This is a genomic window from Arthrobacter sp. 7Tela_A1 (genome assembly GCF_049311065.1).
GTDB lineage: Bacteria > Actinomycetota > Actinomycetes > Actinomycetales > Micrococcaceae > Arthrobacter_B.
Genome location: NZ_JAXIOO010000020.1, coordinates 1 through 56051, shown reverse-complemented (window position 1 = coordinate 56051; position 56051 = coordinate 1). Strand labels below are relative to the sequence as shown.

Annotated in this window: 55 protein-coding genes (1 of these 55 running past the window's edge); 40 read left to right on the top strand and 15 right to left on the bottom strand. The window is 66.5% G+C overall.

Annotated elements, in window-relative coordinates:
- The 4 genes from TVB01_RS10160 to TVB01_RS10145 all read left to right on the top strand — a co-directional run.
- Positions 1-602: the 3' portion of a copper resistance CopC family protein gene (locus TVB01_RS10160; protein ID WP_422455777.1), read on the top strand. 28 nt of this gene lie to the left of the window's left edge; only the last 602 of its 630 coding nucleotides appear in the window; its start codon lies beyond the left edge, outside the window; its stop codon occupies positions 600-602.
- A 120-nt stretch (positions 603-722) separates the two neighbouring features.
- The gene (locus TVB01_RS10155; protein WP_422455776.1) at positions 723-1349 is read left to right on the top strand and encodes a copper chaperone PCu(A)C; all 627 of its coding nucleotides are present in this window, start codon (positions 723-725) and stop codon (positions 1347-1349) included.
- 126 nt (positions 1350-1475) lie between these two features.
- Entirely contained in the window at positions 1476-2630 is a 1155-nt protein-coding gene (locus TVB01_RS10150; RefSeq protein WP_422455775.1) for a Dyp-type peroxidase, read from the top strand.
- Between the two features lie 87 nt (positions 2631-2717).
- Positions 2718-2981 (top strand): DUF6480 family protein, encoded by a 264-nt coding sequence (locus TVB01_RS10145; RefSeq protein ID WP_422455774.1) that lies wholly within the window; start codon positions 2718-2720, stop codon positions 2979-2981.
- 89 nt (positions 2982-3070) lie between these two features.
- Here the strand turns inward: TVB01_RS10145 and TVB01_RS10140 are convergent, their stop codons facing one another.
- Positions 3071-3520, bottom strand: a complete 450-nt coding sequence (locus tag TVB01_RS10140; RefSeq protein ID WP_422455773.1) for an Lrp/AsnC family transcriptional regulator — start codon at positions 3518-3520, stop codon at positions 3071-3073.
- A gap of 220 nt (positions 3521-3740) precedes the next feature.
- On the opposite strand from TVB01_RS10140, the gene TVB01_RS10135 reads away from it, so the two are divergent.
- From TVB01_RS10135 to TVB01_RS10115, 5 genes are read left to right on the top strand one after another with little or no spacing between them, the layout of a single operon-like run.
- Positions 3741-4889, top strand: a complete 1149-nt coding sequence (locus TVB01_RS10135) for a thiamine pyrophosphate-dependent enzyme (RefSeq protein ID WP_422455772.1) — start codon at positions 3741-3743, stop codon at positions 4887-4889.
- Positions 4890-4904: 15 nt separating this feature from the next.
- Positions 4905-5990, top strand: coding sequence for an alpha-ketoacid dehydrogenase subunit beta (locus TVB01_RS10130; protein WP_422455771.1), 1086 nt, complete (start codon positions 4905-4907; stop codon positions 5988-5990).
- 2 nt (positions 5991-5992) lie between these two features.
- Positions 5993-7447 carry a dihydrolipoamide acetyltransferase family protein gene (locus tag TVB01_RS10125; RefSeq protein WP_422455786.1) on the top strand — a complete coding sequence of 485 codons (1455 nt, stop codon included), beginning with the start codon at positions 5993-5995 and terminating at the stop codon, positions 7445-7447.
- Positions 7448-7499: 52 nt separating this feature from the next.
- Positions 7500-8351 carry an MBL fold metallo-hydrolase gene (locus TVB01_RS10120; RefSeq protein WP_422455770.1) on the top strand — a complete coding sequence of 284 codons (852 nt, stop codon included), beginning with the start codon at positions 7500-7502 and terminating at the stop codon, positions 8349-8351.
- Positions 8330-9598 carry an MFS transporter gene (locus TVB01_RS10115; RefSeq protein WP_422455769.1) on the top strand — a complete coding sequence of 423 codons (1269 nt, stop codon included), beginning with the start codon at positions 8330-8332 and terminating at the stop codon, positions 9596-9598. Before TVB01_RS10120 ends, TVB01_RS10115 begins: the two co-directional genes overlap by 22 nt.
- On the opposite strand, the gene TVB01_RS10110 is transcribed toward TVB01_RS10115, so the two are convergent.
- Positions 9573-10472, bottom strand: coding sequence for a phosphatase PAP2 family protein (locus TVB01_RS10110; RefSeq protein WP_422455768.1), 900 nt, complete (start codon positions 10470-10472; stop codon positions 9573-9575). The two genes, TVB01_RS10115 and TVB01_RS10110, sit on opposite strands and share 26 nt — an antisense overlap.
- 75 nt (positions 10473-10547) lie before the next feature.
- Between TVB01_RS10110 and TVB01_RS10105 the strand changes: the two genes are divergently transcribed.
- From TVB01_RS10105 to menD, 3 genes are all read left to right on the top strand, one after another.
- Positions 10548-11555 (top strand): o-succinylbenzoate synthase, encoded by a 1008-nt coding sequence (locus tag TVB01_RS10105; RefSeq protein WP_422455767.1) that lies wholly within the window; start codon positions 10548-10550, stop codon positions 11553-11555.
- A 140-nt stretch (positions 11556-11695) separates the two neighbouring features.
- Positions 11696-12181 (top strand): ester cyclase, encoded by a 486-nt coding sequence (locus TVB01_RS10100; RefSeq protein WP_422455766.1) that lies wholly within the window; start codon positions 11696-11698, stop codon positions 12179-12181.
- Positions 12182-12190: 9 nt separating this feature from the next.
- Positions 12191-13915, top strand: a complete 1725-nt coding sequence (menD, locus tag TVB01_RS10095) for a 2-succinyl-5-enolpyruvyl-6-hydroxy-3-cyclohexene-1-carboxylic-acid synthase (RefSeq protein ID WP_422455765.1) — start codon at positions 12191-12193, stop codon at positions 13913-13915.
- A gap of 83 nt (positions 13916-13998) precedes the next feature.
- Here the strand turns inward: menD and TVB01_RS10090 are convergent, their stop codons facing one another.
- The 5 genes from TVB01_RS10090 to TVB01_RS10070 form a co-directional block, all read right to left on the bottom strand.
- The gene (locus TVB01_RS10090; RefSeq protein ID WP_422455764.1) at positions 13999-14760 is read right to left on the bottom strand and encodes an amino acid ABC transporter ATP-binding protein; all 762 of its coding nucleotides are present in this window, start codon (positions 14758-14760) and stop codon (positions 13999-14001) included.
- Positions 14761-14766: 6 nt separating this feature from the next.
- Positions 14767-15552, bottom strand: a complete 786-nt coding sequence (locus TVB01_RS10085) for an amino acid ABC transporter permease (protein WP_422399600.1) — start codon at positions 15550-15552, stop codon at positions 14767-14769.
- An 80-nt stretch (positions 15553-15632) separates the two neighbouring features.
- The gene (locus tag TVB01_RS10080) at positions 15633-16418 is read right to left on the bottom strand and encodes a basic amino acid ABC transporter substrate-binding protein (protein WP_422455763.1); all 786 of its coding nucleotides are present in this window, start codon (positions 16416-16418) and stop codon (positions 15633-15635) included.
- Between the two features lie 180 nt (positions 16419-16598).
- Positions 16599-17384, bottom strand: coding sequence for a basic amino acid ABC transporter substrate-binding protein (locus TVB01_RS10075; protein ID WP_422455762.1), 786 nt, complete (start codon positions 17382-17384; stop codon positions 16599-16601).
- A gap of 100 nt (positions 17385-17484) precedes the next feature.
- Complete coding sequence (locus tag TVB01_RS10070; protein ID WP_422455761.1) at positions 17485-18804, bottom strand: isochorismate synthase; 1320 nt, start codon at positions 18802-18804, stop codon at positions 17485-17487.
- A 144-nt stretch (positions 18805-18948) separates the two neighbouring features.
- On the opposite strand from TVB01_RS10070, the gene TVB01_RS10065 reads away from it, so the two are divergent.
- The 3 genes from TVB01_RS10065 (at position 18949) to TVB01_RS10055 (ending at position 22102) form a co-directional block, all read left to right on the top strand.
- Entirely contained in the window at positions 18949-19656 is a 708-nt protein-coding gene (locus TVB01_RS10065; RefSeq protein ID WP_422455760.1) for a demethylmenaquinone methyltransferase, read from the top strand.
- A 1-nt stretch (position 19657) separates the two neighbouring features.
- Complete coding sequence (locus TVB01_RS10060) at positions 19658-21004, top strand: geranylgeranyl reductase family protein (protein ID WP_422455759.1); 1347 nt, start codon at positions 19658-19660, stop codon at positions 21002-21004.
- An 87-nt stretch (positions 21005-21091) separates the two neighbouring features.
- Positions 21092-22102, top strand: coding sequence for a polyprenyl synthetase family protein (locus TVB01_RS10055; RefSeq protein ID WP_422455785.1), 1011 nt, complete (start codon positions 21092-21094; stop codon positions 22100-22102).
- Positions 22103-22162: 60 nt separating this feature from the next.
- Here the strand turns inward: TVB01_RS10055 and TVB01_RS10050 are convergent, their stop codons facing one another.
- From TVB01_RS10050 to TVB01_RS10040, 3 genes are all read right to left on the bottom strand, one after another.
- The gene (locus TVB01_RS10050; RefSeq protein ID WP_422455758.1) at positions 22163-22597 is read right to left on the bottom strand and encodes a hypothetical protein; all 435 of its coding nucleotides are present in this window, start codon (positions 22595-22597) and stop codon (positions 22163-22165) included.
- A 96-nt stretch (positions 22598-22693) separates the two neighbouring features.
- The gene (locus TVB01_RS10045) at positions 22694-23326 is read right to left on the bottom strand and encodes a putative glycolipid-binding domain-containing protein (protein WP_422455757.1); all 633 of its coding nucleotides are present in this window, start codon (positions 23324-23326) and stop codon (positions 22694-22696) included.
- 82 nt (positions 23327-23408) lie between these two features.
- Entirely contained in the window at positions 23409-24824 is a 1416-nt protein-coding gene (locus TVB01_RS10040) for a PucR family transcriptional regulator (RefSeq protein WP_422455756.1), read from the bottom strand.
- A gap of 152 nt (positions 24825-24976) precedes the next feature.
- Between TVB01_RS10040 and gabT the strand changes: the two genes are divergently transcribed.
- Positions 24977-26332: a 4-aminobutyrate--2-oxoglutarate transaminase gene (gene gabT / locus TVB01_RS10035; RefSeq protein ID WP_422455755.1), complete on the top strand. Its 1356-nt coding sequence runs from the start codon at positions 24977-24979 to the stop codon at positions 26330-26332.
- A 110-nt stretch (positions 26333-26442) separates the two neighbouring features.
- On the opposite strand, the gene TVB01_RS10030 is transcribed toward gabT, so the two are convergent.
- Entirely contained in the window at positions 26443-27111 is a 669-nt protein-coding gene (locus tag TVB01_RS10030; RefSeq protein ID WP_422455754.1) for a TetR/AcrR family transcriptional regulator, read from the bottom strand.
- 161 nt (positions 27112-27272) lie between these two features.
- Between TVB01_RS10030 and TVB01_RS10025 the strand changes: the two genes are divergently transcribed.
- The 4 genes from TVB01_RS10025 to TVB01_RS10010 all read left to right on the top strand — a co-directional run bounded on the left by TVB01_RS10025 (position 27273) and on the right by TVB01_RS10010 (position 32859).
- Positions 27273-28643, top strand: a complete 1371-nt coding sequence (locus tag TVB01_RS10025; protein ID WP_422455753.1) for a flavin monoamine oxidase family protein — start codon at positions 27273-27275, stop codon at positions 28641-28643.
- A 4-nt stretch (positions 28644-28647) separates the two neighbouring features.
- Entirely contained in the window at positions 28648-29547 is a 900-nt protein-coding gene (locus tag TVB01_RS10020; protein ID WP_422455752.1) for a universal stress protein, read from the top strand.
- A complete protein-coding gene (locus TVB01_RS10015) occupies positions 29544-31106 on the top strand; it encodes an APC family permease (RefSeq protein WP_422455751.1) in 1563 nt (520 codons plus the stop codon). Before TVB01_RS10020 ends, TVB01_RS10015 begins: the two co-directional genes overlap by 4 nt.
- A gap of 244 nt (positions 31107-31350) precedes the next feature.
- A complete protein-coding gene (locus TVB01_RS10010) occupies positions 31351-32859 on the top strand; it encodes a CAP domain-containing protein (RefSeq protein ID WP_422455750.1) in 1509 nt (502 codons plus the stop codon).
- Positions 32860-32955: 96 nt separating this feature from the next.
- Here the strand turns inward: TVB01_RS10010 and rarD are convergent, their stop codons facing one another.
- Positions 32956-33993, bottom strand: a complete 1038-nt coding sequence (gene rarD / locus TVB01_RS10005; protein WP_422455749.1) for an EamA family transporter RarD — start codon at positions 33991-33993, stop codon at positions 32956-32958.
- A 138-nt stretch (positions 33994-34131) separates the two neighbouring features.
- Here rarD and TVB01_RS10000 point away from each other — a divergent pair, with 138 nt between their 5' ends.
- Both TVB01_RS10000 and TVB01_RS09995 read left to right on the top strand, forming a co-directional pair.
- Positions 34132-35559: an FAD-dependent oxidoreductase gene (locus tag TVB01_RS10000; protein WP_422455748.1), complete on the top strand. Its 1428-nt coding sequence runs from the start codon at positions 34132-34134 to the stop codon at positions 35557-35559.
- A 263-nt stretch (positions 35560-35822) separates the two neighbouring features.
- Positions 35823-37130: a GAF domain-containing protein gene (locus TVB01_RS09995; RefSeq protein ID WP_422455747.1), complete on the top strand. Its 1308-nt coding sequence runs from the start codon at positions 35823-35825 to the stop codon at positions 37128-37130.
- Here TVB01_RS09995 and TVB01_RS09990 read toward each other — a convergent pair.
- Positions 37127-38791, bottom strand: a complete 1665-nt coding sequence (locus TVB01_RS09990) for a DHA2 family efflux MFS transporter permease subunit (protein ID WP_422455746.1) — start codon at positions 38789-38791, stop codon at positions 37127-37129. The two genes, TVB01_RS09995 and TVB01_RS09990, sit on opposite strands and share 4 nt — an antisense overlap.
- 191 nt (positions 38792-38982) lie before the next feature.
- Between TVB01_RS09990 and TVB01_RS09985 the strand changes: the two genes are divergently transcribed.
- The 11 genes from TVB01_RS09985 to TVB01_RS09935 all read left to right on the top strand — a co-directional run bounded on the left by TVB01_RS09985 (position 38983) and on the right by TVB01_RS09935 (position 48868).
- A complete protein-coding gene (locus TVB01_RS09985) occupies positions 38983-40506 on the top strand; it encodes an aldehyde dehydrogenase family protein (protein WP_422455745.1) in 1524 nt (507 codons plus the stop codon).
- Between the two features lie 58 nt (positions 40507-40564).
- Positions 40565-41584: an alcohol dehydrogenase AdhP gene (adhP, locus tag TVB01_RS09980; protein ID WP_422455744.1), complete on the top strand. Its 1020-nt coding sequence runs from the start codon at positions 40565-40567 to the stop codon at positions 41582-41584.
- Positions 41584-41985, top strand: a complete 402-nt coding sequence (locus tag TVB01_RS09975) for a DUF779 domain-containing protein (RefSeq protein ID WP_422455743.1) — start codon at positions 41584-41586, stop codon at positions 41983-41985. Before adhP ends, TVB01_RS09975 begins: the two co-directional genes overlap by 1 nt.
- 107 nt (positions 41986-42092) lie before the next feature.
- Positions 42093-42482: a hypothetical protein gene (locus TVB01_RS09970; RefSeq protein WP_422455742.1), complete on the top strand. Its 390-nt coding sequence runs from the start codon at positions 42093-42095 to the stop codon at positions 42480-42482.
- A gap of 251 nt (positions 42483-42733) precedes the next feature.
- Complete coding sequence (locus tag TVB01_RS09965; RefSeq protein WP_422455741.1) at positions 42734-43033, top strand: DUF4193 domain-containing protein; 300 nt, start codon at positions 42734-42736, stop codon at positions 43031-43033.
- A gap of 105 nt (positions 43034-43138) precedes the next feature.
- Positions 43139-43777 (top strand): nucleotidyltransferase family protein, encoded by a 639-nt coding sequence (locus tag TVB01_RS09960; protein ID WP_422455740.1) that lies wholly within the window; start codon positions 43139-43141, stop codon positions 43775-43777.
- Between the two features lie 182 nt (positions 43778-43959).
- Positions 43960-45147, top strand: coding sequence for a TerC family protein (locus TVB01_RS09955; protein WP_422455739.1), 1188 nt, complete (start codon positions 43960-43962; stop codon positions 45145-45147).
- Positions 45148-45339: 192 nt separating this feature from the next.
- Positions 45340-46410 carry an ABC transporter substrate-binding protein gene (locus TVB01_RS09950; protein ID WP_422455738.1) on the top strand — a complete coding sequence of 357 codons (1071 nt, stop codon included), beginning with the start codon at positions 45340-45342 and terminating at the stop codon, positions 46408-46410.
- On the top strand, positions 46411-47271 hold the full coding sequence (locus TVB01_RS09945) for an ABC transporter ATP-binding protein (protein ID WP_422455737.1): 861 nt from the start codon (positions 46411-46413) through the stop codon (positions 47269-47271).
- Complete coding sequence (locus tag TVB01_RS09940) at positions 47268-48086, top strand: ABC transporter permease (protein WP_422455736.1); 819 nt, start codon at positions 47268-47270, stop codon at positions 48084-48086. Before TVB01_RS09945 ends, TVB01_RS09940 begins: the two co-directional genes overlap by 4 nt.
- Complete coding sequence (locus TVB01_RS09935; protein WP_422455735.1) at positions 48086-48868, top strand: ABC transporter permease; 783 nt, start codon at positions 48086-48088, stop codon at positions 48866-48868. Before TVB01_RS09940 ends, TVB01_RS09935 begins: the two co-directional genes overlap by 1 nt.
- Here the strand turns inward: TVB01_RS09935 and TVB01_RS09930 are convergent.
- The gene (locus TVB01_RS09930) at positions 48827-49459 is read right to left on the bottom strand and encodes a hypothetical protein (protein WP_422455734.1); all 633 of its coding nucleotides are present in this window, start codon (positions 49457-49459) and stop codon (positions 48827-48829) included. The genes TVB01_RS09935 and TVB01_RS09930 overlap by 42 nt on opposite strands.
- An 84-nt stretch (positions 49460-49543) precedes the next feature.
- On the opposite strand from TVB01_RS09930, the gene TVB01_RS09925 reads away from it, so the two are divergent.
- Complete coding sequence (locus TVB01_RS09925) at positions 49544-50320, top strand: glycosyltransferase family 2 protein (RefSeq protein ID WP_422455733.1); 777 nt, start codon at positions 49544-49546, stop codon at positions 50318-50320.
- Here the strand turns inward: TVB01_RS09925 and idi are convergent.
- On the bottom strand, positions 50268-50798 hold the full coding sequence (idi, locus tag TVB01_RS09920) for an isopentenyl-diphosphate Delta-isomerase (protein WP_422455732.1): 531 nt from the start codon (positions 50796-50798) through the stop codon (positions 50268-50270). The two genes, TVB01_RS09925 and idi, sit on opposite strands and share 53 nt — an antisense overlap.
- Before the next feature lie 50 nt (positions 50799-50848).
- On the opposite strand from idi, the gene TVB01_RS09915 reads away from it, so the two are divergent.
- The 6 genes from TVB01_RS09915 to TVB01_RS09890 are packed head-to-tail and all read left to right on the top strand — an operon-like array spanning position 50849 to position 55997.
- Positions 50849-51901, top strand: coding sequence for a polyprenyl synthetase family protein (locus TVB01_RS09915; protein ID WP_422455731.1), 1053 nt, complete (start codon positions 50849-50851; stop codon positions 51899-51901).
- A 2-nt stretch (positions 51902-51903) separates the two neighbouring features.
- The gene (locus TVB01_RS09910) at positions 51904-52824 is read left to right on the top strand and encodes a phytoene/squalene synthase family protein (RefSeq protein ID WP_422455730.1); all 921 of its coding nucleotides are present in this window, start codon (positions 51904-51906) and stop codon (positions 52822-52824) included.
- A complete protein-coding gene (crtI, locus tag TVB01_RS09905) occupies positions 52821-54425 on the top strand; it encodes a phytoene desaturase family protein (protein ID WP_422455729.1) in 1605 nt (534 codons plus the stop codon). Before TVB01_RS09910 ends, crtI begins: the two co-directional genes overlap by 4 nt.
- Positions 54425-54775 (top strand): lycopene cyclase domain-containing protein, encoded by a 351-nt coding sequence (locus tag TVB01_RS09900; RefSeq protein ID WP_422455728.1) that lies wholly within the window; start codon positions 54425-54427, stop codon positions 54773-54775. Before crtI ends, TVB01_RS09900 begins: the two co-directional genes overlap by 1 nt.
- Positions 54772-55110 carry a lycopene cyclase domain-containing protein gene (locus TVB01_RS09895; protein ID WP_422455727.1) on the top strand — a complete coding sequence of 113 codons (339 nt, stop codon included), beginning with the start codon at positions 54772-54774 and terminating at the stop codon, positions 55108-55110. The genes TVB01_RS09900 and TVB01_RS09895 overlap by 4 nt, the downstream gene beginning before the upstream one ends.
- On the top strand, positions 55107-55997 hold the full coding sequence (locus tag TVB01_RS09890; RefSeq protein WP_422455726.1) for a prenyltransferase: 891 nt from the start codon (positions 55107-55109) through the stop codon (positions 55995-55997). The genes TVB01_RS09895 and TVB01_RS09890 overlap by 4 nt, the downstream gene beginning before the upstream one ends.
- The last annotated feature ends 54 nt before the right edge of the window (positions 55998-56051 follow it).

Here is a 56051-nt window from a genome sequence, read left to right as displayed (position 1 = left end):
ACACCCGATTCCTGCTCTTCGCGGCAGTCCTTCTCGGTGTCTTCGCAGCGGCCCTCGCGGCCGCACCTTCGGCGTCGGCTCACGATGAGCTTGTCTCCTCCACTCCCGCCGACGGCAGTGTCCTCGAAGCAGCGCCCTCGGACATCTCCCTGGTCTTCAGCTCTGAACTGATGGACCTCGGCAACCAGGTCATCGTCGTCGACGCCGCGGGAGCCACCGTTGCAGAAGGTGAACCTGTCCTGAACCGGGAAACCCTGGTCCAGACGCTGCCGGCCCTGGAAAACGGGGACTACCGGGTCAGCTGGCGGGCCGTTTCCGGCGACGGACACCCGATCACCGGCACGTTCGGCTTCACGGTTGCGTCCCCCGGGGCGGAACCGGCTGAAACACCGGCCACGTCCCAGGCAGCCAGCCCCGCTGCCAGCGCACCGGCCGTGGCCAGTGCCTCTGCGGAGCCGTCGGACGCCGCCGCTGAGGACGCTTCCTCGGTGGGGCCGCACGTTCCGTGGGCACTCGCCGGCGCAGCCGTAGGAGCCGGCGCTGCCCTCGCTGCCTGGGCGATCGTTGTTCAGGTGCGCAAGCGCCGCGGCAATCACAGCTAGCAGCCACCAGCCAGGCCGCACCTACCGCGGCAGAGGCTCCTTCGGGCTTCCCGAAAACAGCCTCCCACCCACTTTTTCGTGCCCGCACAGCGTGCCGGGCACACCAATGGAGTACCCACAATGAAGAAGAAACTTACCCTTGCCGCAGCTGTCCTCGCGCTCTCCGCAGCAGGACTGGCGGGCTGCGCCGAAGCCGGCAGCCCCGCTGCCGAACCAACCCAGACAGCCTCCGAGCAGGCGGCATCACTGGCCGTCAGCGGCGCGTGGGCCAAGGCAGCCGAGGCCGACGGCATGACCGGAGCCTTCGGCACGCTGGAGAACACCGGAGTTGAGGACGTCACTGTTGTTGCCGCGAGCTCACCGTCTGCCGGCATGGTTGAACTGCACGAGATGGCCATGGGGGCCGATGGTGCCATGACCATGCAGGAAATCGAAGGCGGATTTACCGTTCCCGCAGGCGGTGAATATGTGCTCGAGCCCGGCGGCAGCCACCTGATGCTGATGCAGCTGGAGGCCGGACTGCTGGCTGGCGACACAGTGGAGATCACGCTGGAACTGGCTGACGGCAGCACCGTGGACGTCCAGGCCACCGCCAAGGACTTCGCCGGCGCCAACGAAACCTACGCGCCCGAGACGGGCCACGGAGAGACTGGCCACGGGGAGACCGGCCACACGGATGACGGGCACACCCACGGCGCCGGGGAGACCCACGGCAGTGGGGAGACCCACGGCGCCGCGGACCACTGATGAGTCCCGAAGAAGCGCAGGGGGTTGGCCGCCGGCGCCCCCCCGTCGGGGGGGCGGGGGGGGGGGGGGGGGGGGGGGGCCCCCGGGGGGGGGGGAGCGGCGGCGGGCCTGGGGGCGGTTGCCGCAGTGGGTGCGCAGTTTGCCGGAGGCCGGAGGAACAGTCCGGAGCTGGCGCGCACCGCCCTGGATACGTCCGGTGCCAACGGGGCCGAGACGCTCCCGTTCTACGGCAGGCACCAGGCCGGTGTCGCGACGGCGCCGCAGGCACATGCAGCATTCGTCGCGTTGGACCTGCGCGGGGGTGTTGGACGGGAGCGCATCCGGTCCTGGCTGCGCCTGCTCAGCGACGACGCCGCCGCCCTCACCCAGGGGCGGGCAGCGCTGGCGGACACGGAACCGGAACTGGCCGGCAATCCTGCCCGCCTCACCGTGACCTTCGGGTTCGGTCCCGGACTCGTTGCTGCCATAGCCCCGCACCTGACGCCGCCGTGGCTGGGGCCCCTGCCCGCGTTCAGCATCGACGCACTGCAGGACCGCTGGAGCGGAGGAGACCTGCTGCTCCAGATCGGGTCAGATGATCCGCTCACCCTTGCCCACGCCCAGCGGATGCTGCTCAAGGACAGCCGTGCGTTCGCCGTCGTGCGCTGGATCCAGACCGGGTTCCGGCACGCCTACGGGAGCGAAGCGGCGGGAACCACCATGCGCAACCTCTTTGGGCAGGTGGACGGGTCGGCGAATCCCCGGCCCGGCACGCCTGAGTTCGACCGTGTGGTCTGGGGTGACACGCAGATCCCCGCGTGGCTGGAGGACGGAACATCCATGGTGGTCCGCCGGATCGCCATGAACCTGGACACCTGGGATGAACTCGACCGTCGCGGCCGGGAGGAGGCTGTGGGCCGGAGACTGGACAACGGTGCGCCGCTGACCGGGACCGCCGAGCATGACGAACCGGATTTCGACGCCGTGACCCCGCTCGGGTTCCGTGTCATTCCGGAGTATTCGCACATGCGCCGTGCCCGGCCGGAAGACCCGCGGCAGCGCATCTACCGCCGGGGTTACAACTACGACGCCGTTTCCGAGCCCGGCGGGACCATGTCCGAAGCGGGCCAGATTTTCGTCGCGTTCCAGGCTGACGTGACGGCGCAGTTCGTGCCCATCCAGGAGCGGCTGGACAAGCTGGACCTGCTCAACGAATGGACGAAGCCGATTGGTTCAGCGGTTTTTGCTGTTCCTCCGGGTGCCCGGGAGGGCGGTTTCGTGGGAGAGCAGCTTTTCGGCTAATTGCCGATTGGCCGCGGCCCCGCTAGTTTGGATTCATCAGCATGCTGATCAATACCACCCCTGGCGGGGCCACACCGAAAGGCAGAGATGACGCAGAGCTACGATCCGAACAACGATCCAGCCAACCCGGACAAGCCCAAGGATGCCGACGCCGCGGCTGCGCAGAAAGGCCCGGGCACGGGTGAAGGCACCGGAAACCATGCCGGAAGCGGCGAAAAAGGCAGCCGGGCCAACCCCGATCCTGTGCAGGACAACATCACGGGGCTGGAACCCGGCGGGGGAGTCCCGCCGGGAGAAACCCCTCCGGCAGAAAACCAGATGAGCATGGACCAGGGGCACGACGAAAACTGAGTCCCACCTCACCGAGAGGCCAGTTACGGCTCGTTTCGCACGCGGGACGAGCCGTAACTGGCCTCTCGCGGGTGTCGGGAGAGGGGTGGTCAGCGGACGTCAAGGTCCTCGAAGACCAGGAACGTCTGAGTGTCCAGCACCCCGGGCATGGACTGCAGCTGGTCGAAGATCACCTGGCGCAGGTGGAGGTTGTCCTCGGCCCGGACCAGCAGGATCACGTCGAAGGAGCCGCCCACCAAGGCGATGTGGTGGATCTCGGGAATCTTCCGCAGCTGTTCCTTGAGCTCCCGCCAGGAGTGCTGCCGGACTTTCAGGGTCACGTAGGCGCTGGACCGCAGCCCTGCCTTGGCCGGATCCACAAGGGCTGTGAAGCGGGTGAGGACTCCTGAGCTGGTCAGTTTCGAAATCCGCGAGTAGGCGTGGGCCCGGGAAATATGCACGGCTTCGGCAACGGCACTGACGGAGGCCCGTCCATCGCGGGTCAGCTCGCCCAGGATCCGCTTGTCGATGTCGTCCAGGCCCGTTTGCGTCTCCGCCATAGTGTCTACGTCCTTCAAGGTAATCCAGCTCACATTTGCAACTCGTCCATCACAATACGGTCAGCCGTGCAAAAAATCTAGGATTTCGAGCAGTAGTGGATGCGATTGGTGCGGTTCTCCATACTGGGCTTACAGAAATTCCATCGTGCGGGTGGAACCGGAGGTCCTCGAAAAGGCACACGGGGCCGTCCGCATCCGCCGCTTGCTGACGGAGGCACCCATGACTATTCCCACCGGCAACACCCGCGCCGGGTCCCCCCAGGGGCTGCGTCCGGAGGATAACGAGGACCGCACCGCCACCATGCTTCCCTCGCCGGAGCCCGTTCAGCTCATTGATGCAGACGGCGTCCACCGGCCCTCCGGGAAATACACCCTGCCCGACGGCGGTGCGCTCCGCGCGGCCTATGCGGGACTGGTCTCCGGCCGACGCATCAACGACCAGGCCAACGCCCTGGTGCGCCAGGGGCGGCTTGCCGTCTACCCCTCCTCCCACGGGCAGGAAGCCTGCCAGGTCGCCGCGGCCGCAGTGCTCTCCGACGGCGACTGGCTCTTTCCGACCTACCGCGACACCGTCGCCGTGATCCACCGCGGCGTGGATCCGCTCCAAGTGCTGACCCTGCTCAAGGGTGACTGGCATGCCGGCTACAACCCCTACGAGCACCAGGTCGCCCCGCAGGCGACTCCGCTGGCCACCCAGCTGCTGCACGCCGTCGGCGTGGCCCACGCTGCGAAGCTGCGCGGCGAGAACACCGTGGTGCTGGCCATGTGCGGTGACGGCGCCACCAGCGAAGGCGATTTCCACGAGGCATTGAACTTCGCCGCAGTGTTCCACGTTCCCGTGGTCTTCTTCGTCCAGAACAACGAATACGCGATCTCGGTGCCGCTGAAGAACCAGAGCGTGGCACCGTCCCTGGCGCACAAGGCCATCGGCTACGGCATGCCGGGCGAGCGGGTGGACGGCAACGACGCCGCCGCGCTCCTGGCCGTCCTGGGCACCGCCGTCGAACGTGCCCGCGAAGGCGGCGGGCCGGCACTGGTGGAAGCGCACACCTACCGGATGCAGGCGCACACCAACGCGGACGACGCGACCCGGTACCGCAACGAGGCGGACGTCGAGAAGTGGGTGCCGCGGGATCCGCTGAAGCGGCTGCGCACTTACCTCCGCGGACTGGGCGTGCTCGATGACGCGGGCGAGGAAGCCATGGCTGCCGAGGCTGAGACGACTGCCTCCCTCATCCGGGACGGACTGAACACCGACACCGTGCCTGAACCCATGGACCTCTTCAACTACGTCTATGAACGGCGCACCCCGCAGCTGGCCGAGCAGGCCGCCATGCTGCAGGACGAAATTGCACGGACCCAGGGCTAAGGAGCGCTGCGCACAATGACAGTTATGGAACAGGCGCCTGCCTCCGAAGACACCCGAGTCAGCCTGACCTTCGCGAAGGCGCTGAACACAGCGCTGGCCGATGAGCTCGACGCCGATCCCTCCGTCGTCGTCTTCGGCGAGGACGTGGGACCGCTCGGCGGAGTCTTCCGCATCACGGACGGACTGACTGCACGCTTCGGCGAGGACCGCTGCTTTGACACCCCGCTGGCCGAGTCCGGCATCATGGGCATGGCCGTGGGCATGGCCATGAACGGCATGCGCCCGGTGGTGGAGATGCAGTTCGATGCCTTCGCCTACCCGGCCTTTGAACAAGTCGTCAGCCATGTGGCCAAGATGTCCAACCGCACCCGCGGCAAGGTCAAGCTGCCGCTGGTTATCCGCATCCCCTACGCCGGCGGAATCGGCGGCGTGGAACATCACTGCGATTCCTCCGAGTCCTACTACGCGCACACTCCCGGCCTGACCGTGCTGGCGCCGGCCACTGTCGCCGACGCCTACACCCTGCTGCGTGAAGCCATCCGCTTCCCGGACCCCGTGGTCTTCCTGGAACCCAAGAAGCTCTACTGGACCAAGGAAGAGGTGGACCTGGCAGCGCTGCGTGCCGCCTCCGACCAGACCCGGAACGCCGGCGGGACAACAAACGACGACGCCCCTGCCCGCCCTGCCGCCGGCATCGGATCAGCCGCCGTGGCGCGGTTGGGTTCCGACGCCACGCTGATCGCTTACGGACCCTCGGTTCCCACCGCCCTTGCCGCGGCGGAGGCAGCCGCCGCTGAGGGACGCAGCCTGGAAGTCATCGACGTGCGGAGCATCGTTCCGTTCGACGACGAAACCATCTGTGCGTCCGTCCGCAAGACCGGCCGCGCGGTCGTCATTTCCGAGGCACCGGGATTCGCCTCCGTGGCCTCCGAAATCACCGCCCGCATCCAGGAACGCTGCTTCCACTCGCTCGCTGCTCCGGTTCTGCGGGTCACCGGGTTCGACATCCCGTATCCGGCACCGAAACTGGAACACTTCTTCCTCCCCGGCGTGGACCGCATCCTTGACACCGTTGACGAACTCCAGTGGGAGGAACAGTGAGCGTGCGTACCTTCCTGCTCCCGGACCTGGGCGAAGGCCTGACCGACGCAGAACTGGTGAACTGGCTCGTCGCCGAGGGCGACTCGATCACGGTCGACCAGCCAGTCGCCGAGGTGGAAACAGCCAAGTCACTGGTTGAGGTTCCCTCGCCGTACGCCGGAATCGTGGAAACCCTCCACGGTGCTGCCGGGGAAAGCATCGACGTCGGCAAACCGCTGATTTCAGTGCGGACGACGGCGGTGGCCGGCGTTCCCGAGCCGGCTCCCGCCGCTGATGCCAAAGCAGCGGCTCCTTCGCCGGCTGATGCCGCCGGTGAAGCCTACCGGCAGGAAGAGCGAGCCGGGTCGGGCAACGTCCTGATCGGCTACGGAACTCCCGGAGGACACGGCGTCAACCGCCGGACCCGCCCGCCGCGCCGGACTGCGGCCACCGCGGCGCCGGTTGTGTCCGCGGCGCCGGCTGCCCCGGCTGCCCCGGCTGTTTCCGCTGCTCCGGCCGGCGAACTGTCCCGGACAGCGACAGCCACCCTCGAAGCTCCCCGCTGCATCTCCCCGCTGGTGCGCAAGCTTGCCCGAGATGCGGGCCTGCTGCTGCGCGACCTGGACGGGTCCGGCCCTGATGGACTGGTACTGCGCCGCGACGTCGAGCGCGCCATCGCGGGAACGGCTGAAATGCTCCCGTCGGACACCGCAGCCCGGACAGCTCCGGCAGGTTCCACCTCCGCGGAGGGAACCGACCCCCGTTCCGGCCTTGCCGTCACGGGACGGACCCCGGTGCGGGGACTGCGCCGCACTGTCGCAGCGAACCTCAGCGCCAGCCGGTCCGAGATCCCCGAGGCCACGGTCTGGGTGGACGTCGACGCAACCGCCCTGCTTGACTTGCGCGCCGATCTCAAACGCCGGGATCCGGAGAACACACCCGGGCTGATGGCGTTCCTGGCCCGCTTCGTCCTGGCCGGGCTGCGCCGCTTCCCGGAGCTGAACACGCGCTACGTTCCGAATCCGGACGGCGATGCCGAGCTGGTCTCGTTCGACGGCGTCAACCTGGGCTTTGCCGCGCAGACCGACCGCGGGCTCATGGTCCCGTCGATCCGGCACGCGGAGAAGCTCAGCGCCCGGGAACTCGACGCTGAGATCCGGCGCCTCACGGCCTCGGCGCGCTCGGGGGCCGCGACTCCCGCCGAACTGACCTCCGGGACGTTCACCCTGAACAACTACGGAGTCTTCGGCGTGGACGGCAGTGCCGCCATCATCAACTATCCCGAATCGGCCATCCTCGGAATCGGCCGCATCATCGACAAGCCCTGGGTAGTGGACGGCGAGCTGGCCGTGCGCAAACTGACCGAGCTGACGCTGGTCTTCGACCACCGCGTCTGCGACGGCGGAACGGCCGGCGGCTTCCTTCGTTACGTCGCAGACGCCATAGAGAACCCCGGAAGCGTCCTGGCCGACCTGTGACCTGCCGTTCCACGGTAAGTTGGGTAGCGGACAGACCCGAAGGACGGACGCGATGATGCAGACAAGCCCGCAGACACCCGGCGACTGGCTCGAGGTTGCTCCGCGCACATATGTGCGGACCAATCCCGGCTGGGACATGAACACCGGACTGGTTCTTGGGGACGAACGTGCCCTGCTGGTGGATACGGGTGCCGGTCCGCGCCAGGCCGAGGCTATCCTCGGGGCGGTCCGGCAGCTGACGGACCTGCCTGTCGCCGCGGTCAACACCCATGCGCACTACGACCATTACTTCGGCAACGCCTACCTGCTGGCCAACGGCGTCGAGGAGATCTGGGCTACCAGCGGCTGTGCGAAGGCCATAGCCGCCGAGGGAGAGAAGCAGCGGACCTCGGTTGCGGCGCAGGAACCCGAGATGGCAGCCGGCTCCGGCGCGAACACCGCGATTGCCGTCCCGAACCGGTTGGTGGACGGCGCTCCGGTGGACCTGGATCTCGGCGGCATCTCCGTGACGCTGTTCCACCTTGGCCGGGGCCACACCGACCATGACCTGCTGGTGGGAACGCCGGACGTGGTCTTTGCCGGTGACCTGGTGGAGCAGGGCGCTGATCCGGACTTCGGGGATTCCTACCCCAAGGACTGGATCCGCACGCTCGGGAAAGTCGCGGCGCTTGAGGATCTTTACTCCACTGTCATTCCGGGGCACGGCAAACCCGTCACCATGGACTTCGTGACCACCCAGATGAACAAGATGCGCACCGCGGTCGCAGTCACCCGGAGCGCCATGGACCAGGCCTCCGTCGACATGACCAAGGCGATCCCCATCCTGCCGTACGGGCCCGAACAGTCCCGGGCGCTGCTGACCCGGCTGCGGACCCTGGCCCGGTGGAAGTGGCTGAAGCAATAGAGAACTTCAGCCTCCGCGGCATCGCCGTCCCGGCCTTCGGACCGACAGTGCTTTACGGTACGGCCATTGGGGCGATCCTTCCGGTGATCGCACTGACCGCACGGGATTTGGGCGCCACAGTGGCGCTGGCCGCGCTCATCATTACCCTGACCGGCATCGGTTCCCTGCTCACCAATGTGCCCGCCACGCTGATCACTACCCGCTTCGGTGAAAAGTGGGCACTGGTAGCCGCCGCCGGGTGGTGTGCCCTGGCCATGGTCCTCGCCGCCACGGTTCAGGTGCTGTGGGTCTTTGCGCTGGCAGTTTTCATGGTCGGCATGGCAGGTGCCGTGTTTGGCCTCGCACGGCAGACCTACGTCACGGAAGCAGTGCCGCTGCATTTCCGGGCGCGCGCGCTTTCGACGCTGGGCGGTTCAAACCGGATTGGCGTGTTCATTGGACCGTTCGCCGCCGCGGCAGCGATGCACTTCGCGGGAACCCCGGGTGCGTACTGGGTCGGTGCTGCCGCCGCACTGGGTGCCGGGCTGCTCAGCCTGACGGTCCCGGAACTGACGGTTCATCCCCGGCGGCCAGGCCGGCGCAGCCGCGAACAGCCCCAGGAGGAGGTGGTCGCAGAGGCTCCGACCATCGGCCAGATCCTCTCCGGCCATTCCCGGACCTTCCGCACGGTGGGGATCGGCGTCCTGCTCATCGCCGCGGTCCGGTCCACGCGCCAGGCGGTCATCCCGCTCTGGGCGCAGCACCTGGGCATTGACCCCGCACAGACAGCGATTATCTACGGAATCTCCGCGGGCGTTGACATGCTCATCTTCTATCCGGCGGGCCGGGTCATGGACCTGCGCGGACGCCGTGCCGTAGCGGTTCCCTGCATGCTCTTCATGGCCGCCGGACTCGCCTTGCTGCCGCTGGCCTCGAATCCGCTGGAACTGCTGCTGGCTGCCCTGCTGATCGGATTCGGCAACGGCATCGGCTCGGGAATCGTCATGACCCTGGGCGCAGATTTCTCGCCGTCACCGGGACGCCCGCAGTTCCTTGGTCTCTGGCGTCTGCTCTCCGACATTGGCATCCTCAGCGGGCCGGGAATACTCTCCGGCGTTACCGCCCTTTTCTCGCTCGCGGCAGGCATCGGAGCAACGGCGGTGCTCGGCCTGGCCGGAGCCGCGGTGCTGTGGCGCTACGTTCCCAAAGGCCGACCCTCTGCGGGGGCCGGGGGAGCAGCAGCTAGCGGTCGCCCGCCTGCTGGCTGAACAGCCAGGAACCCAGCGCCGCGAGGACATAACCTGTTCCGACGACCAGCGCCAGGCCGCCTGCGAAGTACAGCGGCTTGTCATCGAGCAGGGCAATTCCGCTGCCCCAGCGGGCGTAGGCGTACAGCGCCAGCGACACTGCGAGGGCCAGGCCACCGACAGCGGCGCTGAGCCCGGTCCAGAAGGTCATTCCGCCGGAACGGCCGCCCGCGGGCCAGGTGTTCCACTCAGGGTTTGTCCGCATCATGGCCAGCCCGCCCACCAGGGTGCAGGTGGAGACGACCAGGAAGGCGGCGACGACGTCGGCGGGGCGGTGCCACAGGTTGAAGAACGTGGCCGCGCCGGCGAGGACCGCGTAGGTGCCGCCCAGTGCGGCAACAGCGGGGCGCCAGCGCGGTGCCGAAACCAGGAACACCGCAGCCATGGCGGACGCGGCCATGGTGGTGTGCCCGGACGGCAGCGAATTGAAGTCCAGGGTGATCACGCCGCGGTACGGCCGGTCCAGCAGCAGGTTCTTCAGCACCTGGGTAGCCAGGTTCGCACCGGCCATCGTGGCGATGGCGATAACCGCCACAGAGAACCGCCGCCGGAAGATGCTCACGGCGGCAATGACGATCAGTGCGATAAACGCCGAAAGCAGCGGCAGGAAGTCCAGGATCTCCAAAGCCGGGTACCGGGTGCTCGGAGCCACTGCTTCCGCCTCGCGCCAGGCGGACTCATCGGCCAGCTGGCCGGTGGTGGTGCGGACGAAACCGAGGTACGTCACGGCGGTGCCGGCGGCGGCCAGCAGCGCGGCGAAAAGGAAAAGGGCGGGGTTGTGCCCTGCCCGGCGCTTGGCCGGCGCCCGTCGGTTCAGGAGATTGCGCGTATCCATTCCCTCCAGCCTGCCACAGGTGCTTGGCGGTTTGCTGGGAGCAGCCGCTGAACCGGCGCGGGTAGGCTGGGAAGCGTGCAGCCGAATCCGTTTCCGAGCCTCGACGCCCTGCGCGGCGGGGCACACGTTGTGTCCCTCCCGATGCGGGTCAAGTTCCGCGGGATCCTGCACCGTGAGGCCTTGCTGCTGGAGGGGCCTGCCGGATGGGGCGAGTTCTCGCCGTTCCCGGAGTACGACGACGCCGAGGCAGCTCCCTGGCTTGCCTGCGCCCTTGAGTCTGCCTGGCAGGGCTTCCCCGAACCGGTCCGAGGCAGCGTCCCGGTCAATGCCACGGTCCCTGCGGTGGCGCCGGAGAAGGTGGAAGCAATCCTCGCCCGCTTCGGTACCGTCCCCGCCGTCAAGGTGAAGGTCGCCGAGCGCGGACAGGCCCTGGCCGATGACCTGGCCCGGGTGGCCGAAGTGCGGCGCCTGCTGCCGGAGGCCGGCATCAAGGTGGACGCCAACGGCGGCTGGAGCGTGGACGAGGCCGTCCACGCCCTGACCCTGCTCGCGGACTACGTGCTGGACTATGCCGAACAGCCGGCAGCTGACATCCCCGGCCTGCGGGCGGTCCGGCTGGAACTGGCTCGCCGGGAGGTCCCGGTGCCCGTCGCGGCGGACGAATCGGTACGGAAGGAATCCGATCCGCTGCTGGTGGCCCGCGAGGAAGCGGCCGATCTCCTGGTGATCAAGGCCGCACCGCTTGGCGGGGTGCGCAGGGCACTGGACGTGGTCGCAGAAGCCGGTCTTCCCGCCGTCGTCAGCTCCGCCCTGGATACCTCCGTGGGAATCAGGGCCGGCGTCGCGCTGGCGGCTGCCCTGCCCGAACTTCCCTACGCGTGCGGCCTGGGAACGCTGTCGCTGATGGAAGGCGACGTCTCGGAACACCCGCTGGTACCCGACGGCGGTGTGCTGGCCGTGCGCGATCCGGGAGTTTCCGAGATCCTGGTGGCACGCCATGCGGCGTCTGCAGCCCGCACGGAGTGGTGGATGGAACGGCTGGAGCGGGTGTACGCGCGGCTGAGCCGGGCACCGGAGCGGTAATCCGGGCGCGGCCTTCCCCGGCACCGCCGGGAAGCCTATCGTTCAGGTATCCAATGCCTCAACCGTCAGGTTCCTGCGCCGGCTGAGACACTTTTGCGGTGCGGCCGGGGGCAGCACCCCGGGTGATGAGGACGCAGACCATGGACGAAATTGAACTGCCGGAAAGCGTGGGCGTGCTGCGGCGGATACTTTTTGAAGGCTTTTCCCTCGGCAACACCGACATTGTGGACGACCTGTGCTCTCCTGACCTCATCGAGCACCAGTTCGGACTCGACGGGCGGGGAACGGCAGCACTTGAACGGGTCCGTGAAGCCATTCGCCAGGTTCATGAGGCCATGCCCGACCTCACCTATGACCTGGAGGACTGGGCCACCCGCGGCTCTACCGGGTGGGCACGGTTCTACGGCCGGGGGACCAATACCGGCCCGTTCTTCGGCCCGCCCAGCGGCAAACACGTGGAGCTGACCGTCATTGATGTGGCTACGGTCGTTGACGGAAAGATCACCGAGCACTGGGGTGTACCCGACCGCTTCTCGCTCCTGCAGCAAACCGGCGTGCTTCGGAGGTTGCGCCCTGCCGGGGTCCCGGGGGAGGGTACGGCTGGGCACACGGACTCCAAACCCTAGGATGGAGGGGTGACCGGATCCTCGAAGTCCTCCAGCCAGTCCTCATCCGCCGGCTCCCCACAGGCCGGAGCAGGCGCCGGCCTCAGCTCCCTCCAGGCCGCCCGCTCGGCCGTCGCGGCCCTGGCGCGGGCAGGCGTGCGGGACGTTGTCCTTGCCCCGGGCTCGCGCAGCGCACCCCTGGCCTATGCACTGGCCGAGGCACAGGTGCAGGGACTGGTGCAGGTCCATATCCGCATTGACGAGCGGGTTGCCGGGTTCACGGCCCTGGGACTGGCAAGGGGCGGAAAACGCCCGGCAGCCGTGGCGACGACGTCGGGCACCGCCGTGGGTGAGCTGCTCCCCGCCGTCATGGAGGCGCACCACGCCGGCATCGCGCTGGTCGTGCTGTCCGCTGACCGTCCCGCTGAACTCCATGGCACCGGAGCCAACCAGACCACAGCCCAGGACGCCATTTTCGGGAAGTTCCCCGCCGCCGAAGCGAATGTGGGTGCGGGGGAGGACCCGGCCGGTGCGATCACTGCCGCTTTCGACCGCGTCGGCGGCAGCGTTCCGGCCGGACCGGTACACATCAACCTGCAGTTCCGTGATCCCTTGGTTCCCACTGAGGCAGACGCCCTGGGACTGGCGCCGACCAGCACAGCCGCTCCGGTGCTGCCTGCCGCTGCCGAGCACACGCCCGGGGTGCTGGCAGACCTCGGCGGAACGCACCGCACCGTTGTGGTGGCCGGTGACGGGGCAGGGGAAATTGCGGCGATGTTTGCCCAGCGGGCGGGGCTGCCGCTGTTCGCTGAGCCTTCCTCCAACGCTCGTTTCGGTCCGAACTCCGTCACTGCCTACCGGCTGCTGCTTGAGGAGCTCGGCGGGCAGATTGAACGGGTGGTGGTCTTTGGCCGGCCAACGCTGTCCAGGCCCATCACGGCCCTGCTGGCCCGGCCCGAGGTTCGGAAAGCGCTGTACGTGCCGCGACCGGTCAACTGGTTCATCCCCGGCAGGCGGCCGGAGACCCTGATCTCCGACCTCCCCGCACTGCTGCACTTCGCCGGAACAGGCTCACCCGGATGGCTTGAGGCGTGGCAGCTGGCCTCCGCCGCCGCCGAGGCCGCCCTCGAGGACCTGCTCGCCTCAGAAGCTGAACTGAGCGGACTCCATGTCGCCGGTCTGGTGTGGAACCACTCTGACGGAAACCTCGTGCTGGGATCGTCCAACACCATCCGGGACGTGGACCTGGTGGCCTCCGGCGCCTGGCATCCGCTCGACGTCTATGCGAACCGCGGCCTGGCCGGCATCGACGGGACAATCGCCACGGCCTCCGGAATCGCGCTGGCCCACGGGATCCCCACCCGGCTTCTGCTGGGAGACCTCACCTTCCTGCACGACGCCGGCGCACTGCTGCTCCCCAACGGCGAGACCGAGCCGGACCTGCAGCTGGTGATCCTGAACGACGCCGGCGGCGGCATCTTCACCACGCTGGAGCACGGCGAACTGGGGGAGAGCGAGGAGTACCGCGGCGTCGTCGAACGTTTCTTCGGCACGCCTCACCAGGCCAACATCCCCGCCCTGTGCGCCGGCTACGGCGTTCGCCACCAGCTGGCCCGGACGACGGCGGAACTCACCGCGGCGCTGCAGGCTCCGGTACATGGCCGGTCGGTGATCGAAGTCCCGGGGCTGGGCGCGGGGCTGCGGGGGCGGCACCGCAGGGTTAAGGGAGCCGTCAGCCAGGTCCTCAGCTCCTAGCTCCCCACCGAGATAACAGAAACTGCCCGTATCAGCCGTGATACGGGCAGTTTCTGTTATCTCGATGAGGGGTGCTGGGGGTGCTAGAGAACCTTCGAGAGGAAGGACCGGGTCCGTTCGTGCTGCGGGTTGCCCAGCACGGCCGCCGGTGCGCCCTGTTCGACGACGACGCCGCCGTCCATGAACACCACACGGTCGCCGACCTCGCGGGCGAAGCCCATCTCGTGGGTCACCACCATCATGGTCATGCCTTCCTGGGCCAGCTGGCGCATAACCTCCAGGACGTCACCGACCAGTTCAGGGTCAAGGGCGGAAGTCGGCTCGTCGAAGAGCATCATGTCCGGGTCCATCGACAGGGCGCGGGCAATCGCCACACGCTGCTGCTGGCCGCCGGAGAGCTGGGACGGGAACGCCTTGGCGCGGTCGGCCAGGCCAACCTTGGCCAGGTTATTCATGGCGGTTTCCTCAGCCTCGGCCTTGCCGCGCTTCTTGGCCCGGCGCTGGGCCAGGGTCAGGTTCTGCAGCACGTTCAGGTGCGGGAAGAGGTTGAACTGCTGGAAGACCATGCCGATCCGGGTGCGGACGGCGTCCAGGTCCGTCTCCGGATCCGTGATGTCGGTGCCTTCCACCAGGATGGTGCCGGACGTCGGTTCCTCGAGCCGGTTCACGCAGCGCAGCAGGGTGGACTTGCCGGAACCGGACGGACCGATCACGCAGACGACTTCACCCTGGTTGACGTGGAAGTCGATTCCCTTGAGAACCTCATTGTCGCCGAAGGACTTGTGCAGGTTCTTTACTTCGATGGCCGGGACGTTGCCGGCCCGGTTCTGTGCCGCTGTGCTCACGCTGGGTTACCGGCCTCTCTGGTTGTGGCGTTCGAGTTTCGCGACCAGCTGCGTCAGCGGCAGGGTGATGATCAGGTACATGACCGCGGCCAGCACCAGCGGGGTGGCGTTGGCGGACTGCGAGACGGAGTCCCGTGCGAAGGTGGTCAGTTCCCTGTCCTGCAGGGCCATGCCGGCGATGAACAGCAGCGACGTGTCCTTGATCAGGATCACCAGCTCGTTGGTCAGCGGCGGGGTGATGATGCGGAAGGCCTGGGGAAGAGTCACGGAGATCATGGTCCAGGCCGGGCCCATGCCGAGCGAGCGCGCTGCTTCAGTCTGCCCGGCCGGAACCGCCTGGATGCCGGCACGGATGGTTTCTGCAATGTAGGCGCCGGAAACCATGATGAGGGCGATGAGGCCGGCTCCGGCGCTGCCGCCCGGCGGACGCCAGTTGAACGCAATCGGCACGGCGAAGGCAATCGCGAAGATGACCAGCAGGGCCGGAAGTCCGCGGAAGATTTCGATGTAGATCGTCGCAGCCCAGCGGTAGGGACCCACCGGCGAGAGCTTCATCAGCGCCAGGATCAGGCCCAGGATCAGGCCGCCGATGAACGCGATGATGGTGTAGACGACGGTATTCTTCACGGCCACCGTGATGATGTCCGGGAACGCCCTGCGGGCCACTTCGGGGTCGAAGAAATTGACCCCGATTGCCTTCCAGTCCGCGAGCAGGACTACGGCGAGGACAGCCAGGACGAAGACGGCATACAGGATGCCCCGGGTGAGGCGTCTGCGGGTGGACGGTTTCAAGGGGGAGCCTTCCGCGGAAAGTTTAGGGCGCCGTCCCGGGCGGGGTCTTCCACCCGGGACGGCAGTCGGTCAGTCGGATGCTATTCGGTGAAGTACTTGTCGTAGATCTCCTGGTACTTGCCGTTGTCACGCAGCTCTGCCAGCTGTTCGTTGACGGCGGAGACCAGTTCTTCATTGGCGTCCTTGGCCATGGCAAAGCCGTAGGACTCGTCGGTCTCGAACTTCTGCGCGATGGTGAACGCGCCTTCCTGGGTGTGGCCCAGGTTGACCGGGAGATCCTGGAGGACAGCGTCGACCCGTCCGGCCTGCAGGGCCGGGAACAATTCGGCGTCGGACGGGAAGGAACTGATCTCGGCCCCGGGAGCGTTGTCCCGTGCGTAGGCTTCACCGGTGGTGCCCTGCTGGACACCCAGGTTCTTGCCGGCGAGGTCTTCGATGGCGGTGATGTCCGAGCCCTCGGGCACCAGGATGGACTGCAGCGAGTCGTAATACGGTTCGGAGAACGTGAGGTTCTGCTTCCGCTCATCGGTGATGGTCATCGCGCTGGCTACCAGGTCGCACTGGCCGGCGGCCAGGGAGGTGCCGCTCTGCAGGCCGTCGAAGCCCACGTCCTGGACGGAGAGCTCCAGGTCCATGCCGGTGGCGATTTCCTTGACCAGGTCCATGTCGAAGCCGGTGTATTCGCCGTCATCGCCTACGAACTCAAACGGAGCGTAAGGAACATCGGAGCACACGGTCAGCGTGCCCTCGGAAACCAGGTTCATCCCCGAGTCTGAGGCGGAGTCGCTTCCGCCGCCGCAGGCGGACAGCGCCAGTGCGGACAGCGCCGCAGCGGCCAGGACGGAGGATCGTGCTTTGTACGGCATGGATTGGTACCTTCTCTTGGGGCTGGGCAGGGCCGCTGGGACCCCGAACGTTGATGGCAAGCAGTCTCGATTGTACGCATCCCATTCGGGCCCGGTGCCGCCGGTCACAGCCTGCCCTGCACAGCAGACGGCGCGGACCCTGGAGGACCAAGGCCTGCGCCGTCGTTCAGCTGCGGGTGCTTATTCGGTGAAGTACTTGTCGTAGAGCTCCTGGTACTTGCCGTTGGAGCGCAGCTCAGCGAGCTCAGCGTTCACTGCGGCAACCAGGTCAGCGCTGCCGTCTTTCTTCATGGCGAAGCCGTAGACTTCATCCGTTTCGTAGGTCGCGGAGATGGTGAAGGCGCCGCCGTCGGTGTGGTCCAGGTTCACCGGCAGGTCCTGGAGAACGGCGTCAATGGCACCGGCCTGCAGTGCCGGGAAGAGCTCGGCGTCGGTCTGGAAGGAGACAACTTCGGCGTCGCCGGCGTTCTCACGGGCATAGGCCTCGCCGGTGGTGCCCTGCTGCACGCCGACCTTCTTGCCGGCCAGGTCCTCGAGGGACTCCACAGAGGAGTCAGCCGGAACCAGCAGGGACTGCAGGGAGTCGTAGTACGGCTCGGAGAACGCCATCTTGTCTTCACGCTCGGGAGTGACTGACATGGCAGCAGCGATCACGTCGCACTGGCCGGCGGCCAGCACGGTACCGCTCTGCAGACCGTCAAAGCTCACGTTCTGCACTTGCCATTCCAGGTCCATGCCCGTGGCGATCTCCCGGGTCAGGTCCATGTCGAACCCGGTGTACTCACCGTTGTCATTGACGTACTCGAACGGCTGGAACGGAACGTTGGAGCAGACAGTCAGCGTGCCGTCCTTGACCAGTCCCAGGCCGGAATCCTCAGCAGAGCCGGACCCCGAGCCGCAGGCAGCGAGGCTGAGGGCACCGACGGCCAGAACAGCGGCGACGGCGTTGCGTGCTTTGTGGTGCATGGGTTTAGAACCTTAGGTCGGAACGGAGCGTTCGGCTCCGGTTGGGGACAGGAAAAAGGCGGCCAAAGGCCGCTCTCCGGGAATAAATTGTACGCGCCGCTCAGGAAGGCTGGCCGGAGAGCACCCGCGCCCGGTCCAGTCCCAGGGCTTCGAGCATCGGACGGAACTTGGACCAGGTTTCCTCCAGCTCGGCGGCCGGATTGGACCCGGACACGATTCCGCAGCCTGCAAACAGGCGGACGGCTTGGGGTTCTTCGATGAGCGCGCCGCGAAGTGCGATGCCCCATTCCCCGTTGCCGGCGGCGTCGAACCAGCCCACGGGGCCGGCGTACGGGCCGCGGTCCATGTGTTCAAGTTCACTGATCAGTTCGCCGGCAACGCTGGTCGGATAGCCGCAGACGGCGGCGGTAGGGTGGAGCGCCTCGACGAGGTCCAGGGATGTGGGGACGGCACCGTCCCGGGGCTGCAGGTCGGCCGTGACATCCGAAGCCAGGTGCCACACGTTGGGCAGTTCCAGCACGAAGGGCTCGCTGTGCGAGGTCATGGAGGATGTGAAAGGCTCCAGCTGGCGGGTTACGGAATCAATGGCGATCGCGTGTTCGTGCTGCTGTTTCTCCGAGCCGGCCAGGACCCGCTTGGCGTAGCCGGGATCATCCAGCGGGGCGGTGGCACGGTCCAGTGTCCCGGCCAGCACCCGTGCCCTGGCCTTGCCGTCCTCTACCTTGATCAGCATTTCCGGCGTGGACCCGATCAGCCCGTCCACTGAATAGGTCCAGCAGCTCGCGTACCGCAGCGCCAGTTCCCGCAGGACCTGCGCCGTGGCTATGGGCGAAGACAATCTGGCCACGATGTCGCGGGCCAGGACAATCTTGCTGAGTTCCCCGGCTGCGATATGGGCCACGGAGCGGGCGACGGCGTTCTTCCATTCCGACTCGGAGAGCATTCCGGGCAGTATGGTGTCGCTGCCCAGGGACAGCGAGTCCGCGGAGATTTCCTCCAGGTAGCCGGCCAGGGCCGCTGCCACCGACTCCCGGTCGAGGACCGCGTCCGGATCGAGTGTGGTGAGGGTGGCCCACGCGGTTCCGTTGCGGGAACCCACAACGATCTCCGGCACCACGACGCGGGAGAGGAAGGGGGAGCGCTTGGAGAAGGCAAAGGACCCGAAGGCGGCCAGGCCGGTTCCCGGAACCTGGACCTCGTCCTGGACGTCGGCGGCCGCGCTGACCGTGTTCCACCAGGAACGGGCGGAAGCGAAGCGCTCCGGTCCGGTCGAGGTGTGCCGGAGGGTTTCCCCGAAACCGACGAGGCCTTCGCCGTGACGGACCCAGCACAGCTGGTCGTCGCGGACCAGGTACTCCAGGAGTCCAATCGCGGCTGAGGGCACGCCCAGGGGAACAGTAAGGGAACGCAGGGTGGTCATAGTATCTCCGACTGTACTCCGCATGCCTGATCGCCCCCTATTCATGCCGTCGGGACAGGGCGGGGAAACACACGGGTTTGTGACCAAAGGCAAACGGGTAGTTTCCGGTTCGGCTGGCCGAACATTGTTTGAGACAATGAGCGGGTGAAGCGCGCAACTTTGGAAAAACGCCCGGATGAAGTCGCTGCCATGTTTGACGAGGTGGCACCCAAATACGACATCGTCAACGACGTGCTGTCCCTGGGCCAGACCCGCCGCTGGCGGCGCCTGGTGGTTGAGGCAGTGGGTGCACGCCGCGGCCAGCGCGTGCTGGACCTTGCGGCCGGCACCGGAACGTCCAGCGAGCCCTACGCCGATGCGGGAATCGACGTCGTCGCCTGTGACTTTTCCCTGGGCATGCTCACCGTGGGCAAGCGGCGGCGGCCGGACATCGACTTCGTGGCCGGAGACGCCACCAACCTGCCGTTCGCTGACGAGTCCTTTGATGCCGCCACCATCTCCTTCGGCCTGCGCAATGTGAATGAACCGCAGAAGGCCCTGGAAGAGATGTACCGCGTGACCAAGCCCGGAGGAACGCTGGTCATTGCTGAGTTCTCCTCTCCGGTGGTGCCCGTGTGGCGCACCATGTACACCGAGTACCTGATGCGCGCGCTGCCCCCGATCGCCCGCAAGGTCGCTTCCAACCCGGACGCCTACGTTTACCTGGCCGAATCGATCCGTGCGTGGCCGAACCAGGACGGACTGGCCGCCTGGATTTCCGCTGCCGGCTGGCAGGACGTTGCCTACCGCAACCTCTCCGGCGGGATCGTCGCGATCCACCGCGCCGTCAAGCCCGGCGGGACCGCCGGCTGACGTGAGCGTCCTGATAGTCGGGGCAGGCCCCGCCGGCTCCACCGCAGCCTATTACCTGGCCTCTGCCGGGATCGACGTAACAGTGCTGGAGAAGACGTCCTTTCCGCGCGAAAAAGTCTGCGGCGACGGACTGACTCCGCGCGCTGTCCGGGAAATCCAGCTCCTCGGCCTCCCGCATGAGGAAGCTGCAGGCTGGCGCAGGAACAAGGGCCTGCGGTTGATCGCTGCGGGACGCACCGTTGAGCTGCCCTGGCCGGACCTTGAGGATTTCCCGTCCTACGGACTGGTGCGCACGCGCCTGGGCTTCGATGAAGAACTGGCGCAGCATGCGCGCTCTGCCGGAGCCGTCATCCTGGAGCGGCACAGCGTCACGGAGGCGCTGCGCGATGACAGCGGACGGGTCTGCGGCGTGCGCGCGAATGTCCTCGACGGGAACGGCCGGCGCACGGGAGACACCCGTGAATTCAACGCCGACGTCGTCCTGGCTGCGGACGGGAACTCCAGCCGTACCGCCCTGAGCCTGGGCCTGGAAAAGCGCGATGACCGGCCCCTTGGTGTCGCGGTGCGCACGTACTTCACGTCCCCACGGACCAATGACGACTGGATGGAAGGCTGGCTGGAGCTGCCCGATGCCTCCGGCAATCCGCTTCCCGGCTACGGCTGGGTCTTCGGTGTGGGAGACGGAACCTCCAACGTCGGACTGGGCATCCTGAACTCCTCCAAGGAATTCGGGAAGCTGGACTACCGCAAGGTCCTCCGTGACTGGACGGCCGGAATGCCTCCGGAGTGGGGCTTCACACCGGAGAACCAGGTGGGGGAAATCCGCGGAGCTGCCCTGCCCATGGGCTTCAACCGCACTCCGCACTATTCGCCCGGGCTGCTGCTTCTGGGTGACGCCGGCGGAATGGTCAGTCCCTTCAACGGCGAGGGCATTTCCTACGCCATGGAATCAGCCCGGTTTGCAGCGGACTACATTGTCTCCGCCGGACAGGCCGCCTCCCGCCCGGGCATGCTTTCGGCCCAGGCCGCTTACGACGGCGTCCTGGCCGGGTACGCGGACCGCGTACGGTCCGAGTGGGGCAGCCACTTCACGCTGGGCCGCATCTTTGCCGGCCTGATCGGCAAGCCCGCGGTCATGAAACTGGCGCTGCGCACCGGAATGCCGATCCCCGTGCTGATGAAGTTCGTAGTGCGGATGCTCGCGAACCTCACCGATGCCTCGCCCCGAAGGGTGGAGGATAGAGTGATTGCCTTGATGGAAATGCTTGTTCCGGCCGCATCAAACCAGGACTCCGTGCCTGCCCCGGCCCGGGGTGCACGCCCTGCCGCTGATGCCGGCCATGTCTAACCCTGCCAACCCGTCCCGCCGAGAAGTTAGCCTTGAACAGTGACTGAATCCACCAATGCCAGCCCGGACGCCTTCGGGGACGCTGAGATGGCGCTGCCGCCGGGATTTGCGCCCCTCGCCGAGGATCCCGTTCTGGGGCCCGCCATCGTGTCCGGCCTCGAGAAGGTGGAAGACGAGCTCCGGGAAGCTATTGCCAACTCGGACCCTTTCGCTGACGCGACCTCCAGGCACCTGCTGGAGGCAGGCGGGAAGCGGATCCGTCCGCTCCTGGTGCTGCTGGCCTCCCACCTGGGACCGAACCCGGGCGGGCCTGAGGTCCGTACCTCCGCCGTCGTCGTGGAACTGACCCACCTTGCCACCCTCTATCACGACGATGTGATGGACTCGGCTCCGGTGCGCCGCGGTGCCCCCACGGCCCACGAAGTGTGGGGAAACTCGGTGGCGGTCCTGACCGGCGACCTGATCTTTGCACGCGCTTCCTCCCTGGTCTCCGTTCTGGGTCCCGAAGCCCTGGCGATCCAGGCCCGCACTTTCGAACGACTGGTCATGGGCCAGCTGCAAGAGACCATGGGTCCGGCCGACGGCGAGGATCCGCTGGAGCACTACCTGTCCGTCATCGGCGGAAAAACCGGCTCGCTGATTGCTGCGTCCGGCCAGCTGGGCGCACTGTTCGGCGGCGCTGACGCGAAGACTGTCGAGATCATGGTCGAGTACGGCGAGAAGATCGGCGTGGCCTTCCAGCTCGCCGACGATGTCATCGACGTCGCCGGGCTGAAGGACAAGTCGGGGAAGACCCCCGGAACAGACCTGCGCGAAGGTGTCCCTACCCTGCCGGTCCTGCTGCTGCGGCGCAATGCCGCTGCCGGTGACGTGGATGCTGCCGCAGTCCTGGAACTCGTGGACGCGGACCTGACATCGGATGAGGCCCTGGCTGCTGCTGTGGCCGCAGTCCGCGGCAACCGCGCCACTGCCCAGGCCTGGGACGTCGCACGCCAGTGGGCTGCAGACGCTGTCGCAGCCCTGGAACCGATGCCCGACTCCGTGGTCAAGGCATCCCTGGCAGCGTTTGCCGAAGCCGTCGTGGAGCGCGAGGCGTAGGGTTCCGAGCGCGGGGGGGGGGGGGGGGGGGGGGGCGCCCCCCCCCCCCGCGGGCCGGTACTACTGGTCGTCCTGGTTTTCGTCGTCCTCGAAGACCCACTCGAACATGTCGAAGACATACTCGCTGAAGGTGCCTTCTTCGCTCTGCCACTCGCCGCGGGCATTGTTGCGGCGCCAGACGATCGGGTCCGGCACGGCCAGCTGGTCCACGCGGAATCCCCAGGCGAACTTCTCGTCTTCGTCTTCCAGGAACAGCAGGTAGCCGTCTTCCACCTCGAGCTCGTCGGGGTCCCAGAAGAAGTGGTAGGCCTCCATCAGGTCTTCGCAGCCGCCGAGTGCCAGATAGAACTCCCGCAGGACCAGCGGAATGTCGAAGTCGTGTTCGTCGAGGATCTCGTCGAGCTCATCCGGAGCCAAACCATCCTCGGCACGCCATTTGTCCTCAAGGTACTTCGGAACCAGGGCGCGGAACTTTTCCAGGAACATTTCACTCATGGGGGGATCTCCAACGTTGCAGGCGGGCGTACTTCAATCCTAGCCGTGCGTCGGGGCCGGTTGGTCCGCGCCCGTTCCCCGCAGTGACGGACGGAACTAGCCGGTCCGGCGGGCCAGTCCGGGGTAATCGATCACAGCCCCGTCTGCGTCGACGGTGAGTTCCGCAGTGAACCCGCGGGTGGCGGAACTGTAAAGCACAATCGCGTTCCCGCGTTCTTCGCGGTAGGGGGAGACCTGTGAGTAGACCTGTTCGCTGGCCAGGACGCGCAGGCTGGGCATTTCCACCCAAGCCATGGTCAGCCGTGTCTCGTCCGGCGGCGCGGCATGGTTGAGCAGGTCCAGCCGCAGGATCGGCATGGTGTTCGTCAGCGGGCACAGACCGAGATCGCAGTCCTGCGCGTTGTCCAGGGACAGGGGATCTTCGATGCCCGGGGCGGGCAGGTCAGGGTTGCCGGAGGCCGTCACCTGGGAATCCCAGCGCCCGTCGACCGAGCGTGTCAGTTCGAGGGAGCGCGACCAGCCAGGGCCCGTCACCTCTACCTGCAGCCGGCGGGTCACCCAGCCGGGGGAGGTGTTCAGCGTCCAGGTGGCACTGTAGTCATCGCACGTGGACGTGCCGCTGGCGGCCAGTTCCGTTTCGCGGAAGGAGACGACGGCGGTATCCCGGCGGCCGGGGTCGTCGGTACCCGCCCAGTGAAGGGTCCTGGCGGGCTGCGCTGGCAAGTCCATCCCTACAGAGTAAAGTCCGGCACAAAGGGGCACAAAACGGCGCTGCCGGAGGTCAGCACGGGGCCGGCACCGGCACGCCGTCCTATCCGGCGAGCCGGCGGACGTTCAGCGCGAGGTACAGGTGGACGCGGTCTGCCGTGACCGACGGGTCGTAGCCCGAAAGGTCGGCAATTTGGGAGAGCCGGTAACGCACCGTGTTCCGGTGCAGGCCCAGCGCCTGCGCGACCTTGGCAACCGAACCGTTCAGGGCCAGGTACTTCTCGAGCGTGGAGACCAGCTCCGCGTCGTGGGCCCTGTCGAAGTCCGTCAGCGGGTCCAGGGCCTCCGCGGCGAGGTCCGACAACGGGACGTCCCGGCTGGCCATCAGCAGCGACGCCAGGCTCAGGCGGTCGGGTTCGTTGACCGCGGCGCCGCGCAGCAGCCCTTCCTTTGCCTCGTAATAGCCCCAGCGAAGGCCCGCGGGTTCGGCGTAGGCGCCGCCCGCGCCCACCTTGGCGGTGATGCCGGCTTCCCGCAGGTAGTCACCCAGGGCGGCGGCCAGCTCCGTGGAATTTCCGTCGGCCACCAGGAGCGCCAGGCGGTCCTCGCAGATGGCGGTGACGGCGGAGTCGAAGACTGCCGGCAGGGGCAGGGACGGCAGGAGCCGCGCCTGGCCCGGGACAGCCTCCACCAGCAGGGTCAGCTGGCGGCGCTCGGTGTCAACCCCCGCGGCACGCAGCCGGTGGACGGCGTCCTGGCCGGAGAGCTTGCCCGCCACCACGTCGGCCAGCAGCTGGCCGTTCACCACGCGTTCGCGGGCCCGCCTGCGTGAGAGGTTGTTCAGTTCCACGCTGATCAGGCTCTGGGCATAGGCCAGCAAGTCCGGCTGGCGGAACGGTTCGGCTACTTCCAGGGTGCAGCGGTCCCGCATCCCGGTGGCGATGGGCGTGCTGTGCCAGCGGGTTCCTTCCGGCGGCTCCCCCGTGCTGAAGACGCGGCTGCCGTAGCGGTGGAGGGCCACCTCGGATCCGAGGATGCGGCCCAGCTGCCGCAGCAGGCCGCCGAGGCCCTGCCCGGAGAGCAGTGCCTGGGCCAGGATCTGGTGCCCCGAGAGCAGGTCGCGCAGGTGCTCGGTATGGTCTGCCGACAACGCGTCGGCCACGAGCTTTCCGATGGCAATGAACGGGGTGTCGTAGGGAACCTCGAATACCGGCACGCCCAACCGGTTGGCTTCTTCCAGGAGGGGTCCCGGCACCCGTGCCTGGCTCAGTCCGGTGCCGAAGCCGATGGCAAGTGCCCCGGCACGGTGCACACTCTCCACGAACCGGCGCTGCACCGCACCGGTCCGCTGCCGGATGCCGGTGGTCAGCACCACTTCGCCGCCGCTCAGGAACGGGGATGGATCTTCGAGCTCGGTCACCGCTACCCACTGCACTTCAACGGGTTCAACGGGCGCGGTCCCCTTGACGGCAAGACCCAGGTCTTTGGTGTCGAGGAGGGTGGTGAGGGAGATAGGCACGAGTTCAACTATAGGATGTCTGGATTGGACGGATGCACGGCAAGTGGCGGACTCTGTTGTGCGGATGGCTGTCCCCCAGTGCCGGCCTGAAGCGTAAATTTGGATCACTGCGGCCTATAGCCCCCATCACTTTTCCCCTGAGAGGCAGAACCATGAGCACATCAGCCACTGAACCGACCTACCGGCTGGAGCAGAAGCGGAACATCGCCGGAACCTTCCCCGGGCCCAAGTCCGCTGCGCTGAGTGAGCGCCGTGCAGCCGTTGTCGCCAAGGGTGTCGCATCCAGCGTTCCCGTGTATGTCCAGGACGCCGACGGCGGCATCATCCAGGACGTTGACGGCAATTCGTTCATCGACCTCGGCTCGGGTATCGCAGTGACCAGCGTTGGCGCCTCTGATCCCGCCGTCGTCGCTGCGGCACAGGAGCAGGTTGCCCGGTTCACGCACACCTGCTTCATGGTCACCCCGTACGAAGGCTACGTAGCTGTCGCCGAAAAGCTGGCAGAGCTCACCCCGGGCACCCACGAGAAGCGCACTGTGCTCTTCAACTCCGGTGCCGAAGCGGTGGAGAACGCCATCAAGATTGCCCGTTCGGCCACCGGCCGCCAGGCTGTGGTCGCGTTCGACCACGCGTACCACGGCCGCACGAACCTCACCATGGGCCTGACCGCGAAGGCGATGCCGTACAAGACCGGTTTCGGTCCCTTCGCCTCCGAGATTTACCGCATGCCCATGAGCTACCCGTTCCGTGAAGAGAACCCGGAGATCACCGGCACCGAAGCCGCAGAGCGCGCGATCCTGGCGATCGAAAAGCAGATCGGCGCGGACCAGCTTGCTGCCCTCCTGATCGAGCCGATCCAGGGCGAAGGCGGCTTCATCGTCCCCGCGGAGGGCTTCCTTCCGCGCCTGGCAGCATGGGCCAAGGAAAACGGAATCGTCTTCATCGCGGATGAAGTCCAGTCCGGTTTCTGCCGCACCGGTGAGTGGTTCGCCGTGAACCACGAAGGCGTTGTTCCTGACATTATGACGATGGCCAAGGGCATCGCCGGCGGCATGCCGCTCTCCGCGGTGACCGGCCGGGCGGACCTGCTCGACGCCGTCCACCCCGGCGGCCTCGGCGGAACGTACGGCGGCAACCCGGTGGCCTGCGCCTCGGCACTGGCAGCCATCGAAACCATGACCGAACAGGACCTTGCCGGCCGGGCGCGCCGGATCGAGGAACTGACCGTTCCCCGCCTGCAGGAGACCGCTGAAAAAACCGGCATCATCGGCGAGGTCCGCGGACGCGGCGCCATGCTGGCCATTGAACTGGTCAAGCCGGGGTCCAAGGCTCCCAACGCCGAAGCAGCCAAGGCGATCGCCGCGGCGTGCCTGGCCGAGGGCGTCATCATCCTCACCTGCGGCACCTACGGGAACGTCATCCGCCTGCTGCCGCCGCTGGTCATCAGCGATGAGCTGCTCTCGGACGGCCTTGACGTGCTGGAAGCAGCAATCCGCGCCCAGGCCTAGGCTGCAGCTGCAAAAGTAACGGGCGGTCTCCGGAACATTCCGGGGCCGCCCTCTTTTGTCTGCAGATTGTCAGCAGCGCGCTCTTGCCGATCAGCTCGCTGGTCTCATCATCAGGCTTGCCCGGCGGCGTGGCACTGCCCCGAAAACCCCTGGACCACCGCGTCCAAACCGGCTTCGAAAGCCTCCTCGGCCCCCTTGCCGCCTTCCCGGGCGTGGGCAGCCGCGACGGCCGAGGTGAAAAGCGGGCTCTGGTCCGCCAGCGAACCGGTGTCGAAAATGTCCTCGGGCGCAACGGCGTCGAACGCTGAGCCGAATATAAAGGATTCCAGTGCGACGATGGCCGGAACTATGGCGGCCTCGCGCCATCCCGCCCGGAGGAATCCGGCCGTGACTGCCTCGTACATGGCAAGCGTCCGAGGTGCGCCGCTGACCTGCAGCACGGCAATCACCGGAATCAGGGGCGTGTGCCGGACGAAGACGCTCCGGTAGGAGCGCGCCCAGACGCGGACTGCCTGCTCCCATGGCTCCGATGCAAACGCCGACACATCGACTTCTGCCATGAGATCGTCCTGGATCCAGCGCAGGACTTCCTGTTTCGAGGCGGCGTGGTTGTAGAGGGCAGAGGGGGCCACGTGGAGCTTCGCTGCGAGCGAGGACATGGTGAAGCCCCCGTAACCCCGGCTGCCGATGACCTCAAGGGCCGCCGCGGTGATGTTCTCCTGGGTGAGCACCCGCTGGTGTGGGCGTCCGGCACTTCGCCTGGCGCGTGGTGCCGGCATGCGTTCCTCCAAAGGTCACGGGTGCTTGGGTGCCCCAAAAATTAATATTCGCACACGCCTCTCTCTCCGCTCCGCTTGGGTCGGCTAGAGTGTCGACTAAATGAATCGTATTCATTTATGGCATGGAGCGGCCGTATGCGGCCGTCGAGAGAGGAAATACAGTGCAGAGCCTGGAACGCAACGTCGTCATCATTGGGGCAGGACCTTCCGGCCTGCGGGCAGCGCGGAAGCTGAAGGCAGCCGGGCTGACCGTTGCCGTGCTTGAAGCCCGCGGCCGTGTGGGTGGCCGGACCTGGTCAGATACTGTCGACGGCGCCTTCCTGGAGATCGGCGGCCAGTGGATCTCGCCGGACCAGGACGCGCTGAGCGAACTGGTGGAGGAACTGGGCCTGGAAACGTTCCCGCGCTACCGCGAGGGTGAATCCGTGTACATCGGCTCCGACCGCCGCGCCGTGCGCTACGCAGGGGAGATGTTCCCGGTGGCGGAAGCGACGGCGAAGGAAATGGAGCGGCTGATCGAGCTCCTGGATGCACTGACCGCGCAAACCGATCCGGCGGCGCCGTGGACCCATCCCCAGGCACGTGAACTGGACACGGTTTCCTTCTCCCAGTGGCTGCGCAGCCAGTCAACGGACGAGGAAGCCTGCAACAATATCGGCCTCTTCGTAGCCGGCGGCATGCTCACCAAGCCCGCACATTCCTTCTCCGTGCTGCAGGCGCTGCTCATGGCAGCCTCAGCGGGGTCCTTCTCCAACCTCGTGGACGAGAACTTCATCCTGGACCGCCGCGTTGCCGGTGGCATGCAGCAGGTCTCCGAGCGTATGGCCGCTGAGCTGGGCAACGACGTCGTGCTCAACGCTCCGGTGCGTACGCTGCGCTGGTCCGACGGTCCGGAGGGCACCTCCGTCACGGCTGAGGCCGACGGCGTCACGGTCACCGCCCGCTACGCCATCATGGCGGTCCCGCCGAACCTCTACTCCCGCGTCTCCTTCGACCCGCCCCTGCCCCGCCGGCAGCACCAGATGCACCAGCACCAGTCCCTGGGCCTGGTGATCAAGGTCCACGCCGTCTATCCGACGCCGTTCTGGCGGGAGGCAGGACTCTCCGGTACTTGCTTCGGCGCCCATGAGCTGGTGCAGGAGGTCTATGACAACACGAACCACGGGGACTCCCGCGGCACGCTGGTGGGCTTTGTCTCCGACGAAAAAGCCGACGCCTTGTTCGAGCTCAGTGCCGAGGAACGCAAGACGGCGATCCTGGAGTCCATTGCCGGCTACCTGGGGGATCAGGCCCTGACACCCGAGGTCTACTACGAGTCTGACTGGGGTTCGGAAGAATGGACCCGCGGCGCTTACGCCGCCAGCTACGACCTCGGCGGACTGCACCGGTACGGACCGGACCAGCTGGCTCCGGTGGGGCCGATCTACTGGTCCTGCTCCGATCTGGCGGCGGAGGGCTACCAGCATGTCGACGGTGCCGTCCGCATGGGCGCGCTGACGGCAGAGCGCATCATCGCGCGGTTCGAAGACTGACGCCGTGCGCTACGTCGTCGGTTATACAGCCACGGAACGGGGCAGGGACGCACTGAACCTCGCCTGCGCCATCGCCCGCAGCCAGGGCGCGTCACTGGACCTGGTGATGGTGGATCCCGCGGAATCCCCCTACACAGCGGTCTATCCGCCCGACCGTTCCTATGCCGGCCTGCTGACCGAGCAGATGGGAACCTGGCTGGACGAGGCCCTGGCCCTGGTCCCGGAGGATGTCGAGGCCCGGGGGCACATCCGTCCCGCGGATTCAGACGCCCGCGGCCTGATCGATGCGGCCGCCGAGTTCGGTGCCGAACTTATCGTCGTAGGCGCCGGGAGTAACGGTATCTTCAAGCGCTTCACCATCGGCAGCGTTGCCAACGCCCTGCTGCACGCAGCCCACATCCCCGTGGCGCTCGCCCCGCGCGGCTACAGCCGTGTGGCCCCGATTTCGCGGATCACCTGCGCCGTGGGGGAGCGCCGGGGTGCCGAAGACGTGCTTGAGGTCGCCTCGGAATCCGCAGCACGCCGGGGACTGCCGCTGCGGCTCGTGTCGATGCTCGCGCTGGACTCCCAGGCCGGAGCTGCCATGGACGAAGCCCGGCTGCACATCGCCGACCGGGTGGCCCGTGCCAAGGTCCTCACGTCCGGCCGCTGCGAGGTTACCGGTGAAGCGGCCCAGGGCCGCACCATCGAGAACGCCGTGGACGGCATGGAATTCGACGACGGCGAGATCCTGGTGATCGGATCCAGCCGGCTTGCCCGGCAAAACCAGCTCTTTATCGGCCCCACGGCATCCAAGGTCCTGCGCAGCCTGCCCGTTCCCATGGTGGTGGTGCCCCGCAACTACACCGGACCCGCGCCCTTGGGCCCGGAGTTCGCCAACCCCCAGCCAGGAGAGCCACAATGAGCACAAGAACCCGTAAGTCCGCAGCCGGTGCCCGGGGGACCGGCCTGAGCAGCAAGGGACTCAAAGGCGGACAGGTGGGGCTCCTGGGCGCCGTCGTCATTGGCATCTCCTGCATCGCTCCGGCCTACACGCTCACGTCAGGGCTGGGCCCCACGGTCGCCGAAGTCGGTGTGCAGCTCCCTGCGATCTTCCTGGTGGGCTTCATTCCGATGATCCTCGTGGCCATCGGCTACCGGCAGCTGAACACCGCCATGCCGGATTCCGGCACCTCCTTCACCTGGGCAACACGTGCGTTCGGGCCGTGGGTGGGCTGGATGGGCGGGTGGGGGCTGATTGCGGCGACCATCATCGTGCTCTCCAACCTGGCTGCGGTGGCAGTCGATTTCTTCTACCTCATGCTCGCGCAGGTAACGGGTAATGATGCGCTGGCAGACCTGACGCGCAACCTTCCGGTGAACATCGCTACCACCCTGGCCTTCATTGCCGTGGCCTGCTGGATCTCGTACCGCGGAGTTGAGACCACCAAGGCCGTGCAGTATGTCCTGGTGGGCTTCCAGCTGGTGGTGCTCACCTGGTTCTCGGTGGCTGCGTTTATCCACGTGGCACAGGGAACGGCGTTCGACGCACTGCAAATCAGCGCCGACTGGTTCAATCCGTTCGCGGTTGAGTCTTTCTCCGCCTTCGCCGCCGGAGTCTCGCTGTCGATCTTCGTGTACTGGGGCTGGGACGTCACCCTGACCATGAATGAGGAGACCCGCGATCCGGACCGCACGCCGGGCCGCGCCGCCACTGCCACGGTCTTCGTGATTGTGCTGATCTACATGATGATCGCCCTGGCGGTGATCTCCTATGCCGGTGTGGGAGACGGGGAGCTCGGAGCGGGCAACCCGGACAACCAGGAGAGCATCTTTGCGGTCCTGGCCAGCCCCGTCATGGGTCCCTTCGCGATCCTGATGTCACTGTCCATCCTCAGCAGTTCGGCGGCGTCCCTGCAGTCGACCTTCGTTTCGCCGGCCCGCACCCTGCTGGCGATGGGGCACTACCGCGCACTGCCCGGCCGTTTCGGCAGGATCAGCCCCGCGTACAGGTCGCCCGGTTATGCCACGGTCGCGGCAGCCGTGGCTGCAGCAGGCTTCTACGTCATCACCAGGCTCCTGTCGGAGAATGCGCTGTGGGACACCATTACCGCCCTGGGCCTGATGATCTGCTTCTACTACGGCATCACCGCCCTGGCATGTGTCTGGTACTTCCGCCGCGAGGCTTTCACCTCAGTCCGCGGCTTCCTGCTCAAGATCCTCGCCCCGGCGCTGGGCGGAGTGATCCTGTTCGTGATGTTCGCCAAGACAGCCGTGGACTCCATGGACCCTGACTACGGTTCCGGATCCTCCCTCGGCGGTGTCGGCCTGGTCTTCGTCCTGGGAATGGGCGTGATCGGACTGGGTGCCGTCCTGATGCTGATGATGTACCGCCGGAGCCCCGGGTTTTTCCAGGGCGAGACGCTCCGCGTCGGGCACTCCGGCACACAGGCTCAGGAAGAGGCCGGCGCGACCAGAGTCTAGGTCCGCTGCCTTTCAGGAACTGCAGGAGCCGGCGCTCCTGCAGTTCCTGTGTTTCTGGAGTGGTTCACGAGAACAATGTGAACAGAGTCAGAAATGTGAAGATTGTAAATTGTAGTTTCCTCGATTACATTGCATGTCAAGCACCCCGTAACCATGCGGCGTGTCGCGGCCGTTTTGGGGATGGCCGCGCAGGACAGGCCTCCACGGGGAAACCCGCGGGTCTCGAGGCAAGGACTACAAAGCAATGCGATTGAGGAAACTCGCGGGCGTTTTTGCTGCGCTCGCACTGGCGGTGGGGGTTACTGCCATTTCACTGCCGGCAGCGTCCGCCACGGCAGTTGACGGCCAGGCGGCCGTCCGGCTCCACTCCCTGGTCAACGATTACCGCGCTCAACACGCGTTGAAACCTTTGGCATGGAACAACGGAATCGCGGCCGTGGCGCAGGACTGGACGCTCAGGTCCGCGCAGACAGCCAACAGGGACGGCGCGGGTACCTTCACTCACAATCCGTCCTTCGCCTCCCAATATCCGGCCGGCGCCAGGCACGCATCAGAGAACATCGCCTGGAACATGAGCGTGGACCAGGCCTTTGAATGGTGGGTCAACTCCGAGCCCCACCGCGCAAACATGCTCCGGGCCGCGGATACCGACCTGGGCATCGGAGTTGTCCTCCTGACCTCCGGGCCAAACAAGGGCGTGTACCTGGCGACCGTCAACTTCGGCCAGTACGAACGGCCCGCACCCGCCCCTGCAGCGCCGGAACCGACACAGATTCCACCGCAGGCATCCGAAGAGGCGGAGACTCAGAAACCGGCTGACGCACCTGAAACGCCTGCACCGACGCCGGACGAAACGACTGCCCGGCCCTCGGACGAAACGACTGCCCGGCCCTCGGACGAAACGACTGCCCGGCCTGCGGTCGAAACACCTGCCCGGTCTGCGGTCGAAACGCCTGCGCAAACGCCTGCTGAAACGCCCTCCCAGCTGCCCGCGACGGCACCGGCTGCCGAGGCTGGGGTTGAGGCGGACCCGGTTCCGGCACCCGCTACCGCTCCTGTTGACGACCCGGTTCCGGCACCCGAAGCCGCCCCCGGGGTCGCTCCAGCCTTGCCCGGGCCGTTGCCCTCGGCTGAGCCTGCGCCCACCGCGTCGGCGGAGGCTGAACTGCCGGCTCCGGCACCGGCCGAACCGGCCGTCACCGCACCTGTGCCGGAACCGCCCACGGAGCCGTCCCCTTCCCCGAAACCGGATCCTGCCGAAACGCCGTCGCCGTCACCGGCCCCCGCACGGACCGAACTGCAGTCCAGCGATCCGGCACTGCTGGTTCCCGCGGCCCGCGGCAGCTTTGCCGCCCAGGCGACCGGCAGCCAGCTGCGCCTGACGGGCCTCACACCCGGCGAGCAGTACCAGGTGTTCCTGCACTCCACGCCCATCAAGGCCGGCATTCTGAGCGTCGGCGCCGACGGGACGCTGCCGGTTCAGATCCCGGCCAGCCTGGAGGCGGGAGAGCACCGCGTCGCGCTGTACACCCTGGAGGGAACACTCGCCGGATGGCAGTCCTTCTCCGTGCAGCCCGCCGTGACGGTGCTCGGCGCACCGGCGTCGGCCGCCACTGCCGCGCCGAAGGCGCTGGCTGCCACCGGGGCCGCGCCGGGGCAGATCCTGACCGCTGCTGCCGGTACCTTCATGGTGCTCAGCGGAGGGGCAGTGCTCCTGCTGCTTCGCCGCAGGCACACCGCCGGGGCGGAGTAGGGCTGCTCCCGGACAGACGAACGGCGAAGGATTTCTCCTTCGCCGTTCGTCTGTGTCTGTGCCCTTCCGGCCGGGCGGGCAGGAAGGGAAAAGACCCTACGACAGGGCTGCCCTGCGCAGCCGGGTCCGGCGCTGGGATCCCAGCATGTCGAGGCTGAGTATCGCCAGTGCCAGCCAGACCAGCCCAAAACCGGCCCAGCGCTCCGGCGGCATGGCCTCGTGGAAGACCAGCAGGGCCATGGTGAACTGCAGGATGGGCGCCAGATACTGCAGCATGCCGATCGTGGTCAGCGGCAGCCGGCCTGCGGCCGCGCCAAAGAAGATGAGCGGCACCGCGGTGGCGATCCCCGACCCTGCGAGCAGCCAGAAGTGGGCGGGTCCGAAGCTCAGCAGGGTACCGCTGCCGTTCAGGAACATCACCACCAGTACTGCGGCGGCAACCGGGACGAGGACGGCAGTTTCGATCGAGAGGCTGGAAACGGCGTCAACCTTTCCTCCCACGCCCTTTTTGACCAGGCCGTAGAACCCGAAACTGAAGGCAAGGGCCAGGGACACCCAGGGCACGTTGCCGTAGCCCAGGGCCAGGACCAGCACGGCAATGAAACTGACGGCTATGGCGGCCCACTGCAGCGGCCGCAGCTTCTCCTTGAGGAGGAATACGCCCAGGAGCACGGAGACCAGCGGATTGATGAAGTAGCCAAGTGCCGCCTCGACGGCATGGCCGTTCAGGACTGCCCAGGCAAAAACGAGCCAGTTCACCGCGATGAGAACTGCCGCCAGGCTGAGCGTGCCGAGCAGGCGAAGGTCGCGTCCGGCAGCCAGGACCTTGTGCCAGGAGCGCATGACCGAAAGCAGCAAAGCGCAGAACACGAGCGAGAAGACGATCCGTGCCGCCACAATCTCCAAAGCGCCGGCAGGCTCCAAGAGCAGGAAGTAAAGCGGCAGGAATCCCCAGATTCCATACGCACCAATTCCAAAAAGCAGGCCCGATCCGCTGAGCTTCTCGTCATGGCCCGGCACCGGGGTGCGGTTTCCTGCCCTATCCCGGACGGCTGCAGGCGGGTCCGCGGAGGTCGCGGGGGAAGAAACGGGTGCATCGGCGGCAGAAGCGCCGGCTGTCGGCTCATGGGGCATACGCGATGCAACGCGCTACGCCCTGCGCGTATTCCCCCGGTCGGCAGGCTTGTCATTTAGACGGCTTGATCAGGGGCAATTAGAATAGATAACTGTGCGCCTATTGCGTGCCACGACTCCCAAGAAGAAGGACTATACGTGTCTAACTCAGCTCCGGACAGCTCGAACCGTCCCATGCGGGTCGCGATTATCGGTGCTGGTCCGGCCGGCGTTTACGCGGCAGACATCCTGACCAAAGCCGACCGCGACTTCGAAGTCAGCATCGACCTCTTCGACCAGTACCCGGCACCTTATGGCTTGATCCGCTACGGAGTGGCCCCGGACCACCCGCGTATCAAAGGCATCGTCAACGCCCTGGAAAAGGTCCTGGACCGCGGCGACATCCGCTTCCTCGGCAACGTGAACTACGGGCGAGACCTCACGCTCAAGGACTTCCGGCACTTCTACGACGCCATCATTTTTGCCACCGGGGCGCTCAAGGATGCGCCCCTGGATATCCCGGGCATCGAGCTTGAAGGCTCCTTCGGCGGTGCGGACTTTGTGTCCTGGTATGACGGCAACCCGGACGTGCCGCGTGACTGGCCGCTGGATGCCAGGGAGATCGCGGTGATCGGCAACGGCAACGTGGCCCTCGACGTCGCCCGGATCCTGTCCAAGCATGCCGATGACCTGCTGACCACCGAAATTCCCTCCAACGTTTATGAGGGCCTGAAGAAGTCCCCGGTGACCGACGTCCATGTCTTTGGCCGCCGCGGACCGGCCCAGGTGAAGTTCACGCCGCTGGAACTGCGCGAACTCTCGCACTCGCGCGATGTGGACATCGTTCTGTATCCCGAGGACTTCGAGTTCGACGAAGCCTCGGATGAGCAGATCCGTACCAACAACCAGACCAAGACCATGGTCAACACCCTGACCAACTGGCTGGTCGAGGAGCAGGACACGGGTGCCTCCCGCCGGCTGCACCTGCACTTCCTGCACTCGCCGGTGGAGATCCAGGAAGATCCGTCCGCTCCCGGCAAGGTTGCCGGCATCAAGATGGAACGCACCGAACTTGACGGCACCGGCAACGCGCGCGGCACCGGAGAATTCGTGGACTACCCGGTCCAGGCCGTCTACCGCGCCGTCGGCTACTTCGGGTCCGAGCTGCCTGAGGTTGGCTACGATTCCCGCCGCGGCGTGATCCCCAACGAAGGCGGCCGCGTGGTGGACACCAGCGGCGAACCGGTTCCCGGCATCTACACGACTGGTTGGATCAAACGCGGACCGGTCGGCCTGATCGGCCACACCAAGGGTGATGCACTGGAGACCATCGGCTACCTGCTGGAGGACCGGCGCACCCTCCCCGCAGCCGAAGAACCGGATCCCGGTGCCATCATCTCGCTGCTGGAAGAGCGCGGCGTCGAGTACACCACCTGGGAAGGGTGGAAGCGGCTGGACGCTTACGAAAAGTCCCTCGGCGCGAGCTACGTCCACGGGGATCCCGGAATCGGCGAGCTGGTCCGTGAGCGAGTCAAAGTCGTGGACCGCGAGGAAATGACCCGGATCTCCCGCGGCGACGCCGGCTAACTGCCGCCTCCCGTTCCTCCTCGCCTGAGCAGATCTGTTGCCAGGGTGCACCACGCGCCCTGGCAACAGACGTTTAACGGGGCACTGCACGCCGTCGTGACCCGGTCCTGTTGAGGGCCGGCACCGCTGTAAGGCTGGTACTCGAACGTGAGCCGTGTCACCATGGACGGGCAGCCCCTGGCTGCCCCGGCAAAGGACTGCCGGCGTGAGCGGTCTCCTTATCAGTGCGGATAGGTTGGACGGTGCAGCACACTCGAAGAGCCGTGCACGGGCGGAAGCCCCGGACGGCGGAATCACTCCAGCAGGACGCCTGGCTGGCGCACGAAAACCTGCGGACGCAGGGCCGGGTGCTGGATGTGCTGCGGCCCGGGGTCCTGGAATCCTGGCAGCGGTCGCTGCGACACCTGCCTGATCCGGATGCGGCTGCCCCTGCCCTGGTGTTCGACGGCGACGAACTGGCCGCCTACCGCGCCTCCCACCCGCTGGCATCGATCATGCCCGTCATCCAGCGCCTGCTGGTTGAACCCGGCAAGGACAGCGGGCTGCTGGTGGCAGTAGGGGATCAGCTGGGACGGCTGCTGTGGGTCGACGGTGATCCCGAGCTGCTGCGCCGGGCGGAAGGCATGATGTTCATGCCCGGAACCGACTGGTCTGAAAACTCGATCGGCACCAGTGCTCCGGGTACCGCCCTTGTGACCGGGCACAGTGTGCAGATTGCGGGAGCCGAGCACTTCAGCCCCCAGGTGCATCCCTGGTCCTGCACCGCGGTTCCCGTCCACGACCCCGATTCCGGGAGCGTGCTGGGCGTAGTGGATATTACCGGCAAGGAAGAAGCTGTCGCCGTCCACACCCTCGCTCTGGTCGAAGCAGCCGTCGCTGCCGCCACAGCCCAGCTGCGGGTCGAACGCCTGCAGAGCCAGCAGCGGCCCCAGGGGCGGCGGACCAGTACGGCCCGGGAGGCGCGGCCCGGGCTGTACCAGGACAGCCTGCAAATCCTCGGGGCAGATGCCGCCGTGCTGTGCGTGGACGGAACCAGGCTGCAGCTAAGCCAGCGCCATTCGGAACTGATGACCCTGCTGGCCCTGCACCCGCGCGGTCTTACGGCCGAGGAACTGGCGGTGCTTGCGTATCCGGAGGAAGCCTCGGTGGGCAGTGTCCGGGCCGAAATGCTGCGGCTGCGCAAGCTCCTTTCCCGTTCGGCATCGGCACGGATTGTGCCCGAGTCACGGCCGTACCGCCTGCCGGCGGATCTGGTGCTCGACGCCGGGCAGGTCCGCGCCTGCCTCTCCCGCGGCGCGCACCGGTTGGCTTTGAACATCTACAAAGGCCCCGTGCTGCCGCATTCCCTGGCTCCGGGCATCGTGGAACTGCGGCGGAGGCTGAGCGCTGAACTGCGCGAGGCAGTTCTGGCTGAAGCCGGAGTCGAGACGGTACTGCAGTACCTCGAGCTCGACGAAGCAGCGTACGACGCCGAGGCCTGGCGCCTGGCGCTGCAGCTGCTGCCCCCGCGCTCCCCGCGACGGGCGGCGGTAGTCGCGGGGCTGCAGCGGATCGAACGCGAACTGGCCTAGGAGCGGGCTTCTCCGCCGTGATCCGTTGCCCGGACGCCGGCAGGCTCGCCGGCCTGCGGCCCGGTGACCGGTTTGATCCGCAGGCTGGTCAGGAAACCGATGAGCAGCGCCCCGGCGGCAATCCAGCCGGCCAGGGATGCGCCGCTGGTCATGGCATCCCGGGCGGCATCGGCAATGAAGGCAGTCTGGGGATCTGCTGCCAGGGCCGTGATGCTGCCGCCCGAGGTGGCATTCACCGAATCAACGGCTCCGGCAAGCTGGGGTGCCCCGGCAACCGCATCAGCAACCTGGTTCTCGGTTCCGGTGCGCAGCGTGGTGAAGAACGCCGTTCCCAGTACCGCGATGCCCAGGGCCGAGCCCGTCTGCCGGGCCGTGCTCTGGGTGGCGGAGCCCTGGCCGCTCTTGGCCAGGGGAACCTCGGCCAGGATCACCGAGGTCAGCTGTGCGGTGGCCAGGCCGACGCCGATGCCGTAGAAGAGCAGGATCGGGGAAGTGAGCCAGGCGGTGCTGTCCGGACGGATGAGCAGGGCAAGCGCGGCGATGCTGAGGATTTCCAGGGCCAGGCCCATCCGCACCACCACCACGGGACTGTACTTCCTGGCCAGCGAGGCGACGCCGCCGGAGGCAAGGAACGAACCGGCCGCCAGGGGGAGCAATGCCAGGCCGGCTTGGAAGGCGGTGTAGCCCAGCACGTTCTGGAACCACAGCGGCAGGGACAAGATCAGTCCGAACTCACCGAAGCTCACAATCAGTGCGGTCACGTTGCCGTTGGCGAAGGACGGGATGCGGAACAGGGAGAGGTCCAGGATGACCCCCTTGCCCGCCGCGGTCCGTGATCGCTCAAGCAGCACGAAGCAGGCCAGTGCCGCCACGGCCACTGCAAAGGCCACCGGCACGGGGGAGAGGGACCCAACTTGGAACGGTGCATCCTCGGTGGCGTTCCACCAGCCGTAGCTGCGGCCCTCGATCAGCCCGAAGACCAGCGCGCCGAAGCCCAGGATGGACAGTGCGGCGCCGCCGAGGTCCAGCCGCTGGGCGGCGCCGGTAACGGCTTCCGAGGATTCCGCCACGAACAGCAGCAGCCCGGCAACTACCAGAACGCCCACCGGAATGTTGATGCCGAAGGCCCAGCGCCAGCTCGCATTCTCGGTCAGCCAGCCGCCCAGCAACGGGCCGATGGCTGCCATGCCGCCGATCGTGGATCCCCAGACCGCGAAGGCAATGCCGCGGTCCCGGCCCTGGAAGTTCGCATTCAACAGCGCCAGGGTGGTGGGCAGGATCATGGACCCTCCCAGGCCCTGCAGCGCACGGCCCAGGATCAGGATCCCGCCGGATTCGGCGAGCGCGCACAGCACCGAGGCGGCGACAAAGACCACGACGCCGATCAGCATGATCCGGCGCCGGCCCACCCGGTCCGCAATCCGGCCCCAGGTCAGCAGCAGGGCGGCGAAGAGCAGGGTGTAAATCTCCTGAACCCACTGGATTTCGGTACTGGAGATGCCCAGGTCTCCGACGATCGAGGGAACAGACACGGACACGATCGTGGCGTCCATGATGATCATCGCTACCCCGAGGCTAATGGCCAGCAGGCCCCACCAGCGGTAGCGGATGTAGCGGCTGGCCTTCGGTGCGGTACTGCTGCCACTAAGTTCGGAACTCATTAGCTTTCCTTATATCTCGATCAGTGAGAAATTGCCCCAGGTAACCATAATCCTGTCTGCCGAAACCCGCCAGACGGTGCGCAAACCTGTCTGCTACGCAGATGCTACGTCTGCCTGCGTACTGTTCGGTTCACCGACGGAACACGACACCGAGGTCGTGTACCAACGCTCAAATGAGGAGCAGACAAGTCATGACCGTTTACGCGCAGCCCGGACAGGGCGAGGCACTTGTTTCATTCAAGCCCCGCTACGAGAACTGGATCGGGGGAGAATGGGTCGCCCCGGTTAAGGGCGGCTACTTTGAGAACGTTTCACCGGTGACAGGCAAGGTCTTCTGCGAAGTCGCCCGCGGCACGTCCGAGGACATCGACCTCGCGCTGGATGCAGCGCACAAGGCAGCGCCGTCGTGGGGCAAGACCTCCGTGGCGGAGCGGGCAAATATCCTGAACCGCATCGCCGACCGGATCGAGGAAAACCTCGAGATGCTGGCCGTCGCCGAGACCTGGGACAACGGCAAGCCGGTCCGGGAGACCCTTGCAGCCGACATGCCGCTGGCCGTGGACCACTTCCGGTACTTCGCCGGTGCCATCCGTGCCCAGGAAGGCACGCTGTCCCAGATCGATGACAACACCACGGCGTACCACTTCCACGAGCCGCTCGGCGTCGTCGGGCAGATCATCCCCTGGAACTTCCCTATCCTCATGGCCACCTGGAAGCTGGCTCCGGCGCTCGCGGCAGGCAACGCCGTCGTCCTCAAGCCCGCCGAGCAGACTCCCGCGTCCATCCTGGTGCTGGCGGAACTGATTGCGGACCTGCTGCCCGCAGGCGTGCTGAACATCGTCAACGGCTTCGGCGTGGAAGCCGGAAAACCGCTGGCCTCCTCCAAGCGGATCCGGAAGATCGCCTTCACGGGTGAGACCACCACGGGACGCCTGATCATGCAGTACGCCAGCCAGAACCTCATTCCGGTCACCCTGGAGCTCGGCGGAAAAAGCCCCAATATCTTCTTCGCCGACGTGGCCGCCCAGGATGATGCTTTCTACGACAAGGCGCTGGAAGGCTTCAACATGTTCGCCCTCAACCAGGGCGAGGTCTGCACCTGTCCTTCCCGGGCACTCGTGCAGGAATCCATGTACGACAGCTTCATGAGCGACGCCCTCGCCCGGACCGCACAGATGATCCAAGGCAACCCGCTGGACACCAACACCATGGTGGGCGCCCAGGCATCCAACGACCAGCTGGAGAAGATCCTCTCCTACATGGACATTGCCGGGCAGGAAGGCGCCAAGGTCCTGGCCGGCGGACAGCGCAACATGCTCGACGGCGACCTGGCGGGTGGCTTCTACGTTGAGCCGACCGTGTTTGAGGGCACCAACAACATGCGCATCTTCCAGGAGGAGATTTTCGGGCCGGTGGTGTCGGTGACGCGCTTCTCGGACTACGGTGAGGCCCTGTCCATTGCCAATGACACCCTCTACGGCCTCGGTGCCGGCGTCTGGTCCCGGAACGGCAACACTGCTTACCGGGCCGGCAGGGATATCCAGGCCGGACGCGTGTGGGTGAACAACTACCACGCCTACCCCGCGCACGCGGCGTTCGGCGGCTACAAGTCTTCCGGCATCGGACGCGAGAACCACGCCATGATGCTGGACCACTACCAGCAGACCAAGAACCTGCTGGTCAGCTACGCCGAATCCAAGCAGGGCTTCTTCTAATCAGTCCGGTTCCACCGCCAGTCCCCCCAGCAGTACACCCCCAAAGAAGGAGATCGACATGGAACGCATGCAGGCCGCGGTCGTCAACACCCTGGGCGAACCGCTCACCGTGGGAGAAAACGATGTTCCGAGCCCCGGCCCGGGACAGGTCCTGGTCAAGCTCATTTCCACCGGCGTGTGCCACACGGACCTGCATGCTGCACAGGGGGACTGGCCGGTGAAGCCCAGCCCGCCCTTCATACCGGGACACGAGGGCGTGGGTCGTGTGGTTGCGCTCGGCGAAGGCGTGACCGCGCTGAAGGAAGGGGACATGGTGGGCAACGCGTGGCTGTGGTCCGCCTGCGGCGTCTGCGAATACTGCCGCACCGGCTGGGAAACACTCTGCGAGCAGCAGCAGAACGGCGGCTACACCGTCAACGGGTCCTTCGGCGAGTACATGCTGGTGGATGAGAAGTTCGCGGCGCACATTCCAGAGGGGGCGGACCCGGTGGAGGTCGCACCGGTGCTTTGTGCCGGCGTCACGGTGTACAAAGGGCTGAAAGTGACTGACACCCGGCCGGGGCAGTGGGTAGTCATCTCCGGAATCGGCGGACTGGGGCATGTTGCCGTGCAGTATGCCAAAGCGATGGGACTGCGGGTCGCGGCCGTGGACATTGCTGATGACAAACTGGCGCTGGCGCGCGAATTCGGTGCGGAGGTCACGGTCAATGCCCTGAACGAGGATCCGGTGGAAGCCATCCAGGCGCAGACAGGGGGAGCGCACGGCGTGCTGGTGACGGCGGTGCACCCCTCTGCCTTTGGCCAGGCCATCGGAATGGCCCGCAGGGGCGGAACGATCGTCTTCAACGGCCTGCCCCCGGGGGATTTCCCGGCGCCGATCTTCGACATCGTGCTCAAGGGCCTGACTATCCGCGGCTCAATCGTGGGGACCCGCCAGGACATGGTCGAGGCACTGGACTTCTATGCCAGGGGCCTCATCCACCCGAAGATCGCCACGCGTCCGCTCGGTGACATCAACGACGTCTTCGACGAACTGGCTGCCGGCCGGATCGACGGACGGGTGGTGGTCCAGTACTGATGGAACCGGTACAGGACGCGGTCCTGGACGCTGCGCCGGCCCTGCCCGGGGAAACTGTTTCCCGGGTGGGGCTGACGCCCGCGGCGCGGGACCTGCTGAGATCGCTGAAGGAGCAGCACGGGCCGTTGATGTTTCACCAGTCCGGCGGGTGCTGTGATGGTTCCTCGCCGATGTGTTACCCCGAAGGGGACTTCATTACTTCCGAAGCGGATGTGCTGCTCGGCACCTTCAACCTCGACGGCGGAGAGATCGGGTTCTGGATGTCGGCCGAACAGTTTGAGTACTGGAAGCACACCCACCTGACCATCGACGTCGTTGCCGGACGCGGAAGCGGTTTTTCCGTCGAGGCGCCGGAGGGGAAACGTTTCCTGATCCGGTCGCGGCTGATGGATGTGCCCTGACGGGAAACAGGTAGTAAGGTTGCTGTTTAATTCCTTGCGGCGGTGTTCCGCTGCGGGGAGGACCGGTACATCATGATGCCTCGGACGGGGCGGGAATGAGGAGCACCATGGTTAAGAAGATGACTTTCCTGGCAGGAATTGGCGTTGGATACCTGATTGGTTCCCAGGCCGGCCGGGAGAAGATCAAGGCGCTGTGGAACGATCCCAAGGTGCAGGACACCGTGAACCATGGCACCGAGTGGGCAAAGCAGAAGGCGCCGGGGATCCAGGAAAAGGCTTCCTCGGTGGCTAAGGATGCTGCATCCTCGGCCAAGGAAGCGGCCTCTGGGGCCAAGGACAGCGTGACCGGCACGTCGGGCGGCGGTTCGGGCTCCAGCAGCTCAAACGGCGGCGGAGCTTCCTCCGTGGCGGGTACATCGAACCCGGCCGACCGTTCGCACACCTCCGGCGGCGGGTCCTCCATGGATCCGGCACGTCCCCAGCCTGACGGCAAGTAGCCGGCTGGGCCTGGCTGCTGCCAGCCAGGATTATCAGCACTATGCCCGTCCCGGAATCCGGGGCGGGCATAGTGCTGTCCAGCTCACCGGCTTTCTTCAGGGCTGGACCTTCGGGCGGCGTCCGCTTTTGCGCGAACAGCGCAATGTGTCGCGTATATTGCGCTGTTGCACCTCCGGTACCGGGGGTACCGGTTACCATCGGGTTGCTTGGATCGACCCCACCCACCACGCATTGGAGAGTGAGCCTGGACATGGCTACGGATTATGACGCACCGCGCAAGACTGAAGAGGACACCGGGACTGCGTCCATTGAGGAACTCCAGACCCGCCGGGTCGACAAGCAGTCTGCCGTAGTTGACGTCGACGAATCCGAAGCTGCCGAAGCCTTCGAACTGCCGGGGGCCGATCTGTCCGGCGAAGAGCTCCTGGTCCGGGTAGTGCCCGCCCAGGAGGACGAATTCACCTGCGGTTCCTGCTTCCTGGTCCGCCACCGATCCCAGTTCGCACTGGAGAAAAACGGCACGAAGTACTGCAGGGACTGCGAGGGCTGAGTCCGCCCGGCCGCCGGCGTCCACCCGGCCCCATGCAACTGCCGCACAGGTTCATCCGTGTGCGGCAGTTGTGGTTAAGGCACCCGGTGTGTTTGTGTTCGGGACATGGTTAGTGCGGTTCTCCTGGCGGCAGGGAGCGGAACCCGCCTGGGGCTGGGCCCCAAGGCGCTGCTGCCGTTTAACGGTGCTCCCCTCATCGAGCACATTGCCGGTGTACTGGCGGGCGGCGGCTGTTCGCGCGTCATCGTGGTTCTTGGGGCCGAATCGCGGCGGGTCCGGGCCACGGCCAACCTCGCCGGTACCCATGTCCTGACGAACCCGGACTGGGAAACCGGAATGGGTTCCTCCTTCCGTGCCGGCACGGCGGAGGCACTGCGGCTGGCGCCGGAGGAACCGGTCCTCGTCGCGCTTTCGGACCAGCCGGGGCTGAGCGTGCAGACCGTAGCCCGCCTGATCTCCCGCGGAGCGCCCGCGCGTGTCTCCTGCGCGGGGTACCGGCTGGAAAACGGGAAACTCAAACGCGGCCATCCCGTGCTGTTCGCCCCGCAGCTGGCCCGGGCCGCTGCTGCCGGTGCGCGCGGAGACTCCGGAGCCCGGACGTTCCTGGCCGCCCACCCGGGCCTGGTGGACCTGGTGGAGTGCGGCAGCGAGCCCGAGAGCCTGGACATAGACACCCCGGCGGATCTCGTCCTGCTCGAAACACCCCTGCCCGGGTCCGGTTCCGTGAACGGCAAGGGGGACTGAGCGGTGGACGTCGCGGCAGGGCGCGGGCTTCGGGTAAAGTGGAGCGTTCGTAGGGGAGTATCCACCCATGCAATACCTCGTCAACACGTAGGGCACCGACGCCCGTCCGGGGTTTGCGGGCAGCCAGCGGCTGCCGGAGAGACTTACGGTCCCTTGGCGTACCCTACGAAAGCAGAGAACCCATGACTGTTTCCCCCCTGATCTGGGGTGTGACGATCGTCGTCATCCTCGGCCTGCTGGCCTTCGACTACTTTTTCCACATCCGCAAGGCGCACATCCCCACGCTGAAGGAAGCGGCCGTCTGGTCCTCCATCTACGTGGGCCTGGCCATCGTCTTCGGCGTCCTGGTGCTGGTCTTCGGCGGGGTCACCATGGGCGGTGAGTACTTCGCCGGCTACATCACGGAGAAGGCCCTTTCGGTGGACAACCTGTTTGTCTTCCTGATCATCATGGCCTCCTTCCGGGTGCCCCGGGAGGACCAGCAGAAGGTCCTGCTTTTCGGCATTGTCTTCGCCCTGATCGCCCGGACGGGTTTCATCTTCCTGGGCGCGGCCCTGATCAACTCCTTCTCCTGGATCTTCTACCTCTTCGGCCTGATCCTGCTGATCACCGCGGGCAACCTGCTCAAGCCCGAAGACAGCGAGAAGGATGAGGCCAACAACTTCATCATCCGCATTGCCAAGCGCGTGCTGCCCACCACCGACCACTACGACGGCGACAAGCTGATGACCGTTGAGAACGGCAAGAAGGTCCTTACCCCGATGCTGCTGGTCATGGTGGCCATCGGCGGCACGGACATCCTCTTCGCGCTGGACTCCATTCCGGCCATCTTCGGCCTGACGCAGAACACCTTCATCGTCTTCACGGCCACTGCGTTCTCCCTGATGGGTCTGCGCCAGCTTTACTTCCTGATCGACGGCCTGCTGGACCGCCTGATCTACCTCTCCTACGGCCTGGCCGCGATCCTGGCCTTCATCGGCGTGAAGCTGGTCCTCCACGCGCTGCACGAGAACACCCTGTGGTTCATCAACAACGGCGAGCACGTTGAGGTAGTAGAGGTAAGCACCGGACTGTCCCTGAGCGTGATTATCGGCGTCCTGGCCGTCACCGTCGTCGCGTCCCTGGTCAGCCCCGCAGGCAAGGCACAGACGGCCGTGAACAATGCCCGCCGCCACGCCAACGACTACCTGGACCTCTCCTACACTTCGGATGAATCCGAACGCGAGCGCATCTACCGTGCCCTTTGCGGGGAAGAGAAGCAGATCCTGCAGATGGACAAGAAATACCGGGACAAGGTCAAGGACATCGAGGAGATCCGCGCCGAGGTGGCTCGTGCCCATGAGGAGCACGCCCGCTACTCCAGCAAGTAACGGGCATCCTGTCCTGAGGGTCCGCCGCAGCCACCGTGCCGCGGCGGGCCCTTTGCTGTGTGCGGTTCTACAAGGCCGGACCCTAGGGGTAACCGCTCGTTTACAGCAATGTAACGCGGCTGGCCGGCTGTAGAAACAATCCCTTCCTAGGCTCAGTGGTTATCACCCGCACCTAAGGAAAGTCCGGTACCCATGGCCATCACCTCACGCCTGCAAAAACGTCTCACGGCTGTCCGCGTCCTCGCGGCCACGGCGGCAGTGTCCAGCCTGCTGCTGGTCACTGCGTGCGGAGGCTCCGAAGCAGAAGCCGGTGCCGGCGAAGGCGATTACGGGACCCTTGACCTCAACCTGTCCTGGATCAAGAACGCCGAGTTTGCCGGCGAGTACTTCGCCGACACCAACGGGTACTACGATGAAGCCGGCTTCAGCGAAGTGAACCTCATTGCCGGCGGTCCGGGCGGAACCTCGTCTGAAACAATGGTCCTCTCCGGCGGAGCCCTGGTGGGCACCTCGAGCCCCATGGGCGTGGCACCGGTGATTGTCGAGGAAGACGCACCGCTGAAGATCATCGGCACCACCTACCAAAAGAATCCGTTCGCGATCGTTTCGCTGGACGGCAACCCCATCACCGCACCCGCGGACCTGGAAGGCAAGCGGATCGGTGTCCAAGCCGGTGTGAACGAAACCCTGTTCGACGCACTGATGGAGGTCAACGGGATCGATCCGTCCTCGCTGGAGAAGGTTCCGGTGCAGTACGACCCGCAGCCGCTGATCAATGGCGACGTGGACGGGTTCTTCGGCTACCTCACCAATGAGGTCCTGACGCTCGAGCTGTCGGGGCACAAGACCGCAGTCCTTCCCTTCGCGGACAACGGGCTGCCGTTTATCGCCGAGAGCTTCGTAACCACGGATGAGAACATCGAGACCCGGCGCGATGAGCTCAAGGCATTCCTCCGCGCCACGCTCCGCGGATGGAAGGACGCCGTCGCCGATCCCGATGAGTCGGCCCGGCTTGCGGTGGAGGTTTACGGCGCGGACCTGAACCTTGACCTCGCCAAGGAAAAGATGCAGGCCGAGGAACAGAACTCCAAGCTCGTTGTCACTGAGGAAACCGAGGCCAACGGTCTGTTCACTATCAGCGACGAGCTGATCGAGGACAATCTGGCCATCCTCAAGCTGGCCGGATACGACCTCGCAAAGGAAGACGTGTTCGACCTGAGCCTGCTCGCTGAGGTCTACGAGGAAAACCCGGAGCTGAAGTAGATGGCTGCGCACGCCCCTGAAGCCGTCCCGGCCTCCCTGCCAGCCACTGATGCCGCCGTACCGGCTCCGGCGGCGCGCGCACCAGCCGGACCGGGCAGCGGCATCCGGCTGCAGAATCTGGGCAAGACCTTCCGCACCGGGAGGAACATCGTCACCGCCCTGGAAGAAACCAACCTGGAGACGGCACGGGGATCCTTCCTCTCGCTCCTGGGACCTTCGGGCTGCGGAAAGTCCACTGTCCTGCGCATCCTCGCCGGACTGGAGACACCGACCACCGGGGAGGTCATGGTGGACGGCCGGACGCCCCAGGATCTCCGCCGGGGGCACGAACTGGGTATTGCGTTCCAGGATTCGGCCCTGCTGCCGTGGCGCAGCGTCTACTCCAACATCCGGCTGCCGCTCGAAGTCTCCGGCCGGCCGGCTGACGATGCCCACATCCGGGAACTGATCCGGCTCGTGGGGCTCGAGGGATTCGAGAAAGCCCGTCCGGCACAGCTGTCCGGCGGAATGCGGCAGCGCGTCTCGATTGCCCGGGCCCTGGTGCTGAAACCGTCGGTGCTCCTCCTGGACGAACCGTTCGGCGCCTTGGATGACATGACCCGCCAGCGGCTGAATCTGGAGCTGCTGCGGATCTGGACGGAAAAGCCCGCCACCACCCTCATGGTTACCCACGGCATCTCCGAGGCCATCTTCCTCTCCGACACGGTGGCGGTCATGAGTGCACGCCCCGGACGGGTCAAGGAAGTCATCAGTGTGGACCTTCCCCGGCCCCGGACCCCGGACATGATGCGTACCCCGGAGTTCCATGCCCTGCACGACCACGCCTCGGAACTGCTTTTCGGATCCGGGGAGGCGCATTGAGGCGCGCGCCCCTGCCACCGTGGAGTGTTGGCGTACTGGGCTCGGCTGCGCTCCTGGCCCTCTGGTGGATCGGCGCCGCCACGTTCCTGCGGGGGATCGGATCTCCGGGCGGCGGAGCACCCGGTGCCATCCCGACCCCGTGGCAGGTCCTGTCCCAGATGGGGGAAGACGGGTTCGGCTTCTACTGGCGGAATGCGTCAGTCACCCTGGCCGAAGCCGGCGCGGGCTATGCCTGGGGAAACGCCCTGGCCCTGGCCCTGGCGTTTGCGGTACTGCTGGTCCCGCAGGCCGAACGCCTCGCCGTGCAGCTCGCGGTGGTCACCTACTGCCTTCCGGTAGTGGCGATTGGGCCCGTGATCTTTATTGTGCTGGGACCGCCGCGGACCGGGGACCCCTCGGGGACCGCCGTCGCGCTGGCAGCGCTTTCGGTGTTCTTCACGACCATGGTCAGTGCACTCGCCGGGCTCAAGGCTGCTGACAAGGCCTGCCTCGACGTCGTGACTGTCTTCGGCGGCCGCCGGATCCACCAGCTTCTCAAAGTCAGGCTCATTGCCGCTGTTCCATCCGTGTTTGCGGCACTGAAGATCGCAGCACCGGCAGCCCTGCTCGGCGCCGTCCTCGGCGAATATGTGGGCGGGGTGGACCGGGGCCTGGGACCGGCCATGGTCAACGCGCAGCAGACGCTGGAGGTAGCCAGGGTTTGGGGTGTCGCGCTGGCGTGTGCCGTCCTGGCCGGAGGCACCTATGCCCTCCTGGGACTTGCGTCCCGGATCGCGGCGCCGTGGGCGTCGGGTGTACGGGCAGGAGGCCTCTGATGGGCACGGCTGTACGCGGTGCCGGCCGGATAGCCGGCGGGCTGGCAGTCTCCCTGCTGGTGGTGGCCGGACTGTGGCTGGGAATGCTGGAGGTCTTTGGGGTATCCAGCTACATCGGCAAGGGGCCGCTGGATGTGTGGCGGTATCTCTTCCTGGACGCCGATGCTGCGGAGAACCGGGCGCTTGTTCTGGGCCAGCTGGGACAGACCCTGCTGGACGCCGCGATGGGGTTCAGCGCGGGTATGCTGGCCGCCGTCGCCGGGGCCTGCGTTTTCACCCTGTTCCGCGGCGTGGAACAGGCGCTGATGCCAATGGCCATGCTGCTGCGTTCGGTCCCGCTGGTGGCCCTGGCACCGGTCATCATCCTGGTTTTTGGCAGGCAGGAAGCCGCCGTGGCCGCCATGGGCGGGATCGTCGTCCTGTTCCCGGCTCTGGTGACGATTGTGGCGGGGCTTCGGTCGGCGTCCCCGGCCATGCTGGAAGTGGTTCACGTCTACGGGGGAAGCCGGCTCGATGCGTTCCGGAAAGTGGCGCTGCCGTCCTGTGCTCCCGCGTTCTTTACTGCGCTGCGGGTCTCGATTCCGGGTGCCCTCACCGGTGCGCTGCTGGCCGAGTGGCTTGCTACGGGACAGGGCCTGGGTTACGGAATAGTTTCCGCGGTTTCCCGCGCCCGGTATGACCATGTGTGGGCCGGCGTCGTCGTGGTCACGCTCGCCTCGATAGTGCTTTATGCGCTGGTTTCAGCGCTGGAATCGGCGCTGAAGCGGCGCACGGGGAGCTAATCCCGGTGCGGTCTCCTGTTCCCGGCGCAGGAGCCGCGCCAGGAGGATGCCGGAGAGCAGCGCTCCCAGCCCGCCGGCTGCCAGGTCGCCCATGGTGTCCTGGTAGCCGACGTTGATGGTGTCATCAACGTAGGTGTGGCCCCACCATTCGCCGAACTCCCAGAGCACGCTCAGCGCCAGCCCCAGGGAGACCACGACGGCGGGAACGGCGACGGCGGGGAGGATGCGGCCCGACGAGGGACGGCACGTCACCACGCCGAAGGCTGCCAAGAGGTACCAGGCCATGACAGCGATGGTTCCGGTGGCCGCGAAGTGCACGGCCAGGTCCCACCAGCCGATGCTGGCGTAGAGGTCCAGCACGCTGCTCCATGCGGCAACCAGCAGGGTCAGACCGTACAGCGAATCGAACAGGGGCGCGGCAGGCAGGCACCGCGATACGAGGAGCCCCATCAGCACCAGCGCAAAAAGCGCGGCTTCCACCGGGCCCAACAGCAGCAGAGCGGCCAGCAAGCGGGCCGCTCCCAGGAGGCGTACTGCATCCGAAAACACTTCCGCTCCACTGGCAGGTCTGCGGAGGAGTGCGTCGATCATAAAGCCACGGTATCCGAGGGCGGCCGGGCAGGCACAGCATCCGGTTCGGAACCGGCACCCGCGATTGCACGTAGGATCGCTGACATGCCTGCGCCCGCCCTGCTGCCCGCCGTCAGCGTTGTCATTCCCTGCCTCAACGACGCCGAAGCCCTGCGCGGCTGCCTCGCGTCCCTGGCCGAGCAGGCGGTGAGACCCCTGGAAATCGTGGTGGTGGACAACAACAGCACGGACAACAGTGCCGAAGTGGCGGCTGAATTCAATGCCCGGGTTGTCTTCGAAGGGCTCCCGGGGATTCCGGCAGCGGCAGCCGCCGGCTACGACGCCGCCCGCGGCGACGTGATAGCCCGCTGCGACGCTGACTGTGTCCTGCCCCCTGATTGGATTCAGCGGATAGCAGAACATTTCGCCGCTGACCCGGAGCTGGCTGCCCTCAGCGGACCCGGACGATTCTACGGTTTTCCCCGCTGGCTCGGGCTCCTGCTGAGCTGGCTCTATCTGGGTTCGTACTACCAGGCGATGCGCCTGGCGCTCGCGCGCCGGCCGCTGTTCGGCTCCAACCTGGCGATGCGGTCCACGGCCTGGCGGGCGGTTCGGGAAGCGGTCCACCGGACCGACGCCGAACAGCACGACGACGTGTGCCTCTCCGCCCACCTCTGCCTGGATTACCGCTGCGCGTGGGACCGTTCCCTGGTTGTCGGCATGGCACCGCGGGCCGTTCTCGGACGGGCCAACCTGCTCCGCAGGTTCAGGCGTGCCTTCCACACCCTGGCGGTGCACTGGCGCCTCGAGGCCCCGTGGGAGCGCTGGATCAGGCGTTTTCGGGGTACAGCAGCGGCAGCTGAAGCACCAGCCAAGGGCTGAAGGCCCACGGGGTCAGGCGCACTGACTCCGCCAGCTGGCGGGGATCGGCCCAGATCCAGTCCATGACCTCATCCGCGGCGGGCACCGGATCAGCCTCCGCCACAGCGGTGAACACCGGGCAGATCTCGTTTTCGACCACACCGGACGCGTCCACGGCGCGGTAGCGGAAATCCGGAAGGGCGACGGCGATGTCCCGCAGCCGCAGCCCCAGCTCACGTTCGGCCCGGCGCACCACTGCATCTTCCGTGGCTTCCCCGGGCCCCGGGTGGCCGCAGAAGGAGTTCGTCCAAACCCCGGGCCAGGTCAGCTTTTCCAGCGCCCGGCGCGTCACCAGCAGGCGTCCGTCCGGGTGGTAGACGTGCGTCGAAAAGGCAAGGTGCAGGGGAGTATTTGCCGTGTGAACCGTCGACTTGTCTGCGGTACCTATCATTTGGCCCCCGTTATCTACCAAAATGACTTCTTCCCGGCGTTGCGGCATTTCTTCCCCTAACGATGAGCGTGTTTACTTTATGCATGGAGACAGAACACTTGCTTGACGAGAGAATTGGCCAAAAGCAGGTGGACCGTGTCCTGGACGGGTTTTTCGCCGCGGCCAAGGACCGCGCGGAGCGTATCAGTTCCAGCTACCTTAGCCTCTGGGAGACGCTCGAAAAATCCACCGTCGGCGGCAAGCGGCTCCGTCCGCAGATCGTCCTGGCGGCCTACACCCAGCTGGGCGGAACGGACCTTGAAGCTGCGGCACGGGTCGGCGCTGCCTTCGAACTCCTGCACACCGCGCTGATCGTCCATGACGACGTCATCGACCTCGATTTTGTCCGCCGCGGCCAGGACAACGTCTCCGGCGTCTACCGCAGGATGGCCGAAACGGCCGGCGAGCCCGCAGAGGTCGCACGCCACCGCGGCCTGTCCGTCGGCGTCATCGCCGGAGACCTGGCTCTGACCGGTGCGTTCAGGATGCTCGATTCGGTGACTACGGATCCGGGAACCAGGGAGATGCTCGCGGGAATCCTGGACGAAGCGGTCTTTGCTTCCGCCGGCGGAGAGCTGATCGACGTCGACTTCTCCTTCTCGCCGGGAGCACCGCCCGTCGTCGAGATCCTGGACATGGAACGGCTGAAGACTGCGGTGTACTCCTTCGAAGCACCGCTGCGGGCCGGTGCCGTGCTCGCCGGTGCCGGTGCTGACGCCGTCGCGGCCCTTGGCCGGTTCGGCCGCGACACCGGAATCGCCTACCAAGTGGTTGATGACCTCCTGGGTGTCTTCGGCAACGAAAGCGCCACCGGGAAATCCAGCATGGGCGACCTGCGCGAAGGCAAGCGCACCGTCCTGATCGCCTACGCCGCGCAGACACCCTGCTGGGCTGAACTGTCAGGGCTCATCGGCCGTCCGGACATGCGTCCAGCCGACGCCGACCGTGCCCGGGAGATCCTCGTTGACTGCGGCGCCCAGGACTACGCCCAGAACCTGGCAGCACATTACGCCTCCAGTGCCCGCAGCCACTTGGCCAGCAGCGACGTCCCCGCCGGCCTGGCTGCCGCGCTGGAGGACATCGTCTCCAGCTCCGTGAACCGGGGCCGGTGAGCATGCCGCACGAAACGGGACTTCCCCTCTACAACCGGGCTGCAGCCGAAACAGCAGCAGTCATGATCAAGGCCTATTCGACGTCGTTCGGCCTGGCCTCGCGGCTGCTGCCCCCGCAGACGCGCCGGCAGATCGAAACGGTGTACGCCCTGGTCCGTCTGGCAGATGAAATCGTCGACGGCGTGGCGTCGGCAGCGAGTATTCCTCCGGACGCGATCCGCCGCATGCTCGACGATCTCGAAGCCGAAACCGCCAACGCCATCAAGACCGGGTACAGCGTCAACCTGGTGGTCCATGCCTTCGCCCTGACCGCGCGCCGCACCGGCATCGGAACCGACCTGACGGCTCCCTTCTTCGCCTCCATGCGGGCAGACCTCACCCGCGCCGAACACACTCAGGTCACCTTTGACGACTACGTGTACGGCTCCGCCGAGGTGGTGGGGTTGATGTGCCTGCAGTGTTTCCTGGACGGAATCGAGCTCCCCGACGACCAGGAAAAGCAGCTGCGTGAAGGGGCGCAGCGTTTGGGTGCCGCGTTCCAGAAAGTGAACTTCCTCCGCGACCTTGCCGAGGATTTTGAGGCCCTGGGCCGCAGCTACTTCCCCGGAGTCACCGTGGATGCCTTCACTGAGAAGGACAAGCACCGCCTCCTTGATGACATCGAGGCGGACCTGCGGGTGTCCGGCGCAGCCATTGACGAGCTGCCGCGCGCGTGCCGCGCCGCCGTCGCCCTGGCACAGGAACTCTTCGCCGAACTTGCCCGGCGGCTGCGCCGCACCCCGGCGTCCCTGCTTCGCACCACAAGAATCCGGGTACCCAACCCCGTGAAGCTGCGGATCGCCGCCGAAGCCGTCGTGACCCACCGCCTGCGCCGCGCCGCTACGGCCCGGACCACCGCACCCGACGCCGAAAGGGCGCCATGAGAAAAAAGACCACCAGGCCACGCACCGCCGTCGTGATTGGCGGCGGTATCACGGGCCTGGCGACAGCGGCATTGCTGGCCCGCGACGGCCTCAATGTCACTGTCCTGGAGAAGAACGCGACGGTGGGCGGACGCACCGGCAGCTGGGAAACTGACGGCTTCCGGTTCGACACAGGGCCGTCGTGGTACCTGATGCCTGAAGTCTTTGACCACTTTTTCCGCCTGCTGGGAACCAGCGCCGATGAGCAGCTGGACCTCGTGCAGCTGGATCCCGGCTACCGGGTGTACTTCGAGGGCGACGGGGCTCCGGTGGACGTGGAGGCTACGCGGGAAAAGAACATTGCCCTGTTCGAATCGCTCGAGCCGGGAGCCGGTGCCCGGCTGGCTGCCTACCTGGACTCGGCCGCCGACGTCTATGACATGGCGAAGAAACGCTTCCTCTACAGCACGTTCGCCTCCTTCCTGCCGCTGCTCCGGCCCGATGTGCTCTCCCGCGGCCCGCGGCTTGCCCGGTTGCTGCTGCAGCCGCTGAGTTCCTTCGTGGCCGGTAAGTTCACCGATCCTCGGATCCGGCAGATCCTGGGCTATCCGGCCGTGTTTCTGGGGTCCTCCCCGTTCACGACCCCGAGCATGTACCACCTGATGAGCCGCCTGGACCTGGAAGACGGTGTGCTCTACCCGCGGGGCGGCTTCCACCGGCTGATTACCGTTATGGCAGCCCTCGCCGAATCCGAAGGCGTGAAAGTCCAAGTCAACGCGGACGTCACGCGTATCCGGACGGAGCCGGACGGCCGGCGGCGTGCCCGGGCAACGGGCGTGGAGTACCGGGATGCCGCCGGCAACCCCGCCACGATCGAGGCTGACCTGGTGGTCTCTGCCGCGGACCTGCACCACACAGAAACCGCCCTGCTTCCACCCGCGCTGCAGACCTACCCGGAAAAATACTGGAAATCCCGTATCCCGGGTCCCGGGGGCATCCTGCTCCACCTCGGTGTCCGCGGGGAACTGCCCCAGCTGCTGCACCACACGCTGCTCTTCACCAAGGACTGGAAAGCGAACTTCGAGAAGATCTTTGGGAAGCGCACCGAGGTCCCCGACCCTGCCTCCCTGTACATCTGCCGGCCCTCCGCGACCGACGCCGACGCAGCACCGGCGGGCCAGGAGAACCTGTTTGTCCTGGTTCCGGTCCCGTCGGACCCGGGCCTGGGCACCGGAGGGATCGACGGCGCCGGCGACCCCGGGCTGGAGAAGCTGGCCGACACCGTTATTGGGCAGATCGCTGCCTGGGCGGACATCCCCGACCTGGCCGAGCGGATCACCGTCCGCCGTACGGTGGGTCCGGGCGACTTCCACTCAGACTTCAATTCCTGGCGCGGAACCCTGCTGGGGCCGGCGCATGTGCTGAAGCAGTCCGCCTTTTTCCGCGGGTCCAATGCCAGCCGCAAGGTCACAAACCTTCTCTATGCCGGCGGGTCCACGCTGCCCGGCATTGGGCTGCCCATGTGCCTGATCAGCGCGGAACTCGTGCTCAAGCGGCTGCGGGGCGAAACGGGTACCGAGGCGCTGCCCGAACCGGCCGCCGCGGCGGAACGGCACGGCTGATGGGGTTCCTGTACCTGCTGTTCCTGCTGGCCTCTATCGGCTGCATGGCGCTGCTGGACCATCGTTTCAAGCTGTTTTTCTTCTCCGGTGCCCCGCTGCGGGCCGCCGTGGTCCTGGCGGCCGGGCTGGCGTTCTTCCTCGTCTGGGACCTGTTCGGCATCGGGCTGGACATCTTTTACCGGGGCGAAACCCGGTTCATGCTGGGAGTGGAACTGGCGCCCCACCTGCCGCTGGAGGAAGCTTTCTTCCTGGCGTTCCTCTGTTACCTCACGATGGTGCTCTTTGGACTGCTGAAGGTTGCCGCCACGCACTTTGAGCGAACCCGCAGGGATCAGGCGGTGAAGCGGTGACCTACTGGCTGCTGAACCTCTGTTTCCTGCTGCCCGCAGCCCTGGTGCTGGCCGCGGCCCTGCTGCGCCGCCGTCGTGCCGGGCACAGCAGCCGCTCCTTCCTGCTCCGTCTCGCCGGCACCGCAGCGGTCCTGCTGCTGCTGACCGCGGTCTTTGACAACCTGATGATCGCGGTGGACCTCTTCGGCTACAACCCGGAGCGGATTTCCGGGGCGTTCCTGGGGCTGGCGCCGCTGGAGGACTTCGCCTACCCGCTCGCCGCCGTGCTCCTGCTGCCGGCTCTGTGGGAACTGCTGTCCCCGCGTCCAACTACCCGCCCGGAGGAAACCCGATGAGCGCCCCAGCCACCCGCACGCCCGGATCCACGCTGCGGATGCTGCTGGTCTCCTCCCGGCCGCTGTCCTGGGTCAACACGGCGTATCCGTTTGCCGCGGCCTACCTGCTGGCCACAGGCGGCATTGACACGGCCTGGATCATCGGGACGCTGTACTTCCTCATTCCGTACAACCTGGCGATGTACGGCATCAACGATGTGTTCGACTACGAATCGGACCTTCGCAACCCGCGGAAGGGCGGCGTTGAGGGTGCCCTGCTGGACCGGAGGTTCCACCGGATCACGCTGTGGGCCGCTGTGGCCACCAACGTGCCGTTCCTCGTGGTGCTGGCGCTGATGGGATCGCCGCTGTCCTGGCTGGTCCTGGCCGTCAGCGTCTTCGCGGTCATCGCCTACAGTGCTCCGGGGCTGCGGTTCAAGGAACGTCCCTTCCTTGACTCCATCACCTCCAGCACGCACTTCGTGTCTCCTGCGGTTTATGCACTGGTGCTGGCGGGAGCCGGGTTCACCCCCGGACTGTGGGCCGTGCTGGGTGCCTTCTTCCTCTGGGGGATGGCGAGCCAGGCCTTCGGTGCGGTGCAGGACATCATTCCGGACCGCGAAGGCGGCCTCTCCTCGATTGCGACGGTCCTGGGAGGCAAGGCGGTGGTGCGGCTGGCGTTCGGTGCCTACGCCGCAGCCGGTGCACTGATGCTCCTCACGCCTTGGCCGGCGCTGCTCGGCGCACTGCTGGCCGTGCCGTACCTGCTGAACCTGCTGCCGTTCCTGAGCATTAGCGACGACCGCTCAGAGGAAGCCAATGCGGGGTGGAAGCGGTTCCTGAAGCTGAACTTCCTGACCGGTTTCCTCGTGACGATGCTGCTCATCTGGTACTGGCCCTCCCGCTAGCCTCCCCGCCCTCCCATCGAGAGGCCAGTTACGGCTCTTCTCAGCGCTCAAAGG

What these genes read in the sequence shown, in the direction of transcription:
- TVB01_RS10140 (WP_422455773.1), bottom strand. Translation starts at nt 3,520, where the DNA reads ATGGCGGAGACGCAAACGGGCCTGGACGACATCGACAAGCGGATCCTG.
- crtI (WP_422455729.1), top strand. Translation starts at nt 52,821, where the DNA reads ATGAGAAAAAAGACCACCAGGCCACGCACCGCCGTCGTGATTGGCGGC.
- TVB01_RS09990 (WP_422455746.1), bottom strand. Translation starts at nt 38,791, where the DNA reads ATGAGTTCCGAACTTAGTGGCAGCAGTACCGCACCGAAGGCCAGCCGC.
- gabT (WP_422455755.1), top strand. Translation starts at nt 24,977, where the DNA reads ATGAGCACATCAGCCACTGAACCGACCTACCGGCTGGAGCAGAAGCGG.
- TVB01_RS10080 (WP_422455763.1), bottom strand. Translation starts at nt 16,418, where the DNA reads ATGCCGTACAAAGCACGATCCTCCGTCCTGGCCGCTGCGGCGCTGTCC.
- TVB01_RS09935 (WP_422455735.1), top strand. Translation starts at nt 48,086, where the DNA reads ATGGGCACGGCTGTACGCGGTGCCGGCCGGATAGCCGGCGGGCTGGCA.
- TVB01_RS09950 (WP_422455738.1), top strand. Translation starts at nt 45,340, where the DNA reads ATGGCCATCACCTCACGCCTGCAAAAACGTCTCACGGCTGTCCGCGTC.
- TVB01_RS10100 (WP_422455766.1), top strand. Translation starts at nt 11,696, where the DNA reads ATGGACGAAATTGAACTGCCGGAAAGCGTGGGCGTGCTGCGGCGGATA.
- TVB01_RS10120 (WP_422455770.1), top strand. Translation starts at nt 7,500, where the DNA reads ATGATGCAGACAAGCCCGCAGACACCCGGCGACTGGCTCGAGGTTGCT.
- TVB01_RS10030 (WP_422455754.1), bottom strand. Translation starts at nt 27,111, where the DNA reads ATGCCGGCACCACGCGCCAGGCGAAGTGCCGGACGCCCACACCAGCGG.
- TVB01_RS09975 (WP_422455743.1), top strand. Translation starts at nt 41,584, where the DNA reads ATGGAACCGGTACAGGACGCGGTCCTGGACGCTGCGCCGGCCCTGCCC.
- idi (WP_422455732.1), bottom strand. Translation starts at nt 50,798, where the DNA reads ATGCCGCAACGCCGGGAAGAAGTCATTTTGGTAGATAACGGGGGCCAA.
- TVB01_RS10145 (WP_422455774.1), top strand. Translation starts at nt 2,718, where the DNA reads ATGACGCAGAGCTACGATCCGAACAACGATCCAGCCAACCCGGACAAG.
- rarD (WP_422455749.1), bottom strand. Translation starts at nt 33,993, where the DNA reads ATGCCCCATGAGCCGACAGCCGGCGCTTCTGCCGCCGATGCACCCGTT.
- TVB01_RS10015 (WP_422455751.1), top strand. Translation starts at nt 29,544, where the DNA reads ATGAGCACAAGAACCCGTAAGTCCGCAGCCGGTGCCCGGGGGACCGGC.
- TVB01_RS10010 (WP_422455750.1), top strand. Translation starts at nt 31,351, where the DNA reads ATGCGATTGAGGAAACTCGCGGGCGTTTTTGCTGCGCTCGCACTGGCG.
- TVB01_RS10050 (WP_422455758.1), bottom strand. Translation starts at nt 22,597, where the DNA reads ATGAGTGAAATGTTCCTGGAAAAGTTCCGCGCCCTGGTTCCGAAGTAC.
- TVB01_RS09970 (WP_422455742.1), top strand. Translation starts at nt 42,093, where the DNA reads ATGGTTAAGAAGATGACTTTCCTGGCAGGAATTGGCGTTGGATACCTG.
- TVB01_RS09960 (WP_422455740.1), top strand. Translation starts at nt 43,139, where the DNA reads ATGGTTAGTGCGGTTCTCCTGGCGGCAGGGAGCGGAACCCGCCTGGGG.
- TVB01_RS09925 (WP_422455733.1), top strand. Translation starts at nt 49,544, where the DNA reads ATGCCTGCGCCCGCCCTGCTGCCCGCCGTCAGCGTTGTCATTCCCTGC.
- TVB01_RS09930 (WP_422455734.1), bottom strand. Translation starts at nt 49,459, where the DNA reads ATGATCGACGCACTCCTCCGCAGACCTGCCAGTGGAGCGGAAGTGTTT.
- TVB01_RS10135 (WP_422455772.1), top strand. Translation starts at nt 3,741, where the DNA reads ATGACTATTCCCACCGGCAACACCCGCGCCGGGTCCCCCCAGGGGCTG.
- TVB01_RS09965 (WP_422455741.1), top strand. Translation starts at nt 42,734, where the DNA reads ATGGCTACGGATTATGACGCACCGCGCAAGACTGAAGAGGACACCGGG.
- TVB01_RS10110 (WP_422455768.1), bottom strand. Translation starts at nt 10,472, where the DNA reads ATGGATACGCGCAATCTCCTGAACCGACGGGCGCCGGCCAAGCGCCGG.
- TVB01_RS09985 (WP_422455745.1), top strand. Translation starts at nt 38,983, where the DNA reads ATGACCGTTTACGCGCAGCCCGGACAGGGCGAGGCACTTGTTTCATTC.
- TVB01_RS10045 (WP_422455757.1), bottom strand. Translation starts at nt 23,326, where the DNA reads ATGGACTTGCCAGCGCAGCCCGCCAGGACCCTTCACTGGGCGGGTACC.
- TVB01_RS10075 (WP_422455762.1), bottom strand. Translation starts at nt 17,384, where the DNA reads ATGCACCACAAAGCACGCAACGCCGTCGCCGCTGTTCTGGCCGTCGGT.
- TVB01_RS09890 (WP_422455726.1), top strand. Translation starts at nt 55,107, where the DNA reads ATGAGCGCCCCAGCCACCCGCACGCCCGGATCCACGCTGCGGATGCTG.
- TVB01_RS09900 (WP_422455728.1), top strand. Translation starts at nt 54,425, where the DNA reads ATGGGGTTCCTGTACCTGCTGTTCCTGCTGGCCTCTATCGGCTGCATG.
- TVB01_RS09910 (WP_422455730.1), top strand. Translation starts at nt 51,904, where the DNA reads ATGCCGCACGAAACGGGACTTCCCCTCTACAACCGGGCTGCAGCCGAA.
- TVB01_RS10070 (WP_422455761.1), bottom strand. Translation starts at nt 18,804, where the DNA reads ATGACCACCCTGCGTTCCCTTACTGTTCCCCTGGGCGTGCCCTCAGCC.
- TVB01_RS10055 (WP_422455785.1), top strand. Translation starts at nt 21,092, where the DNA reads ATGGCGCTGCCGCCGGGATTTGCGCCCCTCGCCGAGGATCCCGTTCTG.
- TVB01_RS09945 (WP_422455737.1), top strand. Translation starts at nt 46,411, where the DNA reads ATGGCTGCGCACGCCCCTGAAGCCGTCCCGGCCTCCCTGCCAGCCACT.
- TVB01_RS10155 (WP_422455776.1), top strand. Translation starts at nt 723, where the DNA reads ATGAAGAAGAAACTTACCCTTGCCGCAGCTGTCCTCGCGCTCTCCGCA.
- TVB01_RS09955 (WP_422455739.1), top strand. Translation starts at nt 43,960, where the DNA reads ATGACTGTTTCCCCCCTGATCTGGGGTGTGACGATCGTCGTCATCCTC.
- adhP (WP_422455744.1), top strand. Translation starts at nt 40,565, where the DNA reads ATGGAACGCATGCAGGCCGCGGTCGTCAACACCCTGGGCGAACCGCTC.
- TVB01_RS10130 (WP_422455771.1), top strand. Translation starts at nt 4,905, where the DNA reads ATGACAGTTATGGAACAGGCGCCTGCCTCCGAAGACACCCGAGTCAGC.